The sequence below is a fragment of the Desulfonatronospira thiodismutans ASO3-1 genome, assembly GCF_000174435.1.
In the GTDB taxonomy this organism is placed as follows: domain Bacteria; phylum Desulfobacterota; class Desulfovibrionia; order Desulfovibrionales; family Desulfonatronovibrionaceae; genus Desulfonatronospira; species Desulfonatronospira thiodismutans.
Window position 1 is genome coordinate 1 of the sequence record NZ_ACJN02000001.1, and the last position, 56240, is coordinate 56240.

At 49.8% G+C, this 56240-nt stretch carries 54 protein-coding genes, 3 tRNA genes, 2 rRNA genes and 3 pseudogenes; 41 read left to right on the plus strand and 21 right to left on the minus strand.

Features of this window, described 5'->3' with window-relative positions; translation table 11 throughout:
- From DTHIO_RS00005 to DTHIO_RS00015, 4 genes and pseudogenes are all read left to right on the plus strand, one after another.
- Positions 1-215, plus strand: a pseudogene (locus DTHIO_RS00005) (Rpn family recombination-promoting nuclease/putative transposase); the annotation flags it as partial.
- Between the two features lie 731 nt (positions 216-946).
- A complete protein-coding gene (locus tag DTHIO_RS00010) occupies positions 947-1963 on the plus strand; it encodes an Rpn family recombination-promoting nuclease/putative transposase (RefSeq protein WP_008868324.1) in 1017 nt (338 codons plus the stop codon).
- A 117-nt stretch (positions 1964-2080) separates the two neighbouring features.
- The gene (locus DTHIO_RS21270) at positions 2081-2248 is read left to right on the plus strand and encodes a hypothetical protein (protein WP_153305050.1); all 168 of its coding nucleotides are present in this window, start codon (positions 2081-2083) and stop codon (positions 2246-2248) included.
- Between the two features lie 575 nt (positions 2249-2823).
- The gene (locus DTHIO_RS00015; protein ID WP_040417261.1) at positions 2824-3213 is read left to right on the plus strand and encodes a tyrosine-type recombinase/integrase; all 390 of its coding nucleotides are present in this window, start codon (positions 2824-2826) and stop codon (positions 3211-3213) included.
- Here the strand turns inward: DTHIO_RS00015 and DTHIO_RS00020 are convergent.
- Positions 3132-3719, minus strand: a complete 588-nt coding sequence (locus DTHIO_RS00020) for a site-specific integrase (RefSeq protein WP_008868325.1) — start codon at positions 3717-3719, stop codon at positions 3132-3134. The two genes, DTHIO_RS00015 and DTHIO_RS00020, sit on opposite strands and share 82 nt — an antisense overlap.
- A gap of 230 nt (positions 3720-3949) precedes the next feature.
- On the opposite strand from DTHIO_RS00020, the gene DTHIO_RS00025 reads away from it, so the two are divergent.
- The 5 genes from DTHIO_RS00025 (at position 3950) to DTHIO_RS00040 (ending at position 7329) form a co-directional block, all read left to right on the plus strand.
- Positions 3950-4948: an Rpn family recombination-promoting nuclease/putative transposase gene (locus tag DTHIO_RS00025; protein ID WP_008868326.1), complete on the plus strand. Its 999-nt coding sequence runs from the start codon at positions 3950-3952 to the stop codon at positions 4946-4948.
- Positions 4949-5246: 298 nt separating this feature from the next.
- Positions 5247-5402, plus strand: a complete 156-nt coding sequence (locus DTHIO_RS21900) for a hypothetical protein (RefSeq protein ID WP_208596381.1) — start codon at positions 5247-5249, stop codon at positions 5400-5402.
- Entirely contained in the window at positions 5362-5607 is a 246-nt protein-coding gene (locus DTHIO_RS22820) for a type II toxin-antitoxin system RelE/ParE family toxin (protein WP_353740049.1), read from the plus strand. Before DTHIO_RS21900 ends, DTHIO_RS22820 begins: the two co-directional genes overlap by 41 nt.
- Complete coding sequence (locus DTHIO_RS00035; protein ID WP_008868327.1) at positions 5600-5968, plus strand: XRE family transcriptional regulator; 369 nt, start codon at positions 5600-5602, stop codon at positions 5966-5968. The genes DTHIO_RS22820 and DTHIO_RS00035 overlap by 8 nt, the downstream gene beginning before the upstream one ends.
- A gap of 971 nt (positions 5969-6939) precedes the next feature.
- Positions 6940-7329: a tyrosine-type recombinase/integrase gene (locus DTHIO_RS00040; protein WP_040417270.1), complete on the plus strand. Its 390-nt coding sequence runs from the start codon at positions 6940-6942 to the stop codon at positions 7327-7329.
- Here DTHIO_RS00040 and DTHIO_RS00045 read toward each other — a convergent pair.
- A complete protein-coding gene (locus DTHIO_RS00045) occupies positions 7248-7835 on the minus strand; it encodes a site-specific integrase (protein WP_008868328.1) in 588 nt (195 codons plus the stop codon). The two genes, DTHIO_RS00040 and DTHIO_RS00045, sit on opposite strands and share 82 nt — an antisense overlap.
- Positions 7836-8081: 246 nt before the next feature.
- Here DTHIO_RS00045 and DTHIO_RS00050 point away from each other — a divergent pair, with 246 nt between their 5' ends.
- From DTHIO_RS00050 to DTHIO_RS00110, 14 genes and pseudogenes are all read left to right on the plus strand, one after another.
- On the plus strand, positions 8082-8525 hold the full coding sequence (locus DTHIO_RS00050) for a hypothetical protein (protein WP_008868329.1): 444 nt from the start codon (positions 8082-8084) through the stop codon (positions 8523-8525).
- Entirely contained in the window at positions 8522-8734 is a 213-nt protein-coding gene (locus DTHIO_RS00055) for a hypothetical protein (RefSeq protein WP_008868330.1), read from the plus strand. Before DTHIO_RS00050 ends, DTHIO_RS00055 begins: the two co-directional genes overlap by 4 nt.
- 31 nt (positions 8735-8765) lie before the next feature.
- Positions 8766-9105: pseudogene (locus DTHIO_RS00060) on the plus strand (Rpn family recombination-promoting nuclease/putative transposase); the annotation flags it as partial.
- A 209-nt stretch (positions 9106-9314) separates the two neighbouring features.
- Positions 9315-10655 carry an ISNCY-like element ISDth2 family transposase gene (locus DTHIO_RS00065; RefSeq protein ID WP_008868331.1) on the plus strand — a complete coding sequence of 447 codons (1341 nt, stop codon included), beginning with the start codon at positions 9315-9317 and terminating at the stop codon, positions 10653-10655.
- A gap of 352 nt (positions 10656-11007) precedes the next feature.
- Positions 11008-11229 carry a hypothetical protein gene (locus tag DTHIO_RS00070; protein WP_008868332.1) on the plus strand — a complete coding sequence of 74 codons (222 nt, stop codon included), beginning with the start codon at positions 11008-11010 and terminating at the stop codon, positions 11227-11229.
- Between the two features lie 48 nt (positions 11230-11277).
- Complete coding sequence (locus tag DTHIO_RS00075; RefSeq protein ID WP_040417632.1) at positions 11278-11490, plus strand: hypothetical protein; 213 nt, start codon at positions 11278-11280, stop codon at positions 11488-11490.
- Between the two features lie 1015 nt (positions 11491-12505).
- Positions 12506-12754, plus strand: coding sequence for a DUF2283 domain-containing protein (locus DTHIO_RS00080; RefSeq protein ID WP_008868335.1), 249 nt, complete (start codon positions 12506-12508; stop codon positions 12752-12754).
- Between the two features lie 21 nt (positions 12755-12775).
- Complete coding sequence (locus DTHIO_RS00085; protein WP_208596351.1) at positions 12776-13099, plus strand: DUF6883 domain-containing protein; 324 nt, start codon at positions 12776-12778, stop codon at positions 13097-13099.
- Complete coding sequence (locus DTHIO_RS23065) at positions 13096-13326, plus strand: DUF4926 domain-containing protein (protein ID WP_008868337.1); 231 nt, start codon at positions 13096-13098, stop codon at positions 13324-13326. Before DTHIO_RS00085 ends, DTHIO_RS23065 begins: the two co-directional genes overlap by 4 nt.
- Before the next feature lie 21 nt (positions 13327-13347).
- Positions 13348-13473 (plus strand): annotated as a pseudogene (locus DTHIO_RS23070) (Rpn family recombination-promoting nuclease/putative transposase); the annotation flags it as partial.
- A gap of 16 nt (positions 13474-13489) precedes the next feature.
- A complete protein-coding gene (locus DTHIO_RS00095; protein WP_008868338.1) occupies positions 13490-13729 on the plus strand; it encodes a hypothetical protein in 240 nt (79 codons plus the stop codon).
- Positions 13730-13881: 152 nt separating this feature from the next.
- Positions 13882-14256 (plus strand): DUF4258 domain-containing protein, encoded by a 375-nt coding sequence (locus DTHIO_RS00100; protein WP_161598599.1) that lies wholly within the window; start codon positions 13882-13884, stop codon positions 14254-14256.
- On the plus strand, positions 14253-14492 hold the full coding sequence (locus tag DTHIO_RS00105) for a YgiT-type zinc finger protein (RefSeq protein ID WP_008868340.1): 240 nt from the start codon (positions 14253-14255) through the stop codon (positions 14490-14492). The genes DTHIO_RS00100 and DTHIO_RS00105 overlap by 4 nt, the downstream gene beginning before the upstream one ends.
- A 763-nt stretch (positions 14493-15255) precedes the next feature.
- Positions 15256-15927 (plus strand): hypothetical protein, encoded by a 672-nt coding sequence (locus tag DTHIO_RS00110; protein ID WP_008868341.1) that lies wholly within the window; start codon positions 15256-15258, stop codon positions 15925-15927.
- 470 nt (positions 15928-16397) lie between these two features.
- On the opposite strand, the gene DTHIO_RS00115 is transcribed toward DTHIO_RS00110, so the two are convergent.
- The 4 genes from DTHIO_RS00115 to DTHIO_RS00130 form a co-directional block, all read right to left on the minus strand.
- Complete coding sequence (locus DTHIO_RS00115; RefSeq protein ID WP_008868342.1) at positions 16398-17072, minus strand: SOS response-associated peptidase; 675 nt, start codon at positions 17070-17072, stop codon at positions 16398-16400.
- Positions 17073-17244: 172 nt separating this feature from the next.
- A complete protein-coding gene (locus DTHIO_RS00120; protein WP_008868343.1) occupies positions 17245-17781 on the minus strand; it encodes a hypothetical protein in 537 nt (178 codons plus the stop codon).
- 171 nt (positions 17782-17952) lie between these two features.
- Positions 17953-18363: a type II toxin-antitoxin system VapC family toxin gene (locus DTHIO_RS00125; RefSeq protein WP_008868344.1), complete on the minus strand. Its 411-nt coding sequence runs from the start codon at positions 18361-18363 to the stop codon at positions 17953-17955.
- Complete coding sequence (locus tag DTHIO_RS00130; RefSeq protein WP_008868345.1) at positions 18360-18617, minus strand: ribbon-helix-helix domain-containing protein; 258 nt, start codon at positions 18615-18617, stop codon at positions 18360-18362. Before DTHIO_RS00130 ends, DTHIO_RS00125 begins: the two co-directional genes overlap by 4 nt.
- A 275-nt stretch (positions 18618-18892) precedes the next feature.
- Between DTHIO_RS00130 and DTHIO_RS00135 the strand changes: the two genes are divergently transcribed.
- Entirely contained in the window at positions 18893-19795 is a 903-nt protein-coding gene (locus DTHIO_RS00135) for a DMT family transporter (protein ID WP_008868346.1), read from the plus strand.
- 894 nt (positions 19796-20689) lie between these two features.
- On the opposite strand, the gene DTHIO_RS00140 is transcribed toward DTHIO_RS00135, so the two are convergent.
- From DTHIO_RS00140 to murA, 3 genes are read right to left on the minus strand one after another with little or no spacing between them, the layout of a single operon-like run.
- Positions 20690-22087 (minus strand): cobyrinic acid a,c-diamide synthase CobB, encoded by a 1398-nt coding sequence (locus DTHIO_RS00140; protein WP_008868347.1) that lies wholly within the window; start codon positions 22085-22087, stop codon positions 20690-20692.
- 46 nt (positions 22088-22133) lie between these two features.
- Positions 22134-22898: a sulfite exporter TauE/SafE family protein gene (locus tag DTHIO_RS00145; RefSeq protein ID WP_008868348.1), complete on the minus strand. Its 765-nt coding sequence runs from the start codon at positions 22896-22898 to the stop codon at positions 22134-22136.
- Between the two features lie 6 nt (positions 22899-22904).
- Positions 22905-24158: a UDP-N-acetylglucosamine 1-carboxyvinyltransferase gene (gene murA, locus DTHIO_RS00150; RefSeq protein WP_008868349.1), complete on the minus strand. Its 1254-nt coding sequence runs from the start codon at positions 24156-24158 to the stop codon at positions 22905-22907.
- 476 nt (positions 24159-24634) lie between these two features.
- Between murA and DTHIO_RS00155 the strand changes: the two genes are divergently transcribed.
- The 5 genes from DTHIO_RS00155 to DTHIO_RS00175 all read left to right on the plus strand — a co-directional run bounded on the left by DTHIO_RS00155 (position 24635) and on the right by DTHIO_RS00175 (position 28056).
- Positions 24635-25936: a phenylacetate--CoA ligase family protein gene (locus DTHIO_RS00155; RefSeq protein WP_008868350.1), complete on the plus strand. Its 1302-nt coding sequence runs from the start codon at positions 24635-24637 to the stop codon at positions 25934-25936.
- A 30-nt stretch (positions 25937-25966) separates the two neighbouring features.
- Positions 25967-26398: an ACT domain-containing protein gene (locus DTHIO_RS00160; protein WP_008868351.1), complete on the plus strand. Its 432-nt coding sequence runs from the start codon at positions 25967-25969 to the stop codon at positions 26396-26398.
- Positions 26399-27115: 717 nt separating this feature from the next.
- Positions 27116-27191, plus strand: a tRNA-His gene (locus DTHIO_RS00165).
- Between the two features lie 215 nt (positions 27192-27406).
- Positions 27407-27652 carry a FitA-like ribbon-helix-helix domain-containing protein gene (locus tag DTHIO_RS00170; RefSeq protein WP_008868352.1) on the plus strand — a complete coding sequence of 82 codons (246 nt, stop codon included), beginning with the start codon at positions 27407-27409 and terminating at the stop codon, positions 27650-27652.
- Positions 27649-28056, plus strand: coding sequence for a type II toxin-antitoxin system VapC family toxin (locus DTHIO_RS00175; protein ID WP_008868353.1), 408 nt, complete (start codon positions 27649-27651; stop codon positions 28054-28056). Before DTHIO_RS00170 ends, DTHIO_RS00175 begins: the two co-directional genes overlap by 4 nt.
- Positions 28057-28255: 199 nt before the next feature.
- Here the strand turns inward: DTHIO_RS00175 and DTHIO_RS00180 are convergent, their stop codons facing one another.
- Together DTHIO_RS00180 and DTHIO_RS19330 are read right to left on the minus strand one after the other, a co-directional pair.
- Positions 28256-29668 carry a sigma-54-dependent transcriptional regulator gene (locus DTHIO_RS00180; protein ID WP_008868354.1) on the minus strand — a complete coding sequence of 471 codons (1413 nt, stop codon included), beginning with the start codon at positions 29666-29668 and terminating at the stop codon, positions 28256-28258.
- A 277-nt stretch (positions 29669-29945) separates the two neighbouring features.
- Complete coding sequence (locus tag DTHIO_RS19330) at positions 29946-32507, minus strand: c-type heme family protein (RefSeq protein ID WP_008868355.1); 2562 nt, start codon at positions 32505-32507, stop codon at positions 29946-29948.
- A 941-nt stretch (positions 32508-33448) separates the two neighbouring features.
- Between DTHIO_RS19330 and DTHIO_RS00195 the strand changes: the two genes are divergently transcribed.
- The 6 genes from DTHIO_RS00195 (at position 33449) to DTHIO_RS00220 (ending at position 39402) form a co-directional block, all read left to right on the plus strand.
- Positions 33449-33874 (plus strand): universal stress protein, encoded by a 426-nt coding sequence (locus DTHIO_RS00195; protein WP_008868356.1) that lies wholly within the window; start codon positions 33449-33451, stop codon positions 33872-33874.
- 31 nt (positions 33875-33905) lie between these two features.
- Positions 33906-35708: a YeiH family protein gene (locus DTHIO_RS00200; protein ID WP_008868357.1), complete on the plus strand. Its 1803-nt coding sequence runs from the start codon at positions 33906-33908 to the stop codon at positions 35706-35708.
- A 12-nt stretch (positions 35709-35720) separates the two neighbouring features.
- Complete coding sequence (locus tag DTHIO_RS00205; protein ID WP_008868358.1) at positions 35721-35984, plus strand: hypothetical protein; 264 nt, start codon at positions 35721-35723, stop codon at positions 35982-35984.
- Between the two features lie 818 nt (positions 35985-36802).
- Positions 36803-37225, plus strand: coding sequence for a universal stress protein (locus DTHIO_RS00210; RefSeq protein WP_008868359.1), 423 nt, complete (start codon positions 36803-36805; stop codon positions 37223-37225).
- Positions 37226-37323: 98 nt separating this feature from the next.
- Positions 37324-39126: a YeiH family protein gene (locus tag DTHIO_RS00215; protein WP_008868360.1), complete on the plus strand. Its 1803-nt coding sequence runs from the start codon at positions 37324-37326 to the stop codon at positions 39124-39126.
- 12 nt (positions 39127-39138) lie between these two features.
- Positions 39139-39402, plus strand: coding sequence for a hypothetical protein (locus DTHIO_RS00220; RefSeq protein WP_008868361.1), 264 nt, complete (start codon positions 39139-39141; stop codon positions 39400-39402).
- 94 nt (positions 39403-39496) lie between these two features.
- Here DTHIO_RS00220 and DTHIO_RS21540 read toward each other — a convergent pair whose 3' ends face one another.
- From DTHIO_RS21540 to DTHIO_RS00240, 4 genes are all read right to left on the minus strand, one after another.
- Positions 39497-39754, minus strand: a complete 258-nt coding sequence (locus tag DTHIO_RS21540; RefSeq protein ID WP_008868362.1) for a hypothetical protein — start codon at positions 39752-39754, stop codon at positions 39497-39499.
- A gap of 60 nt (positions 39755-39814) precedes the next feature.
- Positions 39815-40417, minus strand: a complete 603-nt coding sequence (locus DTHIO_RS00230) for an NF038143 family protein (protein ID WP_008868363.1) — start codon at positions 40415-40417, stop codon at positions 39815-39817.
- Between the two features lie 324 nt (positions 40418-40741).
- On the minus strand, positions 40742-41764 hold the full coding sequence (gap, locus tag DTHIO_RS00235) for a type I glyceraldehyde-3-phosphate dehydrogenase (protein WP_008868364.1): 1023 nt from the start codon (positions 41762-41764) through the stop codon (positions 40742-40744).
- Between the two features lie 317 nt (positions 41765-42081).
- Positions 42082-42642, minus strand: a complete 561-nt coding sequence (locus tag DTHIO_RS00240; RefSeq protein ID WP_008868365.1) for a GAF domain-containing protein — start codon at positions 42640-42642, stop codon at positions 42082-42084.
- A gap of 2307 nt (positions 42643-44949) precedes the next feature.
- Between DTHIO_RS00240 and DTHIO_RS21905 the strand changes: the two genes are divergently transcribed.
- From DTHIO_RS21905 to DTHIO_RS22185, 3 genes are all read left to right on the plus strand, one after another.
- Positions 44950-47262, plus strand: a complete 2313-nt coding sequence (locus DTHIO_RS21905) for a transposase (RefSeq protein ID WP_208596352.1) — start codon at positions 44950-44952, stop codon at positions 47260-47262.
- Between the two features lie 80 nt (positions 47263-47342).
- Positions 47343-48416 carry a Druantia anti-phage system protein DruA gene (locus tag DTHIO_RS19335; protein ID WP_083803937.1) on the plus strand — a complete coding sequence of 358 codons (1074 nt, stop codon included), beginning with the start codon at positions 47343-47345 and terminating at the stop codon, positions 48414-48416.
- Positions 48417-48472: 56 nt separating this feature from the next.
- Positions 48473-48832 carry a DDE transposase family protein gene (locus tag DTHIO_RS22185; protein ID WP_040417277.1) on the plus strand — a complete coding sequence of 120 codons (360 nt, stop codon included), beginning with the start codon at positions 48473-48475 and terminating at the stop codon, positions 48830-48832.
- Here the strand turns inward: DTHIO_RS22185 and tnpB (DTHIO_RS22825) are convergent.
- Both tnpB (DTHIO_RS22825) and DTHIO_RS00265 read right to left on the minus strand, forming a co-directional pair.
- On the minus strand, positions 48720-48992 hold the full coding sequence (tnpB, locus tag DTHIO_RS22825; protein WP_083803881.1) for an IS66 family insertion sequence element accessory protein TnpB: 273 nt from the start codon (positions 48990-48992) through the stop codon (positions 48720-48722). The genes DTHIO_RS22185 and tnpB (DTHIO_RS22825) overlap by 113 nt on opposite strands.
- Positions 48989-49390, minus strand: a complete 402-nt coding sequence (locus DTHIO_RS00265; RefSeq protein WP_008868367.1) for a hypothetical protein — start codon at positions 49388-49390, stop codon at positions 48989-48991. The genes tnpB (DTHIO_RS22825) and DTHIO_RS00265 overlap by 4 nt, the downstream gene beginning before the upstream one ends.
- 245 nt (positions 49391-49635) lie before the next feature.
- Here DTHIO_RS00265 and tnpA point away from each other — a divergent pair, with 245 nt between their 5' ends.
- From tnpA to tnpC, 3 genes are read left to right on the plus strand one after another with little or no spacing between them, the layout of a single operon-like run.
- Positions 49636-49977: an IS66 family insertion sequence element accessory protein TnpA gene (gene tnpA, locus DTHIO_RS00270; RefSeq protein WP_008868368.1), complete on the plus strand. Its 342-nt coding sequence runs from the start codon at positions 49636-49638 to the stop codon at positions 49975-49977.
- Positions 49974-50324, plus strand: a complete 351-nt coding sequence (gene tnpB / locus DTHIO_RS00275; protein ID WP_008868369.1) for an IS66 family insertion sequence element accessory protein TnpB — start codon at positions 49974-49976, stop codon at positions 50322-50324. Before tnpA ends, tnpB (DTHIO_RS00275) begins: the two co-directional genes overlap by 4 nt.
- A 59-nt stretch (positions 50325-50383) precedes the next feature.
- The gene (tnpC, locus tag DTHIO_RS00280; RefSeq protein WP_008868370.1) at positions 50384-51940 is read left to right on the plus strand and encodes an IS66 family transposase; all 1557 of its coding nucleotides are present in this window, start codon (positions 50384-50386) and stop codon (positions 51938-51940) included.
- Between the two features lie 464 nt (positions 51941-52404).
- Here tnpC and rrf read toward each other — a convergent pair.
- The 4 genes from rrf to DTHIO_RS00305 all read right to left on the minus strand — a co-directional run bounded on the left by rrf (position 52405) and on the right by DTHIO_RS00305 (position 56233).
- Positions 52405-52519: ribosomal RNA gene (rrf, locus tag DTHIO_RS00290) — 5S ribosomal RNA — on the minus strand.
- 39 nt (positions 52520-52558) lie between these two features.
- A 23S ribosomal RNA gene (locus tag DTHIO_RS00295) occupies positions 52559-55624 on the minus strand.
- A 313-nt stretch (positions 55625-55937) separates the two neighbouring features.
- A tRNA-Ala gene (locus DTHIO_RS00300) sits at positions 55938-56013 on the minus strand.
- Between the two features lie 141 nt (positions 56014-56154).
- Positions 56155-56233: transfer RNA gene (locus DTHIO_RS00305), tRNA-Ile, on the minus strand.
- Positions 56234-56240 lie beyond the last annotated feature (7 nt).

A 56240-nucleotide genomic window follows, 5' to 3' on the forward strand; every position in this document is an offset into this window, starting at 1 on the left:
AACAACCTCTGTGGGAGAAGCAAGTCAAAGTGGAGAACTCCCAGGAAACCCTCATAGATATCGCAACAGAGCAATACGGCCCATTACCTGACATGCTTTATGAAAAAATTAAATCCATTCAATCTCTGGAGAACTTAAGAGCTCTGAACAGAAAGGTGATCAGGACTCAGTCCCTTGAAGAATTTACCGAGCTCGTAAATCAGGCAGCACAGTAATAACATGTGCCCAGGGCGTAACCGCCATGCTGGCTCAGGCCAACACCCTGCCGCAGATGGCTATGCAGCTCATGGGTTAGACCTGAACCAGATAAACCTTTATCCCAAAAGGGCCGGGCCTCCCCGGCCCTTTTTTTGTGCTTTCAAAACCGGGCTGCAATAGGCTTCGACCTCGCGGCTGAATATGAAAAAAGCGCGCTGTGCCGACTTTCAAGGAATGCGTCTACCAGCAGTACCTGCCCTACGCCAAGACATATAAACGCAGCTGGGACCAGGACCAGAACATGATCGAGCTACGGTAACCATTCAAGGGGTGCAAGCAATAGCCACCGGGAATAGGCCTGAGGCGTACTCCCCAGCCGTGAGCGGCAAAGCCGCCCGCTCGCCCCGTGAAACACCCAGCACTCACTTTAATAATTTCGGTTTCATCACAAACAATCAAATGAAAAAGTGAGTGCTGGGTCAGCGCAGCGGGTTTCACCGGGGTGTGCAACGAAGTTGCCCGTGCCAAAAAACAATCTTCTCTGGCACGGGAAGCCTTAAGGCGTACACCCGACTAAAATACGCTTTGCTGTCCTGCGGAATTTTAGGGGCGTGACTGGGGACAGTCCCCTTGCCTGTTTTTATAGTAGATTTTAGGAAGGTTTTGTCTAATATCAACTTTAACACAAAAGTAGGCATTTCCAGATTGTTCTTGCCAGGCATCTTGAGCTGTATTATCTAACGAAATCATGTCTAAAATTAAGCAAGCTCACGACAAGATATTCAAGAATGTTTTTTCAGACAGAAAAAACGCCCTGAATCTTCTGGGGAATTTTCTGCCTGCAAATATTCTGAACCGCCTGGACCTTGAGCAAATGGTCTATGAAAAGGACACCTTTGTTCAAAAACACCTGAAAGGCTACTACTCAGACCTCCTGGTCACCATCCCCCTGATAGATTCAGACGAGTCAGTGAAGGTGTATTTCCTTTTCGAGCATAAGAGTTTTTCTGATCCTGACTTGCCTTTGCAGCTGCTACGCTATATTGTGGAGATATGGACCCATTACCGTAAACAGCACAAGCACGGTAAGCTGCCCTTAATAATTCCTCTGGTCGTCACCCATGCCGAGGGCAGCTGGAAGAAAGCCAAGCTGAGTGACGTAGTGGATATTCCTGGCGAGCCTTTCAAAGCTTACCTGCCTGACTTTGAGTACCTGCTCTTTGATTGTATCCAGGAAGATCTAAATGTTTACGACCTGGAGGTTGAGCTTAAGTCCCTGTTCATGTTATGGAAATTTGCACACAGGCCAAATTTCTTTGAAATAGTCAGGGAAGTTTATAGAATGCTCCGTCAAGCCTACCCGGAGATGGAGCCCAGGGATTTTCTCATAGCACTGGCCCAATACCTATACTTCACGAGGGGTAGTGAAGAATATGAGGTCATCAACGAGATAATCCAGCAAGAATCAAGCGGAGGTATAAACATGGAAACCATAGCAGATATGTTGGAAAAGAAAGGGTATGAGAGAGGATATGATACTGCTTATCAAGAAAAACCGAAATGGGAAAAGCAAGCCGAACTGAAAAACGCCCAAGAAACCCTTATAGATGTAGCCACAGAAGCTTACGGTCCTTTACCTGACATGCTCCACGAGAAAATCAAATCCATCAAATCTCTGGAGAACTTAAGGGCTCTGAACAGAAAGGTGATCAGGACCCAGTCCCTGGAAGAATTCACCGAGCTCGTAAACCGGGCAGCGCAGTAAAAACCTGTGCCCAGGACGCAATCGTCACCCTGCCCCGGATGGCTATGCAGCTCATGGGTTAGACCTAAACCAGATAAACCTCTACCCCAAAAGGGCCGGGCCTCCCCGGCCCTTTTTTTGTGCTTTCAAAACCGGGCTGCAATAGGCTTCTACCCTGCGGCTGAATATGAAAAACAGCGTGTTGTTCCGACTTTCAAGGAATTCGTCTACCAGCAGTACCTGCCCTACGCCAAGACATACAAACGTAGCTGGGACCAGGACCAGAACATGATCGAGCTGCGGTAACCATTCAAGGGGTGCAAGCAATAACCACCGGGAATAGGCCCGAGGCGTACTCCTCAGCCGTTAGCGGCAAAGCCGCCCGCTCGCCCCGTGAAACACCCAGCACTCACTTTAATAATTTCGGTTTCATCACAAACAATCAAATGAAAAAGTGAGTGCTGGGTCAGCGCAGCGGGTTTCACCGGGGTGTGCAACGAAGTTGCCCGTGCCAAAAAACAATCTTCTCCGGCACGGGAAGCCTGCAGGCTTCACACAGGTGCTCCGCACACACGGTTTTGAAGAGACCAAACAGCCTGCCAGGCAAGACGCCCTGCAAGACAGGCATCACTCTTCAACCGTGAGCGGCAGAGCCGCCTGTGTGCAACGAAGTTGCCCGTGCCAAAAAATCTTCTCCGGCACGGGAAGCCTACAGGCTTCACACCCGACTATAATGCGCTTTGCTGTCCTGCGGAATTCTATCGGGCAGGCGGGTGCTTTGCACACACGGTTTTGAAGAATAAAGAGACCAAGCAAGGCATTACCCGCCTGGCAGACAGGCAAATTGACATATCTCCCCCCTGAAGAGTTACGAGCTGCGCATGATGCGCCTTTTCAACCTGGCCGAACGCTGGCAGGTGATTGACAAGGCCCCTACCCGCAACGCCAGAGAGCTAAGCGACCCCGACAGACGCGAGAGATACCTGACAGACGAGGAACTCTACCGGGTGCTCGATGCCCTGTATAACTGCCGCAGTACAATAGTGGCGGATATTATCCGCATGCTTCTTCTGACTGGTGCAAGAAAATCCGAGGTTGTGAGAATGCGCTGGCAGGAGCTGGATATGGAAAAGGGATTCTGGAGAATCCCAGCCGCAAGGAACAAGGGCAATAAGTATTTCTCTGTCAATCAGATTTCATTCATCAAGATATCATTAACCTCGCTCTCTTCTATCCCCAGATACCGCATTGTAACCGAGGGACTGCTGTGATTGAACCTCTTGCACAGCAGCTCGTAGCCGACACCATAATGCACCCTCTGGATATACCCGAATGTCTTACGCAGCGTATGGGTCCCGTAGTTCCCTCTAAGGTTAATCTGCCTGCACCAGTTTTTCACCATGCGATTGGCATGTTCAACCGAGATGGCCTTTCCGCTTTTTCTGCTCTTGAACAGGTAATCCTCCGGGTCCGGGCAGAGCTTCTCCGTGTAATTCGCCAGGGCTTTGTGTACAGTCTTGTTTATCAGTAATACATTGTGCTTGCCTGTCTTCTGCTCTTTAATCCGGAAATGCTCGTTGGGCCTTAAGTGCTGTACGTCTTCCACTTTCAGACGCAGCAGATCCCCGATACGCAGTCCGTTGTTTATGCCCATGGTAAACAGAAGTAAATCCCTGGGGCTATCACGGAGAAGCTTCTTTATGGCCTTGATGTCCTCAAGCCTTCTTATGGGCTCGACCCTGATCGAACTGCCTTTGGTGGGATGGTTTGTTTTCATTTCTTGGGTTATACAAACTGTGCTTAGTTATTGTCAACAAACTTGACGTAATTTTTTGATTGTGAAGGTGGGTGTGAGAGCGCTTTCAAATAAGTACTTGATATTATTGTAGATTTGAGGAAGGTTTTGCCGAATATCAATTTTTAATCAAAAGTTGGCATTCAGTCCTGTTCCCCTGCCACCTAAAAATTCTCCTTGCCTACCTGGAGACCATGCCTTATTCTTCTTTTATGAGTGATACAAGCAAATACCATGATCACACTTTCAGGGCGATACTGGGTCGAGAGCCCGTGGCAAGGGATTTCGTAAGGTATCATCTGCCGGAAGAGATAACCAGGGACATGAACCTGGATACTGTCAAGGTTTCCTCCAGGTCATATGTCAGCGACAATCTCAAGGAGAGCATGACCGATATCGTGATCACCCTGCAGCTCAATACTGGAGAGCCGGCGGAGATATATATCCTGGTGGAGCACAAGAGTGATCTGGATGCCTGGACCAAGATCCAGCTATTCAAATACATGAATGAAGTCTGGCAGAGCTTTATCCAGAAGCAAACCGGAACCCTGCCGATCATAGTTCCCCTGGTCTTTTACCACGGAACAGGCAGGTGGAATTATAGCCTGGAATTTTCTGATCTCTTTAATCTGCCGTCTGAGCATTACAGGAAGTATATCCCGAAGTTTGAACATATCCTGCACGAAGTTCCGGAGATCAACAAGAAGAAGGTCAAATCCTCCATTACCCTTGAGGTTTTCCACCTGGTCCTTGAATACATATTTTATCCGGATAAAAGAGGTAAGATATATGAAGCTTTAGAGCTGTTGTTTAAAGGTTTGGATGCCAAAGAAGCTCATGAAATATTTGCAATCCTGATCAAGTATTTGCTTATAGCCACAGACGAAACGCCCGAAGAGGCAGAAGAGAAGGTCAAACATCTTCCCAAAGGAGGAGAAACCGTGAAGACCACAGCAGAAGTATTAAGACAGGAAGGTTACCACGAGGCAATAAAGGAAAAGCCTATGTGGAAGAAGGAAGGAGAACTTAAAAACGCCCAAGAAACCCTCATAGATATCTCAACAGAGCAATACGGCCCATTACCTGACATGCTTTATGAGAAAATTAAATCCATTCAATCTCTGGAGAACTTAAGGGCTCTGAACAGAAAGGTAATAAGAACCCAGTCCCTCGAAGAATTTACCGAACTCGTGAACCGGGCAGCGCAGTAAGAACCTGTGCCCAGGACGCAATCGTCACCCTGCCGCAGATGGATATGCAGCTCATGGGCTAAACCTGAACCAGATAAACCTCTACCCCAAAAGGGCCGGGCCTCCCCGGCCCTTTTTTTGTGCTTTCAAAACCGGGCTGACATGGGCTTCGACCCGGCGGCTGAGCATGAAAAAAGCGCTCTGTGCCTACCTTCAAGGAATTCGTCTACCAGCAGTACCTGCCCTACGCCAAGACATACAAGTGAGGCTTGTTCAATAGATAGATATTCCCTTGACGGAATATATGATAATCCTTAACATGCATAATATGCAGTGGGAGGTGGAATATACGGATGAATTTGGTGAATGGTGGGATTCACTTTCTGAAGAGGAGCAGATTTCTATAGATGCTTCTGGTTCGGCTTTTGGAGCAAATGGGGCCGACATTGGGGTACCCTCACAGCAGCAAGATTAACTGCTCCAGGCACTCTCACATGCGCGAACTCCGGACTCAGCATGACGGAAGGCCGCTGCGAACTTTAAATGCTTTTGACCCCAGACGTACGGCCATTTTGCTGATAGGGGGAGACAAGACCGGAGACGATCGGTGGTATGAAATTTATGTTCCTGTTGCTGACCGGCTCTATGATGAACACTTGGAGGAAATAGGGTATGGTTAAGAAGTTTTCCAGATTGCGGGAGCAAATGTCATCCGAGGCCAGGGAAAAGTCACAGGCCAAAGCACAAGAAATGCTGGCTGAGCTGCCATTGCACGAAGTTAGGCAAGCACGGGGAATGACTCAAAAAGTGCTGGCTGATGTATTACAAGTAAAGCAGCCAGCCGTTGCCAAGCTGGAAAAACGAACCGATATGTACATTTCCACCTTGCGAAGCCACATTCAGGCCATGGGTGGTGAGCTGGACATCATTGCCCGCTTTCCGGATGGTTCAAATGTTAAAATCGACAACTTTTCGGAACTTGAGAAGGATGTCCAATATAACGACAAATCGAGACGGGCAAAGACGTCAACTGCGTCATGAATTATTTTTTTGAGGCAATCAGCCTGTCAAAAAAATGCCCTGCCAAAGCAGGGAAACGGGGAACGGGACATTATGTCCCCTGTCTCTTATCCTTGCCTGCCCTGTGACCATGCCTTGTTCTTAGCATATAAGTGTTAATGTTTAAAGGATTGGATGCTTTAGGTCAAAATTAAAGCTCAAAACCATTCGTTTAGGGAGGATATATGGAATATACAATTCCTATACCTGATCCGGGCTGCAATAGGCTTCGACCCTGCGGCTGAATATGAAAAACAGCGTGTTGTTCCGACTTTCAAGGAATTCGTCTACCAGCAGTACCTGCCCTACGCCAAGACATACAAACGTAGCTGGGACCAGGACCAGAACATGATCGAGCTGCGGTAACCATTCAAGGGGTGCAAGCAATAACCACCGGGAATAGGCCCGAGGCGTACTCCTCAGCCGTTAGCGGCAAAGCCGCCCGCTCGCCCCGTGAAACACCCAGCACTCACTTTAATAATTTCGGTTTCATCACAAACAATCAAATGAAAAAGTGAGTGCTGGGTCAGCGCAGCGGGTTTCACCGGGGTGTGCAACGAAGTTGCCCGTGCCAAAAAAAAATCTTCTCCGGCACGGGAAGCCTGCAGGCTTCACACAGGTGCTCCGCACACACGGCTTAAGAACAAAGAACCCAGGCACCCTGTCAGGCAAAAACCGCCTTCAGGACAGGCACCCCTCTTCAACCGTGAGCGGCAGAGCCGCCCGTGTGCAACGAAGTTGCCAGCCTGCCCCGTTGAATAGCTCAATGAGCTAGCCCGCAGGGCATTCAACTGGGGTGCCAAAAAAATCTTCTCTGGCACGGGAAGCCTTCAGGCTTCACACAGGTGCTCCGCACACACGGTTTTGAAGAATAAAGAGACCAAGCAAGGCATTACCCGCCTGGCAGACAGGCAAATTGACATATCTCCCCCCTGAAGAGTTACGAGCTGCGCATGATGCGCCTTTTCAACCTGGCCGAACGCTGGCAGGTGATTGACAAGGCCCCTACCCGCAACGCCAGAGAGCTAAGCGACCCCGACAGACGCGAGAGATACCTGACAGACGAAGAACTCTACCGGGTGCTCGATGCCCTGTATAACTGCCGCAGTACAATAGTGGCGGATATTATCCGCATGCTTCTTCTGACTGGTGCAAGAAAATCCGAGGTTGTGAGAATGCGCTTGGAGGAGCTGGATATGGAAAAGGGATTCTGGAGAATCCCAGCCGCAAGGAACAAGGGCAATAAGTATTTCTCTGTCAATCAGATTTCATTCATCAAGATATCATTAACCTCGCTCTCTTCTATCCCCAGATACCGCATTGTAACCGAGGAACTGCTGTGATTGAACCTCTTGCACAGCAGCTCGTAGCCGACACCATAATGCACCCTCTGGATATACCCGAATGTCTTACGCAGCGTATGGGTCCCGTAGTTACCTCTCAGGTTAATCTGCCTGCACCAGTTTTTCACCATGCGATTAGCGTGTTCAACCGAGATGGCCCTGCCACTCTTTCTACTTTTGAACAGGTAATCCGCTGAGTCCGGGCAGAGTTTCTCCATGTAATTCGCCATAGCTTTGTGTACAGTCTTGTTTATCAGCAATACATTGTGCTTGCCGGTCTTTTGCTCTTTTATCCGGAGATACTCGTTGGGCCTTAGATGTTGTACGTCTTCCACTTTCAGGCGCAGCAGGTCCCCGATGCGCAGTCCGTTGTTTATGCCCATGGTGAACAGGAGCAAATCCCTGGGACTGTCACGGAGAAGCTTCTTTATTGCCTTGATGTCCTCAAGCCTTCTTATGGGCTCGACCCTGATCGAACTGCCTTTGATGGGATGGTTTGTTTTCATGTCTTGGGCTATACAAACTGTGCTTAGTTATTGTCAATAAACTTGACGTAATTTTTTGATTGTGAAGGTGGGCGTGAGAGCGTCTTCCAATAAATGCTTGTTATCATTGCAGATTTGAAGAAAATTTTGCCTAATGTCAATTTTAATAAGTTTGTTGATATTAGAGGAATCAATGCTTGTCAATAGACCTGATTTGCCTTAAGTTCATTTATAGCTTGGTATTACCTATGTTAAGGAGCTTTGTAGTTGAAAACAGTTTATTTGGACGTGTGTGCCCTGTGTAGGCCTTATGATGACCAGGCGTATGCCAGAATTCATTTAGAGACTACAGCAGTAAGGTTGATACTCAGGGCAGTTGAAAAAGGTGTGTATAAGATGGTCTACTCCCCTATACACGAGATGGAAATTTCGGCGATAGCTGACAATGTTGAGCGAGAAGACCTGTTGTTTTTAATAGATAAAATTGCTACTCGAATGGAAAAAGCCATAACACATACTAGAAAACGAGCAGAATATCTTGTGAGCTCTGGCTTTGGAGTTGCCGATGCAGCCCATCTTGCTTATGCAGAAAGGGCTCAGGCTTTTTTTATATCATGCGATGATAAATTGGTAAAAAAGTGTACTAAGTCTGATATAAAGATTTGGGCAGGAAGCCCAATAATGTTTTGTGAAAAGGAGGATATAAAATGACTCTCACAAAAGAAATTCCTGACAGGGAGCTTATTATAAAAGGTACAGAAGTTTTGTACAAGGAACTAGGGTACGTAGACACAATCCGGTTCCTATCCATGCCTAGGGGCCAGCGTGTGGAGAGTGTAGAACGTCATAGAAAGTGGCAAGAATCTTTAGATATGAAAATTTTTTATGATGAAGCATTTAAGAGTGATGACGGCGAGTGACTTTATTTATTGAGAGCAACCGTGGTATCTGACCCAGGAAGACTATAAAAAGGCTCTGGAACTACTTCCAAAAGGAGGTGAGACTATAATGGAAACTTTAGCTGATCAGTGGAAACAGCAGGGCAGGGAAGAGGCAAGGGAAGCAATATTGCTTGAGAAACCTACTATGGGAAAGACAGGCAGAGCTTAAAAACGCTAAAGAAACCCTTATAGATGTCGCCACAGAAGCGTACGGCCCTCTACCCGGTATGTTCCACGAGAAAATCAAATCCATTCAATCTCTGGAGAACTTAAGAGCGCTTAACAGAAAGGTTATCAGAAACCAGTCCCTGGAAGAATTTACTGAGCTCGTAAACCGGGCAGCGCAGTAAGAACCTGTGCCCAGGACGCAACTACCATGCTGGCTCAGGCCAACACCCTGCCCCAGATGGCTATGCAGTTTCCATCCGGAAATATTTAACTACTTGAAATTTTACTTTATTTCGCGATAAATTAATTGACTTTTAATGCACTTTTTGGCATGCTTCCCTTTGTAAGCAGGCGATTATACTGTAAAAGCCAGAAAGGAGGCATGCAAAAAGTGCGAAAAGTATTTGAAACTCAGCCACAGTTTTTTCACCTGATGCCGAGCAATAAGCTTGGTAAAATGCTTGAAAAAATATCTGACATATTATTCGAGAATAAACAGGTGCTTAAAAGTATATTCAACGACATAGCTGCGGATAAAAATTATACGGTTGGCCGCAATGGTCTAAATGCTGACCAGGTACTCAGATGCGCTGTCCTCAAAATGCTTATGAACTTCACCTATGAACGCCTGGAATTCCACCTGTCAGATTCTCAGGCAATGAGAGCATTTGCCAAACTGGACTACAATCAAAAACCGGGCAAGTCGTCTTTACAGGCAAACATAAAGTCCATATCTGAAGACACATGGGAAAAGATCAATAAAGCTCTGGTCAAGTACAGCCTTGATACGAAGATTGAGACAGGAAATATGACCAGAACTGACGCCACTGCTGTGGATACCAATATTCATAAGCCTTGCGACTCAACCCTTTTGCAGGATGGCATCAGAGTCATTACCAGAATCCTTCAAAAAACAAAAGAGCTGTGTCCGGGGGTTAAGTTTTCAGACCATAATCGAGCTGCCAAAAAGAGAGTCCTGAACATTATGCATGCAAAGGACAAAAAAAGGGAAAAAGCCTACAAGAAACTACTGGGGCTGGCCCGCAATGTAGTGCAGTACGCTGATCAGGCTCATGCCGAGCTTAAAGCATACAATGACCCGGACTTCGAAAAAAAGCTTCTGGCTGAAAATCTCAAAGAGCAGCTTGAATACAACCTGGACATGCTGCACCAGGTCATGGATCAAACCGTACGTCGGGTAATCAATAAGGAAAAGGTTCCTTCTGAAGAAAAGCTGATCTCTTTCTTTGAGCCCCATAGCGATATCATCAAAAAAGCCAGAAGAGAGACCCAGTTCGGTCACAAGGTATACCTGACAACCGGGAAAAGCGGCCTTATCCTGGATTGTATGATGCCCAGAGGCAATCCCAATGACTCCTCCCTTGTGGAGGAGATCGTAGAACGCCAAAAAAAGACCCTTGATAAGACCCCCAGGAAAATAGCCATGGACGGGGGCTTTGCCTCCCAAAACAGCTTAGACAAAGCCAAAGAAGCAGGGGTCAAGGATGTCTGCTTTGCCAAAAAACGCAACCTGAACATCCTGGATATGGTCAAGAGCTCTTATGTATACAAGAAGCTGCGCAACTTCAGGGCCGGCATAGAAGCCATCATCTCCACCATGAAGCGAGCCTTTGGTCTGGACCGCTGCACCTGGCAAGGCTGGGAGGGCTTCAAGCAATACGTCTGGTCCAGCGTGGTTGCCTTCAATCTTCAGATAATGGCCACAGCTTAGTGAGGCCTGAGACGGCAAAGCTAACTCCCAGGGGGTAGTACGTCCAAAAACCAGTTTTTCGACATACTTTTTGAAAAAACGTGCTATCAAGCCCGGACCAAGGGGGTAATCACCCCCAGCATAAAACTTTTAGCAGATCACAGCTGTTGCGCAACCGGGGTTTCCGGATGGAAACTATGCAGCTCATGGTTTGTAACCCTTCAGGGGGGAGATATGCCAATTCACCTGTCTGCCAGGCGTTTAATGCCTTGAGGATGAGATAACTTTATCTGACACCCTGCCCCCGCTGGATAGGATTACGTGCACAGAGCGAACTCCCCTCCTTAGCCAAGGAGGGGCCGGGGGTGGTTGTATGAGCTCCCTTCATTATCCGGAAAAAAGAGATAAGATACATGAAGCTTTAGAGCTGTTGTTTAAAGGTTTGGGTGCCAAAGAAGCTCATGAAATCTTTGCAATCCTGATCAAGTATTTGCTTATAGCCACGGACGAAACGCCCGAAGAGGCAGAAGAGAAGGTCAAACATCTTCCCAGAGGAGGAGAAACAGTGAGAACCACAGCAGAAGTATTAAGATAGGAAGGATACTACGAGGCAATAAAGGAAAAGCCTATGTGGAGTTATCAGATGAAAAATGATTCTATTATATTAAAAGAGGCTTTAGATTTGCTCAATGAAAAAATGAATCCTGCAGAGGTTGAGCGCTTTATAATGTTAGTAAATAATCAAGGATTTGATTATACAAAATGGCGAGAAAATCTTTGGGAAGACGTTGATAGCTTGGAGACATTATCCAGTAAAGCTCAGAAGTTTTACGAACGTAATGAAAAAGCTGGTTAACGTCAGGTTAAATCTACCATAACCCTGGAAGTGTTCCATCTGGTCCTGGAGTAATTTCTCCAAAAAATTTGACTGTGCACCCAAACACATCGATATCCCATTGCAGCTTTCAGCCTGATTTATCTGGGATGCAGGTTTTGTGCAGGCGCATCATTCAGGACAGACAAGCTTCAGATACAGATGCCGGTATTTCACCCGGTTAAACAGACCGAAGGTCTACGGCTCTGCCGTCCAGTTAAATGGAAGAAGATTTAACCGGATAAATGTTTAACCGGGTGAACAGATTCCGGGGTTATCGGCGGGAAGGACTTTGTGCAGGAAGTCTTTGACCAGATTAAGCATTTGCTCGGCTCCAAAGATGAGCGTAAATTTACGTTCGTTGGTGGGGTGGCGGGGGTTTATTCTATGAAAAGGCTGGGAGCAGGCTGAATTCAAGGCTTTGCCTAGAATTTTATTTGCCTTTATCTTATCAAATGGATAAAATCTTATAAATTTTAGAACGAGCATAAGTGGGTAAAGATAGAGGAAAGATCAGGTGAGTATTGCGGTGGTTGACAGTCTTCCCCATGACAAAGGGACTTTATTTACCTTTAAAAAAACGATGCTCAGTATAAAATAATTTTTACCACCCATGCTCTAACAAGAATGGAGAAATGGCAACTCACCCTTGATGCGGTATCTAAAACGTTACTAGACCCTGAAGAAGTCCTGGTGGGGCACAATAATAGATTCGTCTCTGTTTAGCGCTTTTAAGGAAAGCAGGGGACAGGCACTCCGGGACCCACTTGAGCATCGTTTTGTGCTTAAAATATCTCATTTTTTGGGACAAGTGGGTCCCGGAAGAGCCAGTCCCCATGCCACATGCAAAGCGCTAAACAGATACATAGATTCATAGCCCACAGATATTTTGGTCATCATATATTAAGAGCAGTATATGAATATGATGATTCGGTTTCAGTGTTGATCACTGTATATTGTCCTTATAAGGATATATATTTTCAGGAAGGTGTAAACTTTGAAGATCAAATACTCCCAAGAGACTGATATACTCGTAGTTGAATTTAAGGAAGGAGTTCCTGTAGATTCAATAGATATGAAGGAGGTAGTCATTCTTCATCTTGATAGTGAAGGTGTTCCTGTTGAGATGGAAATTCTGGATGCTTCGAAATTTGTAGCTATGGACGAGTTTAATATTCTTGTTCCTATGATAAAGGACAAAAATGAGCAAAGAGACAGGTTGATTCTTGACATTTTTCGATCTTGATATGAGAAAAAAATGCACGTAATGCATGTCGATGAGCGAAAAATACTTGATTACCTGCTCAATAAGGAAAGGAGCCGAGGGAAAGCTGCATTCTTTATGGCCATGGGATTTGAAGCTTCGCAGTGGGAGGTATTTGCCCGAGCCTTAAAACAACAAGCGTTTTCAGGGACTTTATCCAGCACTGTTGAGTCACCTTACGGAACCCGCTACACTGTTGATGGCCCCATCGAGACTCCCAATAAGCGCACCCAAATGCCCAATATAAGAACCGTGTGGATCAAAGAATCTGCTATTGCTGAATGGAGGCTTGTTACAGCTTATCCTCTCAAAGGAGATATACCATGATCAAAGAACATGAAAATGCAGTCTTGACTGTCGACTTGCCCTCTACTGGCCTTATGGCTGGAGATGTTGGTGTCGTGGTGCATGTATACGAGCTTGGAAAGGCTTATGAAGTCGAGTTTATTGCTCTTGACGGGAATACAGTAGCGGTTGAGACTCTAGATGCTGGCAAAATCCGGCCTGTCCAGGAGCGCGAGATGCTGCATGTCCGAGACATGGCTGCTGCCTGATATGCTTTTTCTCAAGACTCAGGTAAGCTTTACGAGAAAATCAAATCTATTCAATCTCTGGAAAACTTAAGAGTTCTGAACAGAAAGGTAATCAGAACCCAGTCCTTTGACGAATTCATTGAACTCGTAAACAGGGCAGCACAGTAATAAAAAGAGTAGCGATATGATCAGAGAAGTAATCAGACCAAAGACTCAGTCATATACTATTGAAATCCCATCAGAGTATCTGGATAGAGAGATTGAGATAATTGTTTTCCCTGTTGAACCGGAAAAACAGTATGAGGCCAGAACCTCAGGAATAGTCAGGAAGACATCTGGAATTTTAGCTGGCAAAGCAATTGATCCAGTTAGCTGGCAAAAGAGAATTTGCGGTGAATGGGACAGTAGGCGGTTAAATATCTGATTGGTTTCAACACTATAATTTATAAGCTTAGAACAACAGCACGGTAAATGGAACTGCAACAAAATTTGACTGGAATTAAGCAGATAGTATCTGTTTAGCGCTTTGCATGTGGCATGGGGACTGGCTCTTCCGGGACCCACTTGTCCCAAAAAATGAGATATTTTAAGCACAAAATGATGCTCAAGTGGGTCCCGGAGTGCCTGTCCCCTGCTTTCCTTAAAAGCGCTAAACAGATACAGCAGATAGTTGAGAAGGATCAGCACCGATTTACTCTGCATGCATTGGAAAGAATGATTGAAAGAAAGATTCAACCTGCTGCTATTAAAGAGACTATATTGAATGGAGAAATTATAGAGTTTTATCCGGAAGATAAATACGGACCTTCATGCCTGATCATGGGGAGTTCAGGGCTTGATACTTTTCATGTCCTCTGTTCTTTAAATCCTGTTTGGATAATAACCGCGTATAACCCTGCTTTTTATTCAGAAAAGTGTGATAAAAGCTTCAAAAAGAGGGTATCTTTATGAACTGCGCAGCATGTAATAGTCACATGGTACATAAGCAGGGAGAGATTGAGCTTCGAATTGGGGGAAAGTTGTTTCTTGAAAAAAATGTATCCTACCAACAATGCGAAGAGTGCGGGGAAAGAGTTCTGACCCCGGATGTCAGCCAGGAAATCTTCAACAAAATTACAAAAAAAGATTATAAGGAAAAGCAAATCATCGTACCTGTAATCGAGAGCAATACTGCTTCAGCTGTTTGATCTTTATACACTGCTTTAATTATTTTTGTTGGGGAATCAGCACCCAGTCCCTCGAAAAATTCACTGAGCTCGTAAAAAGAGCAGCACAGTAAAAACCTGTGCCCAGGGCGCAAACGCCTTGCTGGCCCAGGCCAACACCTTGCCTCAGATGGCCATGCAGCTCATGGGTTAGACCTGAACCAGATAAACCTTTATCCCAAAAGGGCCGGGCCTCCCCGGCCTTTTTTTGTGCATTCAAAACCGGGCTGCAATAGCCTTCGACCCGGCGGCTGAGCATGAAAAAAGCGCTCTGTGCCTACCTTCAAGGAATTCGTCTACCAGCAGTACCTGCCCTACGCCAAGACATACAAACGCAGCTGGGACCAGGACCAGAACATGATCGAGTTGCGCATGATGCGCCTTTGGGGTAGAAAAAGGCTAAGCGAGATCACTACAGCAGACTTAGTTAATTTCCAGAGCGAGCTGGTAAAGGCAGGCCTTAAACCCGGAACCGCCAACAGGTACATGGCCCTGGCAAAGTACATCTTCAACCTGGCCGAACGCTGGCAGGTGATTGACAAGGCCCCTACCCGAAACGCCAGGGAACTAAGCGACCCAGACAGACGCGAGAGATACCTGGCAGACGAGGAAACTTACCGCTTTATCAAGTTGGGGCAATCCATGGCCTTGCCTGCTGCTTGCCCGGATGCGTTGAAGCATGTTTTTCTTTCCACCCCGTACCGGGTCCGGTATGCCCGGCAAAGCATAACCTCTGGAGGCTGTGATGTGGATTGCTGTACCTGTTGTTGCGGCGGCTCTGGCCGGCCTGCTGGTGTTTGCAGCTGTGCACAGCAACCGCAGGCTGTACGAAACAACCTCGCACATTTACCAGCAGCTTGCCGGCCCTGCAAACGGCAGGGTGACTCAAATGCCGCGCGTACTGGGCAAAATGACCGCCCTGGAGCTTCCTGTCCACGACGGGCAGGCCTTTTTGCACATCCTGGACAAGGAAGTCAGCTTTTATGTGCACTCCCCGGAGCTGAAAAACTGCATGCCCTTGTGGATCAACGACAACATGCGCAAAACCCTGGGAAGCTGCAAGTCCGGGGACCCGGATTTTGACAGGGTGTTCAGCGTCTACAAGGGGCCTGATGACAGGGAAAAGCTCCTGGAAAAGTTTGACCGGGACTGCCGCCTGGCCATGCTCCAGCTCAAGGAGCAGGCCTTAAAGCATGCCCGGAACATCTGGGTGGAACTCATCCATGTCCGGCCCAGGGATGATATCTTCATCATAAGAATCAACAACTTCCTGCTGACCAGAAGGGGCATGACCCGGTACCCTGAGGATATTTCAGTCTACCGGGACCTCCTGGACAGATCCATGCAGGTCTACCTGGCCTTCAGACGATCAGCCTGCACCTCTGGGGACTCTCAGGGACAGCAAGGAGGGCTCTGAACGCAGCCGGCCTTTACGGACCTGGATACTCATATTCTGTTGTGTGGACATGACTCACCTCGAAAACGGTTGCAGGTTTTATGAAAAGCAGTATCAGGGACGGCTTGGCAGTCAGGGAAGCAAGCCTTTGGGCGGGCATGAGAAGATAATCCGGAATCAGGCGCCCGGAACAAGCATCTTGTGCCGGAGTTAAGAGTTTATTAAGTTTCGCTGCTAGTTTCAAGTGCAATCAGAGCTGGATAATTTCCAGACCGGAATGCAGCTGTTCACCATAGTTATGTTACGCGAACCACGCGAAGCGCGTGGCAGGACGCGTGGCAGGACGCGTGATTGATTTATCGACTTTTTGCAGATGCATCTTAAGATTTTTTTTACCGTCAAACAGATCCAGGAAAATATGCCGCAGCCCTGGAAGACAGGATTCTGCAGCTGAGGCGGCGCGCATTAAACGCCATAATGGTAAAAACCGGCTAACTCACCGGCACTACAAGGCCCTGGTCATCATTGGCCGGATTGTTCAACCTGAGGCCTACCTTGTGAATCTTCAGGGACCTGCCGGGCACAGGTTCGAATATAGCTTTCAAAAACCTGGGCTCCTGCACGGACTTGTCCAGCCAGAGGTTGTAACTGTCCCTGTGCACTATCACCGGCATCCGGTTGTGCAGGGGCTGGACGGCCTCGTTGGCCCGGGTGGTGACAATGGCGCAGGTATAGATCGTTTCCTGAGAATCCGGATCTTCCAGGTACTCCCATATGCCGGCAAAGGCAAACAGGTCGCCCTTTGCCGGCCGGATACAATAGGGCTGTTTTGCCCCCTGTTCCTGCTTTTGCCACTCAAAGAAGCAGCTGGCCGGAATCAGACAGCGGCGCTTCCTGGCCGCCGCTTTGAACGCGGGCTTGTCAAACATGGACTCGGCCCGGGCGTTGATCATTTTGTAATCCCCACCTCCCTGCTTGAACCAATGGGGTTTAAGCCCCCACACAAGCCGGGCGAAACTGCGCTCCCCTTCCCTGCCCTGGCCCACAGCCGGGATGTTTTGGGAAGGAGCGATATTGTAAGCAGGCCTGAAATCAGGTATTTCACCAAGCCTGAATTCTTCTGCAATCTGCCGGGAATCAGCCCACAACCCGAATCTTCCACACATAACCAGTATCTATCCTTTTTATTACTACAGCGAAACTTATAAAACTTTTCAACCTGTCTAAATTGGGGACAGGCACCCCGCACTTATTTTTATTAAATGCTCTTGGTTTTATAGGAAAAAATAAGTGCGGGGAGCCAGTCCCCGGAGGTCAATCATAAGTTTCGCTGTAGTGTTATTTTGTTGAAAACAATTCCTTTAAAGCGTCCTCGGCAACTGAGATGTCAACAGCCAGCCAGACCAGCTCCATGTCCTGAGCAAAAAAATAATGCGCCTGATCATGAGCCAGGGCCATGTATACGGTGTGCTCGTTGACGGTTCTCTGCATGAAATGCGAAAATTCGTGTGAAGTCTCTTCCATCTTTCTGGCCATTTCCTGCCTGGCCTTTACTGCCTCTTCAGGCTCATCATAAAGCGAGACATAATAAGTAGCAGAGTGATCACCGTCAGTGTATTCCGCTATATAATCCATTCCTGTTGCCACATCACCCCGGTGCATCCTGTCTACTTTTTTTGATGCCTCTTTACCCTTCATGACTTCTGTTTTTTCCATCCCCAGGATGGACTCCGGCAGCCTGGGCTCATCCGCCAGGGCGGACCAGGGAAAACCACAGATAATGAGCGCCAGCAGAATCACGGCTGCGCCCCGGACTTTGCCCGCCCCCCTGGAAAAAAACGGTCTTGACTTACAATTGCAGACTGTCCTGCTCATATTCTTTCCTCCATTTGATGGTTCCTCGATGTTGTTGCCTTATTGTTTTAAACTCCACTCTATGCCATCGGCGTCTGCACAAATCGAGAAATCAATACTTTTATGAAGATTATTTCTACTTACTGCCTAATCTTTTCTTCCCTCTGTTCTTTAACCTCTGACTCCACCGTCTCACTGCGTCAAAATCCTGAAAACTTGATTGCCTGTGGTTCTGTAGATGGAAAAGTCTTTATGATCCAGTGATGCAATGTTCAAAATTCCGGACTCTTCTGCCAGGCAAACCAGGGTGGCGTCGGCAAAATCCATAGGCAAGTCTGCATATTTTTCCATCTGGGTTCTGGCAAAATGCAGTGAATAAAGATCTGAAGGAACCAGGGTCACAATTCCTCGGATTACAAAGTCCAGCGCTGCCTGCTGAGCCTTGAGAGAAAAATTAAGGAGATAAAGAACCTCGGTAAGGACGGCCTCGGTTGAAAAAAGCTCCCCTGAAAAAGAAGCAAACCACTGTACACAAGCTTCGTGGGCAACTTCACTTCTGTCTATCAGTGCGACCCATGGACCGGTATCCAGCAGGGCCTTCATTGCTTCTGATCCCGCATGAGGTTTAGCAGGTGCCGGCGATGATTAGTGCCAAGGTCAGGAATCCCGCTGTTTACAACACCTATCAGGTCCTGGGCTTTAGCTGAAGTTCTGTCTCCTCGGGCCTGGACATCAAAGTCCTCCAGGAATTTTTTGATGGCCATCCGGGCAATATCTGATTTTTTAAGGCCGGTCTTTTCTGAAACTTCCTCAATCCTGGACCTGTACTCGTCGGGCATGCGGATTGTCATTTGCATGTCAAACTCCCTTTGCAGTCATTTTGATTGCAATGTAGTCTTTGTCTAAGCTCAAGTCAATTCACCCCCAGCAAAACCAGCCCACGAATCACGCAAATCCCCCGCCCCAGGCTGTGAAAAACATTCATTCTTTTCGAGGAAGTACGCTTAAACCGGGCGAACCAAAATATACCTCTGGACTTTAGTGCTGTCTCCGGGCTACATTTCTTTGATGCCAAGCCACCAGAAAAACTCCAATCAGAAACAATACTTGCAGAGAGGAATAATCCCTGGCCATGAACAAGCATAAATCCCTGCTCAAGACCGGGTACAGCCGGGGAATAATTCTGGCTTTCACCGGGGCATTTGTCCTCAGCTTCGACTCCCTGCTCATCAGGCTGGCCATGGCCGATCCCTGGACGGTCCTGTTCTGGAGGGGTCTGCTCATGGGGCTGACCTTAAGCCTTGTTTTTTACTGCGACTGCAGAAAACTGCCCTTCTGGGAAATAAAGACCCAGGGCAGTGCAGCCCTGGCCTCGGGTATACTTTTCGGAGTGACCAGCACCGGGTTTGTCATCTCCATTCTGAACACCCACGTTGCCAACTCGGTTCTTATTTTCAGCACCGCACCCATGTTTGCGGCCATATTCACCAGGTTCATCCTCAAGGAAGACATCCAGGCCAGAACCTGGCTGGCCATCCTGGCTGTGATGGCAGGAGTGGCCATTGTCTTCAAGGGATCTCTGGGCACAGGCAATCTCATGGGAGATCTTTCTGCCCTTGTAGCTGCAGTGGCTGTAGGGGGCAACTACACCATTCTGCGCCGGCGACCCAAAATCAAAAGGACTGCCGTGGTCTCCCTGGGGGGATTCGCAACAGCTGCCCTGGCCTTTTTCTGGGCCTCCCCCTTGAGCCTCGAACTTTCGAGCTTCATGGTCCTGGCCCTGATGGGCATAGTCCAGATGCCCCTGGCCTCGGTGCTCCTGGCGGTTTCCACAAGAAACCTGCCCTCCCCGGAAGTAAGCCTCTTTCTTCTGCTGGAAGCCGTCCTGGGACCTTTCTGGGTCTGGCTGGTAATAAGGGAATCCCCGCCGGGCTTGACCTGGCTGGGAGGCCTGATCATCCTGGGCACCCTCACCCTGTACTTTGCCCCCGCCCTGCGCCGGGACCCGGAAGTAAAACCTGCCCATAGAGTATAAAGCTTAAATGTTAAAAGTTAGCACTACAGCGAAACTTATAAAACTTTTCAACCTGTCTAAATTGGGGACAGGCACCCCGCACTTATTTTTATTAAATGCTCTTGGTTTTATAGGAAAAAATAAGTGCGGGGAGCCAGTCCCCGGAGATAAATCATAAGTTTCGCTGTAGTGTTAGACTTACTCCTGAAACCCTGTCATAAAAAACAAGAAACTTAGACAGGATTAACAGGATTGACAGGATAAGCAATCAGCGGCCCCGGTGAAATCAGCTGCGCTGTCCTTCGGAATTTCACAGGGCAAGCCGGAAGCCGCAGATTGCATTAATCATCCAGCACTCACTTTCTTTTTCATGAGTGCCGGAAAAAAGTGAGTGCTGGAGTGATTACCTTTTGGCCTGGCTTCCGGCCAGGACAAAAATGTTTTTCTCTTAATCAATCTCTTAATCCTGTTAATCCTGTCAAAAAACTCTTTTATTTATTGGGTTGCGGGCAAAGCCCGCCTTAGTGTTAATAGGTTATAAAAAAGACTCGTAAGGATTCACCACCTGAAAAAGCTGGTCAAATTAAGCGCACGGCTGATATCAAAGGTCCGGGGGCTTTGCAAACTGGGCGTAAACTGTTTGAACGACGTAGGAAGCGTTAATCAAAACCGTAAAACACCTAAATTGATTCAAAGCATGTTACAAAAAATATTCTGGCTATCAAATCTGTGTGTAGGTTTTGATTTACGCTTCCTTGGAGCTCGCCCTGTTAAACACCGCATAGCGGTCCTGCTTCGCAGGGTTTAACAGGGTGAAGTTTTTACGTCCTGTTTGCAAAGTCCCCGGACCCTGATGAATAGTTTCAAAACAAATTGAATAAAATACCGAAAAAATAAGCTCTTGCACTCCCTGTATCACAACTTGAGATGCAGGCCGCTGTCCCTGAAACTCAGACATGCCCGGGCCAATGCCCGGCCTGCTTCAGGGCTGCTTAAAAAATGCAGGTGCACGTAGCTGCCCAGGGTATTGTTTCTAAGCCAGCCGGGGCAGGATCGCTGCTCCCCGCTTTTGTCCGTGGCCCCGTAAACCTGCTGCACGGAAACTGCCTGACCCTGTTCATCAATCCGGGAATAATGAAATTCGTGTCCTCTAAGCACGCTTCCCCGGCAACCAAGGGGAGTATCGCCCAACAGCCTTATGTCCCTGTACCCAAGGCCGGCCCGCCTGGCCTGCATCCTGGAGGTAAAGGGAAATATACCGGCCATGCCGTGCACGTTGTCCTCAATATCCACCAGGCTTTTACACAGGTACATAAATCCACCGCACTCCGCGTATATGGGCATTCCCAGGCTGCCCGCCCTGTGGATGCTCTCCAGCAGAAAGCGGTTTCCGGCCAGTTCCGCCGCATGCAGCTCCGGATACCCCCCGCCCAGGTACAGGCCGTGTATGTCCCGGGGCAAAGCCTCATCCTGCAGAGGCGAAAAAAACACCGGCTCCAGGCCGTTTTGTTCAAGCAGGTCCAGGTTGTCCTGGTAATAAAAACAAAAGGCCCTGTCCCTGGCCACACCGATGCGCACACGGGCATCAGGCCGGCTCCTCTCCCTGACAGGTTCAGGCTGTACAAAGGTAAGCTCATGCAGCAAAGAGTCCAGGTCCAGGTGCTTATCCGCCAGATCCGCCAGATCAGAGATCATCTCCCGGGTCAATACATGGTCTTCTGCAGTATAAAGGCCCAGGTGCCTGGATGGAATCTGCACCCCGGCATTGCGGGGTATGCCCCCCAGAAGCCTGCATCCGGGCAGATCCCTGACTGCCTGTTGCAGGTATTCCAGGTGCCTCCGACTGCCCACATTGTTGGCCACCACTCCGCAAAAAGAACATTCCGGGTCAAACTCCAGAAATCCCTTGACTAAGGCTGCAAAACTTCTGGCCATACTCCGGGCGTCCACCACCAGAAGAACCGGCAGACCCAGCCACCTGGCAATCTGTGCCGTGGAGCCGGCCTCTGAGGCCCCGTCGTACCCGTCATAAAGCCCCATGACCCCTTCCACCACGCACACGTCAGCTCCATCTGCTCCCCGGGCAAAAATCTCCCTGTTGCATTTTTCATGCAGCATCCACCCGTCCAGGTTGCGGCTGACGCGCCCGGTGATCCTTACATGATATCCCGGATCTATGAAATCAGGCCCCACCTTGAACGGGGCGGTAATCAGGCCTTTCCTGGCAAAGGCGGCCATAAGGGCCAGGGCCACGGTGGTCTTGCCGCTGCCGCTGGACGGAGCCGCCACTACCAGGCCTTTTGTATGTTTCAACTAAACCACCTTGTTTGAAGAATCCCGTTGCCTGTTTTTCGCGGGCTCAAGTAAAAACTCCCTGATACATAAGATGCAGGCTTAGAAAAAACAGGACCAGGGCAAAAAGTTTTCTGACAAATGCACCGCTGAGCCTTGAACTCATGAGCCTGGACCCGGCCAGCCCCCCGGCTGAGGAGAAAATCCCGGCCAGGACCAGAAACTTCCAGTCCAGAGGAGTCACTGCCACATGGGTTGCAAAACCGGCATAAGATGAAAAGCAGACTATAAAGGCCGTGGTGGCCGCAGCTGTCCTGGGATTTACCTGCAGCATATAAATAAGCAGAGGCACCACGAATACACCCCCTCCAATGCCAAGCATCCCGGCCATGAACCCGATGACCAGCCCCAGAAAAGAAGCCTGCAGGACCCTGGCCAGGGACCAGACATGGGCGCGTGTGCCCTGCCCGGCCACGCCGCCTACAAACATCATGCGCACTGCGGCCAGAAACAGCACCACCGACATGACGCAAAGAAAAACACCCTCATCAACCCACCTGGTACACATGGCCCCTATGGGAGCAGCCAGTCCGGAACTGATTACCAGCGGTATGGACAGGGAGAAATCCACCATCCTCTTGCGGATATACACGTAAGAGGCCGTGGTGGCGGCCAGGGCGTTTAAGAGAAGCGAGGAGGCCACGGCCGATGACTGGGCAAAGCCCACAAGCAGGAAAAGCGGAGCGAAAATGAGCCCCCCGCCCAGGCCGGCCATGGACAGGACAAAGGAGGATACAAAGATCAGGGGATAAAGCCAGAGGGCATATTCCATAAGCAGCTAATTCTCTTTTTGCCTGCTGATTTTTGCACCCACTGCTTCCAGCTTCTTTTCCATGACTTCGTAGCCCCGGTCCAGGTGATAGATCCTTTGCACCTCTGTTTTGCCCCTGGCTCTAAGCCCCGCCAGGACCAGGCTGGCGCTGGCCCGCAGGTCCGAGGCCATGACCGGGGCCCCCACCAGGTCCGCCCCGCCCCTGACCACAGCGCTCTGGCCGGAAAGCTTGATCCTGGCTCCCATGCGGTTGAGCTCCAGGGCATGCAGAAAGCGGTTTTCAAAAATGGTCTCCTTGATGGTCCCGGTGCCTGCGGCGACACACATAAGGGCCATGATCTGAGCCTGCATATCCGTGGGGAACCCGGGGTACGGCAGAGTAACCACATCCACCCCCTGCAGATCTCCATTGGAAGATACCCGGAAGCCTTCAGGTTCAGGCGAGATGACCACTCCCATCTCCTGCAGCTTGGCCACCACCGCATCCAGTTCCTTGTCCGGGCAGTTTGTAAGCAGGACCTCTCCATGGGTTATGGCCGCAGCCACCATGTAGGTCCCGGCCTCGATGCGATCGGACATGACCCTGTATGTGCAGCCCTCTAGGGAATCCACACCCTGAACACGGATAACACTGGTGCCGTGACCGCTGATCCTGGCCCCGCAGGCATTTAAAAATTCGGCCAGATCCGTTATTTCCGGCTCCCTGGCAGCGTTTTCCAGGACAGTTTCCCCCTTGGCCAGGGCAGCTGCCATGAGCAGGTTTTCCGTGCCCCCAACTGTTGGCAGGTCGAATATGATATGCGCACCGCTTAACCTTTTGCATTTGCCCACGATATATCCGGAGTCCAGTTCAAATCCGGCCCCCATCTGTTCCAGCCCCCGCAGATGCTGATCCACCGGCCGCGATCCTATGGCGCACCCCCCGGGCAGGGCCACTTTGGCCCGGCCCAGCCTGGCCAGCAGGGGGCCCAGGCACAGAACCGACGCCCGCATGGTCCTGACAAGGTCATACGGGGCCTCTGGAACCAGTTCCCCGGCCTGGATCCTGGCGCTGCCTTCACTGTATCCGGATTTGCAGCCAAGAAGCGTCAACAGCTTCAAGGAGGTATGAATATCCTTTAAACCGGGCACGTTTTCCAGAATCACGTCACTGTCGGCCATAATGGAGGCCATGAGAATGGGCAGCGAGGCGTTCTTGGAGCCGCTTATGCGTATTTCCCCCTCCAGCCTGCTGCCGCCTTCAATTACAAGCTTGTACATATTTTTCCTTTATTCCTGGTCTGAATTTAACCGTTTGAGATAAGCAGGTATAGTTTCAGGTGGCGGACAAGTAAAGCCTGAACCGGAACCGATTTTTTCTTGACTGATAAGACTTGATTAGGGCAAGTATCTATGGGTGGTTAGGGTCTGTTGCAAAACAACTGTGTTAAATCTGCAATTATTTGGGAAGGCGTTTTTCCACGAATCCACACGAATCTTCCCCAATCATTTCCCGGCTGCTTATCGCAGCCTTGGAAAGGTGATCCTGCTATCGCGAGAAGTAAAACATCCACCGGTCCAGTAAGGATAAACTTCCTGGCCTGCCGATTAGGCAGGTCAGGTTGATTTGTGTAGATTCGTGTAGATTCGTGGATAAAGTTCTTTGTCTTTGGTCATAATTTGGCTTTCTCTAAATAAAACAGTTAGTTTGTAACAACCCCTTAAAGGTAGTATTGCCCATAAAAAGGAGAAAAGAGATGGTGTTTGATGTCCAAAAAGAGACTCTGCCCAGGGATGAACTGGAAACCCTGCAGCTGAAAAGGTTGAAATACCTGGTTCAAAAAATATATCATAATGTACCCTTCTACAAACAGAAGTTCAAAGAACTGGGGCTAAAGCCGGAAAATCTCAAGTCTCTTTTTGACCTGCGCCAGATGCCCTTTACCGAAAAGCAGGACCTGCGCAACAACTACCCCTTCGGCATGTTTGCCGTGCCCCGGGAAAGCGTGGTCCGGGTGCACGCCTCTTCCGGCACCACCGGCAAGGCCACTGTAGTCGGATATACTCAGCGCGACGTGGAGACCTGGGCCGGGCTCATGGCCAGATCCTTCGAGGCTGCCGGGGCCACCAGGACGGATATCATTCACAACTCCTACGGATACGGCCTGTTTACCGGAGGCCTGGGAGCCCATTACGGTGCGGAAGCCCTGGGGGCTACAATCCTGCCTGTTTCCGGAGGAGCAACCAAGCGCCAGGTCATGCTCATGCGCGACTTCGGATCCACTGTGCTTTGCTGTACTCCTTCCTACAGCCTGCACCTGTATGAAACCGCACTGGCTTCCGGCATAAGCATAAGCGACCTCAAGCTGAGGGTGGGCATATTCGGAGCTGAACCCTGGACCGAGGAAATGCGCCAGGATATTCAGAACAAGCTGGAGATCAAGGCCCTGGATATCTACGGTCTCTCGGAAATCATGGGTCCGGGCGTGGGCATGGAATGCATCGCCGCCCAGGACGGCCTGCATCTCTGGGAGGACCATTTCCTGCCGGAAATTATCGACCCTGACAGCGGCGAACCTCTGCCTGTGGGAGAAAAAGGCGAACTGGTCATCACCACCCTGACCAAGGAGGCCCAGCCCCTTCTACGCTACCGCACCCGGGACATCACCAGGTTAAACCCTGTCCCCTGCCGCTGCGGACGTACCCATTACCGCATAGAGCGCATAACCGGCCGCAGTGACGACATGCTCATTATCCGGGGAGTAAATGTCTTTCCCTCCCAGATCGAGAGCATCCTCCTGGAAACCGAGGGACTGTCCCCGCACTACCAGCTCATCATCGACCGCGAGGGCGGCATGGACACCCTGGAAGTCCGGGTGGAAGTGCACGAAAGCATGTTTTCCGATGAAATCAGGCACCTGCAGCGCCTGGAAAAGAAAATATCCGGGCATATCAAGGAATTTCTGGGAGTAACAGCCAAGACGACCATGGTTGAACCCCAGGGCATAGCCCGTTCCGAGGGCAAGGCCCAGAGAATCATAGACCGCCGCAAAAAATAAGCATAACAGGTAACACCCGGGGAGGAAAAAATGATAGTTGAACAGATTTCCATATTTCTGGAAAACAGGGCCGGCAGGCTGGCTGATGTCACCAGGACCCTGGCCGAGGCCGGGATAAATATCCGGGCCCTGTCCCTGGCCGACACTACGGACTTCGGCATCCTGCGCCTCATTGTCACCGACCACGAGAAAGCCAAGCAGGCCCTCAAGGAAAACGGCTTCACCGTGGGCCGCACCAACGTAGTGGCAGCCGAGGTGGAAGACCGACCCGGCGGGCTGCACGCCATCCTGACCATGCTCAGCGAAAACGGCATTAACGTGGAATACATGTACGCCTTTGTGCAGCAAAGCGGCCAGAATGCCGTTTTGATCTTCCGCTTCGACAGAACGGAGGAGGCTGTAGAGACCCTGCAGAAAAACGGGGTACGCATCATCCCCGGGGATGAGCTGTATAATATTTAAACTTTAGGGAGTTAGGGATTGGGGGATTGAGGGATTGAGGGATTCAGGGATTCAGGGATTTAGGAATTCAAAGGAAGGGAGTTCATACAACCACCCCCGGCCCCTCCTTGGCTAAGGAGGGGAGCTACACCGAGTCCGTAATCCTGTACTGAGGAGCAGGCCCGGTGGAACGTAACTCTTCAGGGGGGGATATGCAATTTGCCTGTCTGCCACAGGCGGGTAATGTCTTGCTGGGGATTTTTTATTCTTCAAAACCGTGTGTGCGGAGCACCTGCCTGCCCGGTATAATTCCGAAGGACAGCGAAAGCGTATTATACCCGGGTGTGAAGCCTGAAGGCTTCCCGTGCCAGAGAAGATTTTTTTGGCACGGGCAACTTCGTTGCACACGGGCGGCTCTGCCGCTCACGGCTGGGGAGTACGCCTCAGGCCTATTCCCGGTGGCGATTGCTGGCACCCCTTGAATGGTTACGGTTGAACGTTGCCATGCTCAGTGCAAAGATAAATCTCTTCCTTTGCGATCTTCGCTTGCCCGGTTAAATGCGTAAGCACCTCGAAGAGGATTTAACTGGGCGCCTTTGCGTGAGAAAAAATGGGTTGTGGGCATAGCCCGCTTTAGTACTTACACTTTCTGGCCTGCTGTTAACACAGGCAACCGGAATTTTTCCCTTGACCAAACCCGCTTGTGGGGTTATATATTAAAACTTACGCATGATTGTGGTGAGTGTAGCTCAGTCGGCAGAGCACCAGGTTGTGGCCCTGGGGGTCGTGGGTTCAAGTCCCATCACTCACCCCAATACTCCCCAAATTTTCTTTTTCCCACCTCCATCCGTTTCCATAACTCAAGCAATACCAAAGAAATACAGACCTTTTTTAATAACAGGGTGCGGCTCAATCTTTTGCTGAACGCGCCTCAACCTGCAGCACCTTGCCTCCTAAAAACCGAGGATCTCCTTGACAAACAACACACTGAGTCATATTTATGAGTCATAAAACATCAGGAGATGAGTCATGCAGCAAATCACCATCCGGGGCATCGACCCTGAAGTTGAACAGGAAATACGGCGAAGGGCAGATCAAAACCAGAAATCCATCAATCAAACTATCAAAGAAATCATTTATGAACAAATCAGACCAGTGAAACCTCCCACATCCTCCCTTAAACAGCTCTCTGGCAGATGGACCCAGGAAGATGCCGCTGAATTCGAATCAGCCGTAAAATTTTGTGAACAGATAGATGAAGAAATGTGGAAATGAAGCTAATTCTGGACACCAATGCCTATGCAGGCTTTAAACTGGGTTATTCCGAACTGGTTGAATATATTGTCCGGGCTGATGTTATATTTATATCTCCCATCGTACTAGGCGAACTCATATTCGGATTCAGGAATGGCTCAAGATTTTCTGATAACATGAAAGACCTGAATCTGTTTTTATCACATCCGGCAGTTGAAACCACTACAATTACCGATATTACCTCTGATAGATATTCAAGAATCGCCTTGCAACTAAAAAATCAGGGAACTCCCATTCCCTCAAACGACATATGGATTGCCGCACAGACAATGGAAACAGGGGCGGAGCTTGTAACCATGGATAATCATTTTGATAAAGTCAGCGGCCTTGTTTATCGCCTTTTTGTCCGTCCCCCACCTCCCTAATCTCCAATGCTCTCACTACAACGACACCTTTCAAAGCTTTCAATTCCGGCCAAGGAAACAGGCATAACCCGCACTGACTTTTAGTAAATAGATTCTGGTCTTACAGAAAAAAAAGCCGGAGACTGAACACTGCGAGCAAGACCAAAGTTTAGCTGGAATAAAGGGCGGTATGCGTAAATAAAGCATTTCCGCATAATGACTACCTGTAATCCTCGGAGCGGATTTCGTATCTGCGCATAATTTTCTGCAGGGCTGTACGGCTTATGCCGGCTATATCAGAGGCCCGGGTCACGTTGCCCTCGGTCTGACCCAGCAGCCTGGTTATATATTCCCTGGTAAAATTCTCCAGGAGCTCCTCCTTGGCCTGCTGGTAAGGCTTGACCGCCTTGCCGTTGCTGTCTTGGTCCTGCCGGCTCTCGGCCGAGCCATACAGACTGTCCTGGGCAACGCGGATATCCGCGGCTCCTATTTCTTCCTCAGGCGAAAAAAGGGCCACCCTGCGGACAAAATTCTGCAGCTCGCGCACATTGCCCGGCCAGGATTTGTGCATCATGGACTGGATCGCGGCCACGCTGAAACGTTTCAGGGGCAGGCCCAGCTCATTGCAGACACTGCGCAGGAAATGATCCGCCAGGAGGGGAATGTCCTCTGTGATCTCGGAAAGGGAGGGAGTGCGCAGGGTGACGACATTCAGGCGGTAATACAGGTCTTCACGAAAGCTGCGGTCCTGAATCCTGGCTTCCAGATCCTGGTTGGTGCAGGACAGAATGCGCACATCAACCTTGCGGGATTTATCCGAACCCAGGGGCCGGACTTCTCTTTCCTGCAATACCCGCAAAAGCTTGGTCTGTATGGATACCGGCAGATCCCCTATTTCGTCCAGCAGCAGCGTGGACTTGTCCGCCTCCAGGAACATGCCGGTGTGGTTCTGCTCCGCCCCGGTAAACGCCCCCTTTTTATGCCCGAAAAGCTCGCTTTCCAGCAGGTGCTCCGGGATGGCCGGACAGTTGACAGTGACCATCCTGCGGCTGCTGCGGGGACTTAATTCATGCAGGGCCCTGGCCACCAGTTCCTTGCCGGTTCCCGATTCGCCTCTGATCAATACTGTATAATCAGTACCGGCCAGGGCCTGTATTCCGTCGTAAAGCCGGCGCATAGGCGGTGACTGGCCCACAAAGTCTGCAAAAGGTTCTTTTTCAGAGACCTTTTTGCGCAGGTTCATGTTTTCCCGGATGAGCAGGCTCCTCTCCAGGGCCTTGTTCAGGACCCGAACCAGATCCGGAATCTCAAAGGGTTTGGTGATGAAGTCATAGGCTCCCTTTTTAATGGCCTCCACTGCAGTTTCTATACTTCCATAAGCTGTTATCATCACCACGGTGATCCAGGGATCAATCTCCTTGACCGCTGTCAAAACTTCCATGCCGTCCATTTCCGGCATGCGGATATCCAGCAGCAGCACGTCCACAGGCTGCCTCTTGATGGATTCCAGCCCGCTCAAGGCACTGGAAAAAGTCTCCACCTGGATATTTTCAAGCTCCTGGGGCAGAATCCGTGACAACCCCTGCAGCATATCCTTTTCATCATCTATTATCATCAAGCGCTGCTTGCTCATATTTTCCCCGCCTTATACATTCCCCGACTCTTCAAAACTACCTCCCCCTCTTCTTCCCCATACCCAACTCCCATACGCCCATACTCACATACTTACATACTTCTTCCCCATGCCTGCCCCGTGAAACAGCCCAAAAAGCTCCCTGTCGTAGACAGGGGTTTCACTGGGACCCTATGCCCCACACTTCCCCCAATCCCCCAATTCTTCAATTCCGAATTCCTCAATGCCTGAATCCCCCAATCCCTAAATTCTTAAATCCATGCCCCATGCCCCATGCTCAAACAGGCAATTCAATAACAAACCTGGTCCACTCACCAGGCCTGCTCTCGACAATGATTTCACCTCCATGCTCCCGGATAATTCCATAGCTCACGGAAAGTCCCAGACCTGTCCCCTCGCCTGTGCGTTTGGTACTGAAAAATGGATCGAATATCTTGTCCTGCATGTATTCCGGAATTCCTTCACCATTGTCCCAGAATATCACCCTGGCCAGACTGTCCTGGGCCATGTATCTGGTGCTTATGTGCATTTTGCCATCCCGGCCATCCATGGCCTGGCGGGCGTTCATCAGCAGGTTCATGAATACCTGCTTGATTTTGTTGGTGTCCATTTCCATTTGGGGCAGATCAGGATCCAGGTCTGTCTCTATCTGTACCCCCTGTTTTTTGAACTGCTCACCCACCATACCCAGGACTTCTTCCAGGGTCTGGTTCAACGAGGCAGTATGCTTACTGGTTTCTCCGCTGCGGGCGAATTCCAGAAGGTCGCTTACGATGCGCTTGCAGTTGCGGGCCTGTTTTTCAATGGTGACCAGATCCTCCTGTCCCTGAGGCACTTCGGAAAACTGCCGCTTTAATAGCTCTACGTAACAAAGAATCACTCCAAGGGGGTTATTGATCTCATGGGCCACACCGGCTGCCAGTTGTCCCATGGCCACCAGCTTTTCAGTCTGCTGGATCTTCTGCTCCATCTGTTTTTGATCTGTTATTTCCTTGACATAGCGGATCACCCTTTCCACATCTCCTGATTCATCCAGTACAGGATAGCAATGCACCTGAAAAATACCTTCAGGGGCGGGACAGCGGGTCTCAAGAACCACGGGTGTTCTGGTCTTCAGCACCTCGTTCAGGCCGCAATCATGGCACGGCCTTTCACCGCTGCCGTGGATTTCATAGCACCGCCTGCCGATGACTTCATCCATATCCACATTATACATCCTGGCATAGGCCCTGTTGACCATCTTGATTCGAAAATCCCTGTCCATAAGAATCACCTGGTCGGTAATGCCGTCAAAAACCGATTGCAGAAGCTCCTTGCTCTGCAGGAGTTTCTCCATGTTCTGCAGGCTTTCCACGGCGATACCTATCTGCCGTCCTATGGAAGCCAGAAGGCTGTGCATCTCGCTGGTGAGTTCATTTTCATTAACCCCGGAAAATGTCATGACCCCGAGCACCCGCCCCCGGCAGCAAAGTGGAATGTTCAGACAACCGGAGTTCTGTCTGCAGTCGAAATAGCTGGCTTGCCCGCAGGCGGCCTGGACAATGGATTCTTCCAGATTCCGGGGCTGATACATGCTTGCAGGAAGATCTTGGCCCTGAAGAGGGACCTTTGTACTGAGACCGGGAGAGTTTTCATGGTACTGCAGAACCAGCATGCGCTGGTTTTCATCATAAAGATAAATTCCCGCTCCCCGGGCCGGAAAGGTCTTCAGGGTCCAGTGCAGAACCTGGGGCAGTATTTCTGAAAGACCGACTGCCTGTGTTGTAAGCTCAGCCAGGACATTGAGAGTCTGAAGCTCCTGGTTCCTGGCCCTGACCTGAACCTGCAGACGTTCTTCAGAGTCCCTGAGGGCCCTGGTTCTCTCCTGAACCTTGACCTCCAGATTCTGGGCGTACTGTCTCAGCTGCTCCCGGGTCCTGCGCAGGTGTTCCGCCATGCTGGAGGCGGCATCGGTCAGCTCGTTGAGCTCGTCACCGGCATCCATCCCCCGGCTGGGTATATGCACCAGGTTCGCAGGATGACTGTCTGCTTCATCCCTGAATATCTCCAGAAGACCGCGAAGGTTGGTCACCACCATGCGGTTGAAAAAGAAGCTCAGGGCAATAAATACGATGGAGACTCCAAGAAAAACCACCAGAAAAACGGAAAAGGCCTTTTCTCTGACCTGGGCCATGGCCGCCTCCACGGGAATACTCACCACGCTCAACCCGGCAAGCTCACCCTCGCTGCGCCCGAATCCCCTTTCACTGCCATACATCTCCACCAGTACCTCCGGAGCATCATCAGGCGACCCATGACAGCGCATACACTCGCTTTCAAAGACCACAGGCCGGTATCTCTTGAACTGATCCTTACCGTTGACGCTCACTACCCCCTGCCATTCACCTGTTTTCCCCTGCTCAGCAAAATGCTCGATCTTCTCCCTTTCCAGCTCGCTGGCTTCATAATCGGTATTTCTGGCATTGATGGACACACGCCTGTAATCGAATTCTTCCAGGGTAGGGGTAAATCTATCCATAACCGATCTGCCTACATAGGAAGTTGACATGGCTTCGAGCATAAAGTGATCCTGACCGTACTTCTCGTACATGGCAGGCCTTAACACTTCCCGGACGTAATCCCTGCTGGCATCCACAGCACCCATGACCAGCTCTGACTTGGCCAAAGCGTCCTGCTCCATCTGGCGCTTTTCGTAAAAATAAATGACAAAAGCACTCACCAGGCACACAGCCAGCAGAATCAAGCCGGTACCCAGCAAAAATTTGGACTGGACCCCCATGGAACTTTTAAACCATGAGCTTTTCCTGCGTAAATCGTCTTTGTTGCCGTTTTTCTGCATTCTGATTCTTCATCATAAACGTTTTAGACTTACTCCTGAAACCCTGTCATAAAAAACAAGAAACTTAGACAGGATTAACAGGATTGTCAGGATAAGCAATCAGCGGCCCCGGTGAAATCAGCTGCGCTGTCCTTCGGAATTTCACAGGGCAAGCCGGAAGCCGCAGATTGCATTAGCCATCCAGCACTCACTTTCTTCCGGCACTCATGAATGCAGGAAAAAAGTGAGTGCTGGAGTGATAACCTTTTGGCCTGGCTTCCGGCCAGGACAAAAATGTTTTTCTCTTAATCAATCTCTTAATCCTGTTAATCCTGTCAAAAAAGCTCTTTTCTTTAATGGGTTTAGGGTAAAGTCCGCGTTAGATATTCAAAAATTTCAGTTGCCACTACATCTCATCGTTTCAGCATCAAGAATGGCTGACAAGCTTTCCAGGCCAATGTGCACCTGAGCTGAAACAAACATTTTTAAGCTATACAAAAACTTTTTCTCTACTTCTGAAAGTTACGTAATTTTTATCGTCCATGTCAAGCTGTCTCGGGCCTGAGCCATGCTTGAAAACAGAAGCGACATCTTTGCTGCTGACAAAAGTTTGCACCCGCCTCGTATATATTGCATCCCAAACCTGCCCTGCGCAGTTCAGAAGCCCGGCCCCAAGCTTTTCTTACCAGCCCAAACCATTGAGACAAGGCTTTTTTTCGTAAAAACAAATCATTTCCCAAAAAATGGCCTGCATATTGCTATCGCCAAACCCAAAAAAACTTTGTGCTCCTTTGACATAATCTACAAATCTATTTTTTAAGCTCAAACTAAATCACAGGCTGACCCTTTCAGGCACCTGGAAAGGATTTTTACTTCAAGAGGCAAATAAAGGCAGATCAAGGCGCACTCATTTGCGCCAGAATATTTATAAACCAACAAAACAGCTTAGGAGGAACTTTGTTATGAAACTACTGGTACCCCATGACGGATCGGAATTCGCAAACAAGACCCTGGACAAGGCCATTGAGATGGCCAAAAAACACGGTGAGGCCACCATTTCATCGGTTGTGGTCGTCCCTGACCTGTGCATGTCCTTTGTGGGCATGGATGAATGCAATCTCCTGGAAAACACCCTGCAAAAAGAGGGTGAAAGTATCAAGAAAGCAGTCGAGGCCATGCTGTCTGAAAAAGGGCTCAAGGGTGAAGTGGTGATTAAGGCGGGTGCTCCTGAACACGTAATTCTGGAGACTGCTGATCAGCAGAATGTGGACTACATTGTTATGGGCGCGTCCGGTAAACATGGCGCTGCATCCCGGGGAGCACTGGGCGGAGTTACCTGCAAGGTCATCAATCTTGGCAAGCACAACGTGATCGTCATTAAAAAATAAACCTCTGAATAAAATAAAGGAGTTATGAATTATGGCTGACAACGAAAAAAAAGAAGCTCAAGAAGCTATTCAGGAAGAAATGGCTGCCACTTCTTCCTCCGGCAAGGGCAGGGACTGGGCGCAACTCTACAAAAAAGAAGACTGGTGGGCCAACTGGCTTGGTCTGGCCCTGCTTCTGTTTGCTCTCGTGGTCTTCTGGGGAGCCACTCCCGCAGACGCTCCTGAGAAGCTGGAAGAGTTCGAGGCAAAGGTCGAGTACGAAGAAGAAAGGGCTCCCTTTGCCACTATAGAGCAGATCGAGGCCCAGGACGAACTGGACGATATCCGGGCCCAGGACTACGGGCTGGGACCGGCCCTGGCCAGCCTTATTCAGCGCCCCCAGGGCTGGGATGACAATCCCATTGAAGCATTTTACATGAGCGAGTCCAGGGCTGCTGAAATGCGTGAAGAGGCAAAGCCAGCATATGAAGAAGCCCAGCAGAAGACAGAAGAAGCTTATGATGAAGCCAGGGAAGCCCAGGAAGCTGCTGCAGAAGCCGATTTCGAGGATGAGGCCTTAAATGAAGAGGCGGTAAACGCCATTGATGCCTGGCTGGATGCCCGGGACGCCGAATCCAGTGCCAGAAGCGATGCCAACGTTGAAGGGTACAACATTATACCCTCCATGATCCTGCTTATGATCCTGACAGGGCTCATGTTTTCCATAGGTATCAGCTTCATGGGTGGAAATGTCGGCTCATTTCTGATGGGTTACCCCATTGTATTCATCATTTCCATAATCGGATTCTTCATCGGCAACCACGCCATAGCCAGTGAATATGGCTTAAGTTACGTACTGTGGTGTATTATTATAGGCCTTCTCATCAGTAATACCATGAGTACACCTGGCTGGGTCAAACCAGCGGTTCAGACCGAGTACTATATCAAGACCGGACTGGTCCTTCTTGGCGGCAGTATCCTCTTCGGCCTGATCCTCATGATCGGCGCTCCCGGCATCGTAGTGGCCTGGGGTGTTACGCCCACAGTTCTTATCATCGGTTACTGGGTTGGAAACAGGGTCATCAAGCTGCCTTCCAAGCCGCTCAACGTCTGCGTGGCCGCAGCAGCCAGTGTGTGCGGTGTGTCCGCAGCCATCGCCGCGGCGGCAGCCTCCAAGGCCAAGGGTGAGGAACTGACCATCGCTGTCGGGCTGTCCTTAGTTTTCACCGCCCTGGGCATGTTCCTCATGCCGGCCCTGGTGGTAGCCGTAGGCATGAACCCCATTCTGGGTGGTGCCTGGGTCGGCGGTACTGTCGACTCCACCGGTGCAGTTGTGGCCGCGGGCGAGCTTCTTGGCCCCGGAGCCATGTACACTGCAGCCACACTGAAGATGATCCAGAACGTAATGATCGGTATCCTGGCTTTCGGTATCGCTGCCTACTGGGCCACCAAGGTGGAGCGTGAAGGAAGCGATGTTGAGTTGACCCTGGGCGGAGCTCTGCGCGAAATATGGACCCGCTTTCCCAAGTTCGTCATCGGATTTGTTGCGGCCTCCATATTCTTCACCATCGTCTACGAATCCATGGGACACCAGATGGGTGAAACCGTTGTTCAGGACGGCGTCCTGGGCGGATGGGCCAACCCGCTGCGGGCCTGGTTCTTTGCCATGGCCTTTACCAGCATCGGCCTGGCCACCAACTTCCGCGAACTGGCCAAGTACTTTGCCGGCGGAAAGATCCTGTACCACTACATCTTCACCCAGGGATTCAACGTCATCCTGACTCTGTTCCTGGCCTGGCTGATGTTCATGGTCTTCTTCCCCGGCGTAACTGAACATCTGATGGAAATCAGATAAACAGGGCAATAAATGAACAATAAAGAAACCATTAAAGCCCCGGCCGATGCGAATGCCCCGGCCGGGGCAAAAAGAAGATGGGCAAGGATCCTGGTGACATCCTCCCTGCTCCTGATACTGGGGATAGGCGTTGCCTACCTGCACAGCCTGCCCGTAGTCCAGGAGGTCAAACAGGCCTTCCGGGAAAGCGGCATAGATGTCAGTGCTTTTACCTACAGCGACGTGGAAGAGTACAGGGATGTCAAATCAGGTCTTCGAGCCGACCCCGTAAGATAACACAACCACTTCCCACTACACACCATGTACATGGTGCAGGGTCAATCCAAACTCTGCACCATGTACATACATCCAGACCGCAACTGCCTGAACCCGTATAGAGCCTTCTCCGCACGATGCCTTTCTTTATTCAGATGCACTGCAAAAAATCGAGAAATCAACAACCAACATAGCTTTTTGTTTTTACTGACCTCTGACGTCTAATCTCTGATTCCAATTTGCAATCAAGACAATCTTAATGTTTATCACTACAAACCCTTAGGCAATGCTTTTCTTATCTGCGGAGATCTGCGCAATCAGCGGCCAAGATTCTTTGCCTTTGATATTATCAGTTGCATGAAGAAGAAAGATGTTAGCCGCTGATCTCGCCCCAGTGAAATAATAAGAGATTTCACGGGGTAAACTGATCTACGCTGATTAAAATCATTTTGATAACAATATAGAATGACTTTTGTCACTCGTCTTCGCCTGACAAAAAAGACTGTTTGCAGTCACATCTTCTTCAGAGACAATCCCATTTTGATCAGGCCTCGTTTGTCCCACCAGCCACCCCCGATATCCGCAAGCATTGTCCGCTAACTTATGCCCCAGTGCCAACCTTAGTTGGCACCAGCACCCTCAACACAGCACTAAACATCATTTTTTTACCATGAAAACAAGGCTCCCTTTGTTTGTGCAATACCCTAACCTGTTATAATAGCATTATTTTTTTGTATAGTGACACGAAACACAAACTATGGCCCATATTTTGCTATAAAGATGCAAGTGGACCTGAGCAACTTACTATAAACCCTATACTATTTTTAAGGAGTAGACTTATGAACCTGTTAGTTCCGCATGATGGATCCGAGTTTGCAAACAAGACTATGGACAAGGCAATAGATTTTTGCCGAAAATTGGGTGGAGGCAAAGTTTATTCTGTTGTAGTTGTACCTGACCTTTGTATTTCATTCGTAGGAAGAGATGAATGCAATCTACTGGAAAGCACTCTGCAAAAAGAAGGCAACGAAATCAAAAATAATGTGCAAGGCAGGCTAACTGAAAAGGGTGTTGATGGGCAGGTAATGATCAAGTCAGGCGCTCCAGAAAAGGTAATTCTCGAGACTGCAGATGAAGTGGATGCTGATTATATAGTTATGGGCGCATCCGGGTCACATGGAGCAGATGCAAGAGGAGTGCTTGGAGGGGTAACCTGCAAAGTCATAAACACTGGAAAAAGAAGTGTCATAGTTATCAAATAATTTTCAGTAAAGATACCTTTTAGAAGACGCGACGGTATTTTTTTGCAGTCACATATTTTATACCATAACTATTTTAAATGAACAAGGAGATCTAAATCATGGCAGAACATGACAAGAAAGAAGCCCAGGAAGCCATCAAGGAAGAAATGGCTGCAGCATCTTCCACCGGCAAGGGCAGAGACTGGTCGCAACTGTGGAAGAAGGAAGACTGGTGGGCCAACTGGCTTGGTCTGGCCCTTCTATTATTCGCCCTTGTGGTCTTCTGGGGAGCAACTCCCTCGGACGCCCCAGAACAGCTGGCAGAACACGAGGCAGTGGTTGAGTACGAGGAAGAAAGAGCCCCCTTTGCCACTATAGAACAGATCAAGGCCCAGGATGAACTGGACAGCATCCGGGCCAGGGACCATGGGCTGGGACCTGCAATGGGCTGGCTTATCCAGCGTCCCAGGGGCTGGGATGACAACCCTGTGGAAGCCTTCTACATGAGCGAGTCCAGGGCTGCTGAAATGCGGGAGGAGGCAAAGCCGGCATATGAAGAAGCCCAGCAGGCAACTGAAGAGGCCTTAGCTGAGGCTGAAGAGGCCCAGGCCGCAGCTGCAGAAGCCGATTTCGAGGATGAAGCCTTAAACGAAGAGGCCGTCAACGCCATCGATGCCTGGCTGGATGCCCGGGACGCAGAGTCCAGCGCCAGAAGCGATGCCAATGTTTCCGGCTACAATCTTATCCCCTCCATGATTCTGCTCATGATCTTTACCGGTCTCATGTTCGCCATAGGCATCAGCTTCATGGGCGGCAATGTGGGCACATTTCTGGTGGGATATCCCATAGTGTTCATTATATCCATAATCGGGTTCTTCATCGGCAACCACGCCATAGCCAGTGAATACGGCTTGAGCTATGTGCTGTGGTGTATTATAATTGGTCTACTCATCAGTAATACCATGAGTACACCTGGCTGGGTCAAACCAGCGGTTCAGACCGAGTACTACATCAAGACCGGACTGGTGCTTCTCGGGGGCAGCATTCTTTTCGGCCTGATCCTCATGATCGGCGCTCCCGGCATCGTGGTGGCCTGGGGTGTTACGCCAACAGTTCTCATCATCGGCTACTGGGTGGGTAACAAGTACATCAAGCTGCCCTCCAAGCCTCTGAATATATGCGTGGCCGCAGCAGCAAGTGTTTGCGGTGTGTCCGCAGCCATCGCCGCGGCGGCAGCCTCCAAGGCCAAGGGTGAGGAGCTGACCATCGCTGTCGGTCTGTCCTTAGTTTTCACCGCCCTGGGCATGTTCCTCATGCCGGCACTGGTCATGGCCGTGGGAATGAACCCTATTCTGGGCGGTGCATGGGTCGGCGGTACTGTCGACTCCACCGGTGCAGTTGTGGCCGCGGGCGAGCTTCTTGGCCCCGGAGCCATGTACACCGCAGCCACCCTGAAGATGATCCAGAACGTCATGATCGGTATCCTGGCTTTCGGTATCGCTGCCTACTGGGCCACCAAGGTGGAACGTGAGGGAAGCAATGTAGAGTTGACCGTGGGCGCAGCTCTGCGCGAAATCTGGGTCCGCTTTCCCAAGTTCGTTATCGGCTTTGTGGCGGCTTCAATCTTCTTTACCATCGTGTACGAAGCCATGGGTCACCAGATGGGCGAGACCATTGTCAGCGACGGCGTCCTGGGCGGATGGGCCAACCCGCTGCGGGCCTGGTTCTTTGCCATGGCCTTTACCAGCATCGGTCTGGCCACCAACTTCCGCGAGCTGGCCAAGTACTTTGCCGGCGGAAAGATCCTGTACCACTATGTCTTCACCCAGGGATTCAACGTCATCCTGACTCTGTTCCTGGCCTGGCTGATGTTCATGGTCTTCTTCCCCGGCGTAACTGAACATCTGATGGAAATCAGATAAACAGGGCAAGAAATGAACAATAAAGAAACCATTAAAGCCCCGGCCAATGCGAATGCCCCGGCCGGGGCAAAAAGAAAATGGGCAAGGATCCTGGTGACATCCTCCCTGCTCCTGATACTGGGGATAGGCGTTGCCTACCTGCACAGCCTGCCTGTAGTCCAGGAGGTCAAACAGGCCTTCCGGGAAAGCGGCATAGATGTCAGTGCCTTTACCTACAGCGACGTGGAAGAGTACAGGGATGTCAAGTCCGGACTTCGGGCCGACCCGGTGAGATAAACCCCTCCATACTACACCAGTGTACGGGAGCACGGTCAAACAAGACCCTGCTTCCGTACACACAAAAAATCCTCCCGGCTGTCATGCAGCGCTTTCAAGTCATCCTGTCAAGGACAAACATGAAGCACACCACAAGTATAAAGCAGAGTAGAGAAAGAAGCACTCCCAGGGTCATGATCTTCAGGTCGGAAACTTTTTTGGGGCAATAAAGGCGAGCTTTGCAGGAAGTGCAGACGGTGTGATGGCTTTGCGCCAGGACCCCGCAACTCGGACATCTGCGGGGAGCAAAAATCCTGCGCTTACTTCTCCCGCTGTCGGGAGTTATGCCGGAAGGCTGATGCAACAAACCCATGGCAAACCTCCTGGAAACCCGGACGGGCTTCAGGGCAGCAGGAGCTGACAGCTTTATACGTCAGGAACTGAAAATGCTGCCGGCTTCCTGGTTGCGCAGTATGGAAGCTTGTTTTTCCATCTCCGAAACCACCTTGCGGCTGTCGTCACTGTCGTGAAAAGCATGCAGGGCGGCCTTGTTTACTTCTTTCTCAGCCTGGTTCAGCTTGTTCAAAAACTTCTTGTATTCATTTTTGGTCTTGTAGGCAGATCTGACCAGTTCGGGGTAATCCCTGCCGGAGCTTCGAAGAAGACTGCGGTAATGTTTTATGAGCAGGCGGATTTCCTCCATCTGCCTGTTGCGGACCTCCTGAACGTTGGGGCCGTCAACATCGTAGTCCGCAAAAAGATCCATCTCCCGTTCCTCTTTTTTTTCTCCGCGAACCAGTTCCTCCCTGGCCAGGTTGAGGGCATGCAGCTTGGTGCGTGTAAACCCTTGCTGAAAATTGGCCAGATTGTTCTTATAGCGTTTTATATGGTTGGCATGGTAAATAAAAAGAATAGGCACCAAAAACATCCATACGCTCAACTTGGGCTTCTGGATAACAGAAGTCGCCAGGGTATGAGCAAACTGCTCCTCCCTTTGAAAAATTGCGGTAAACCTCTGCTCAAAATCCTGATCCATATCAGCCCCCTTAAAGACAACTACAATTTCAGCTCGGTCATTTCAATGTGTTTTTTTGCTGCACAGGTTTCTCATTTTAATAAAACTACAAAGAAACTTTGCGTGCAGCCCAGGTGATCTTTTTTGCGGCAAGGGCATTTCATGAAAGGCCCTTGCCGCCGGAAAACAGGAAAAACCCCGGGCATGTTTTTAATTTCAGACCGCCGGGGACTGGTTTAGTGTTTCTGATAGACAGCTGTTATGCTAAAGTCAAGCCAAAAGGGCAATAACCTGGCATATTCATTATCGCGTTTAGAATGATTCCCGGCCAACCAGCTGAAAATATCACAGCCCCTTATCAGCCATGTAGGCCACCAGGTCGCCGATACGGCAGGAATAGCCCCATTCGTTGTCGTACCATGCATATATCTTGGCTATGTTCCCGGACTGAACCATGGTGAAGTCGGCTTCTACAATCGATGAACGGGGATCACCGATAAAATCTGATGAGACCAGCGGGTCTTCTGAATAGCCCAGGATGCCCTGCAGCGGGCCTTGGGCTGCACTCTTGAGTACTGAGCGCAAATCCTCGGTGCTTGCGTCGCGTTCCAGCTCGCAGACGAAGTCCACCAGGGAAACAGTAGGTACAGGCACACGCACGGAGAACCCGGAAAACTTGCCCTCCATCTCAGGCATAACCAGAGCCACGGCCTTGGCCGCCCCGGTGGAAGTGGGTATCATGTTGCAGGCCGCTGCCCGGGCACGTCGCAAATCGGAATGGGGCAAATCAAGTATGCGCTGGTCATTGGTATAAGCGTGGACTGTGGTCATAACCCCCTTGCTAATGCCGAAATGCTCGTGAACTACCTTGACCACCGGAGCAAGGCAGTTGGTGGTGCAGGAGGCGTTGGAGATGATGTGGTGTCTGTCCGGGTCGTAATCGGACTCGTTCACGCCCAGGACGATGGTTATATCCTCTTCCTTGGCAGGGGCGGATATAATGACCTTTTTGGCGCCGGCCTCTAAGTGCATGGAAGCCTTTTCTTTGGTGCGGAAAATTCCGGTGCATTCCAGTACCACGTCCACGCCGAGAGAACCCCAGGGAATAAGCCTCGGATCGCGTTCAGCGCTGTTGTGCACAACAAAGTCATCGCCTACGTGGATGGCGTCACCCTGGACGCTGATACTGGGCTCAAAAGGACCATAGCTGGTATCCCGGGACAAAAGATGGGCATTGGTGTTGATGTCGAAAAGGTCGTTCACCGCCACGACTTCAATGGTATCCCGGTGATATTTCCATATGGCTTTTAGTACCTGCCGCCCGATGCGGCCAAAGCCGTTTATTCCTACTCTTACCTTTTTGCTCATGTCTTCCTCCAGACGCACCTTTAGTGCGATATTTTAAATTGGCATGTATACCCGGCGCGTCCTCTGGTCTTCACGCCCGCGGGATCACTCATTTCTATAAAACGTAATGTATGCTAATTAGTTTCCATCCGGAAAGTCTTTCTTTCCGGATGTTGAAGCTGTTGGTTTTCTTTACGGAAACGAGGAGTTTTTTCTTTTGGCAAGGAAATCAAGCAATTATGAGGAGGCGTATCTTAATACGTTGACGAATAATTGTGCAGATTGACGCCGCCAAAAGGAAAAAGAACCGTTTCCGGATGAAAACTAATTAAAACCAGTTAGTCCTCAAAGACCTGGTATACATATTCGTTGGCCAGTTCGCTGGTCCGCTTCAGTGCGTGGTACATGCGGGCGTTTTCCAGGGCTATGCCGCACAGGTTGGCGGTGCAGCTCAGAAAATCCATTTCTTCATCGGTAAAACTGCGGGCCTGCCCTGAATATACCCGCAGAACACCGATTATCTTGTCCCCCTGGGCTGTGAGCGGAACCACCAGCAGCGAGACTATGCCCTCTTCCGATGCCTGCTGCGGATATTGAAACCGGTGATCGGTCCGCACGTCTTCGATATAGACCGGCCTGCCTTCAAGGGCTTCCTGGTCCAGCTTGCTCTTGGCCACTTCCACAGTCCCTTTATGGGCGTAACGTTCACTCAGGCCGTAGTAGGCATCTGGCTTGAGAACAGTGCCACTCCTGTCCAGCAGCCGGATAAAGCAGCCCTTAGCGTTCATGGCCTTGGTGACCTGTTCCACAATCTGCCCCAGGACCTCTCTTGGTTCCAGTGAAGAATTGACTACCCTGGCGATCTTGTAAATGGTTTTATAGAGTTCTTTGGATTCCATGTTGTAACCTGCCTTTGTTTAAAATTTTGCGAAGTTTAGGCTCAGTTCATTCGAACATGGTAACTCTTAAATTCATAAAGGCCGCTGGTCAACCTTAACCATTCAGGGGATCCACAGCGGTGACTTATGGTACTCACGCCTCAGGCGTGACTAAGGACTGTCCCCCGCTAAGTACTCCCAGCAGGCAAAACAGGATTACCTTGACGCCCATTTAAACATAGTCTTTAAAAATGATGGATAAAAAAAGATACCTTGCATCCAAGGTGAATTCACTGCTGACCATGTTCCCGGCTGTGGCAATAATCGGTCCCAGGCAGTGTCTAAATTGGGGACAGGCACCCCGCACTTATTTTTATTAAATGCTCTTGGTTTTATTGGAAAAAATAAGTGCGGGGAGCCAGCCCCCGGAGATAAATCATAAGTTTCGCTGTAGTGTTAATCAAGCTCCAGTAGAAGTATTTATACAGATGCATGCGACAGAGTGTTGCCACGCCTCGATCTGCTCCCCTCCTTGGCTAAGTAAATTGGGGACAGGCACCCCGCACTTATTTTTATTAAATGCTCTTGGTTTTATTGGAAAAAATAAGTGCGGGGAGCCAGCCCCCGGAGATAAATCATAAGTTTCGCTGTAGTGTTAATCAAGCTCCAGTAGGAGTATTTATTCAGATGCATGCGACAGAGTGTTGCCACGCCTCGATCTGCTCCCCTCCTTGGCTAAGGAGGGGTTGGGGGTGGTTCGATATTTAGCTCCCTTCCTTAACCGGCTTCTTCCCAGGCCAAGCAGGGGAGCTGGACCGTGGCCTGGATTTACTTGGGTGGTGAAAACTTAGGCAACTCCCGGAAAATAGAATTATAAACTTGGGTAGGCGGCGACCTTTTAATTTTCCGCATGTTGCCCAGAACTCCCCACCCTGAAACTGTTACGTTATTTTAAGGTAGTTGCTTTAATCAAGCTCCAGTAGGAGTATTTATTCAGATGCATGCGACAGAGTCTTGCCACGCCTCGATCTGCTCCCCTCCTTGGCTAAGGAGGGGTTGGGGGTGGTTCGATATTTAGCTCCCTTCCTTACCCAACTTCTTCCCAGGCCAAGCAGGGGAGCTGTACCGTGGCCTGGAATTACTTATGTGGTGGACTTCTGGAATGTTTATAAGGAAGGGATTTCATACAACCACCCCCGGCCCCTCCTTGGCTAAGGAGGGGAGCTACACCGTGCCCTGGATTTACCTGGGTGGTGAAAGCTTAAGCAACTCCCGGAAAATAGAATTATAAACCTGGGTGGGCGGCGACCTTTTAATTTTCCGCATGTTGCCCAGAACTCCCCACCCTGAAACTGTTACGTTATTTTTAGGTAGTTGCCTTAATCAAGCTCCAGACGGAGTATTTATACAGATGCCTGCGTCAGAGTGTTGCCACGCCTCGATCTGCTCCCCTCCTTGGCTAAGGAGGGGTTGGGGGTGGTTCGATATTTAGCTCCCTTCCTTTTCCGCGCAGGGTCACGGAAAAAGCCTAAGTGCTTAGCTTAGCACAAATTTCAAACAAACATGTTTCTAACTGATTTCTCACACCCCGCCCCTCTGGACCTGACCCCCAGCCTCTGCAAAAAAATTTTTGAAGGCGTATCTCTGACAGGGCCAATTTATGCTCACAAAAAAATTCAAAAAATTTATAGAATTAACCCCAAATCCTGGACAAGTGCTCGAAAGTTCAGACATTTCCAGGCAGTTTTCAGAGCCATTTTCTAAGTCAAAAACAAGGGCAAAATGATTCTCTCCGCCAAGTTGAATGCGCAATGTATGCCTTTTTATCTATAAATGTCAGCATGTTATCTGTTAGCCGACATTTTCAAACGTAATCCTCATGAGTACCTCAAAGCTGTAGCAAGTCTTGGTTATCCGTCCCCATGAAGTAGTACGCAATTTTTTTCAGTAATGATAATCTTTGTTACAGTATTTCTTAACTCTCACTCAAGCTCGGATAGCGATGATGCTATTGCTTTCTTTTATGCTTAACTACTTGTAATAGAACGATAATTTCATAATTTAGCCGAGATAAAAACCGATTACATGAGCAGGCCTGTAGAAAGTTTTACCTGTTACCCCCTGGGAAATCGCATAATTCCATCCAAAAAATGCTTGCATTGCGGGGAATTTTTGCGTACTATATCTTATATACTGTCAAGGCGATTTTGGACCACAATTGCGTACTACTTTGGGTATATAGATATGGTACTCACAGACACTGCTCGCCAATACTTTTTGTCCATTCAGTTCAGGATACGACAGGCTGCTGTCAGGTCACCTGCATCAGTGCCTTTTACTTATGAAGACGAACCATTCTTCTCTGCCTATCAGGCCATCACCGATGTATGGAAAAATCGAAAACCACAAAGGGTTGTGGCTGAATCTTTCAACATCAGTCGAAACACCTTGAAAGACTGGGATCACTCATTTGCTCTTTATGGGACCGTGGCTCTTTTACCGGAGATATCTCATGAGCAGGTTGACCCGGCTCTGGAGCGACTGGTTATCCTGGTCAAACTTTCAAGACCACATGAACGTGCCAACCATGCCTTACGACTCGCCAAGGCCCTGGGGATTGAAGACGCCTCCTTGGAACATATCCGCCAGATTCAGCGTTCTTATGGCTATGGCCAGCGAATGGATGAAGCAGACATTTGTTTTTGGTCCGGCCTGCAACATATCCTGGAATCCGTAATCAAGCAAAAAGAAAAACCGCCTGCCAGGCCAGTTCATAACCTGCACGACCGGCCTGGTACTTTTTTCAATTATCAGCGCGACCACCTTCAACATCGAGTTGAGCTATTCAAGGCCTTATCCAAGCTTGAAAAAAAACGCCAGATTCGCCCAGTGCTTCAAGAATTCGGCATGGCCCCCAATCGGTTCTATGTGTTGAAAAACCGGTATATGCTCTATGGGGTCTGGGGCCTGGCTGATCTTGTCCAAAAGGGGCAAACCGGTGAGAAGATTTCCCCCCAGCTGGAGCTTCAAATCATAGAAGAAAGACTGATGGATCCGTCCCTGTCCACAGCCAAGATGATAAAAAAGCTCAATTTGAAATGTTCCCGGGCCAATGTCCAAAAGATCTATGCTCGATGGAAACTCTCACGATTCAAAAAACCCGTTGCCATCCGAGGTGTTATCTCCAGCCCGGTTCCGGCTCAGGTGACTGAGAAACAGTCACCGGTAGAAGCCTCGGCCAAATCCCGATTTCCTGATCTCGTTGATACCTCCGGGCTCAAAGTGAACCGTTCTTTCCTTCAATTCATCAAGCACCTGGCCTACCGCAAGGTGGTCATCAGCAACCCAGGAACTTTGATCGTGGCTCCTTTCCTGGATCAATTAGGGGTCATTGAAGCATGGCACACCTACGGCCCAAACAGCCTGCGCACTTCTGAGATCACCAACAATATTATCGTGAATGTCATGCGCATTATCGCTGGTTTTCCCAGCATCCATGACTTTACACTCAATGCTGACCGCTCTGTAGCCGTGGCTTCAGGACTGGTTCTCAACCCAGGAAAAACCAGATTCTACGATGCATTCGATGAGATTCGCTTCAGCCATTTGCAGTTCCTGCGAAACGATGCCTCTTGCCGGGCCAGGGAACTGGGGATCATTGAGGGCAAAGAGATTGCCATAGATTATCACTGTGATCCCTCGGATAGCCGGTTTCCTGAAGACAAAGCATTGAGCAAGGCTCCTGATAAAAACGGTGATATGACGTACGCTCACAGGCCGCAGATCCTCTGGGACAGCATGACCAACACCATCATTAATATCGCCTACTGTGAAGGCAAGTCCAGGGCTCCGTCAGCCCTGTACCGCTTCTGTGAACGAAACCTGTTTATGATCATTGACCCTGACGTTATCAAGGAAATTTATGCAGATTCCGAGTATACCGGAGAAAAACAGCTGATATATTTGACTGTTCGTTCGGAATCGGACATTACCATGTGCCTCAAACAAAACCCCAAGATCAAGCGTTGGAAAGAGGCAACCATCCAGCAAGGGGTCTGGCAGGATTACCGGGAGCAATATCGCATTGCCAGTAAGGACTTCATTCTCCCAGAAACAAAAAAGCCCTTTCGTTTTGTGGTCAAGCAAAACAAAGAAACCAGTGAGATCCGCTGCTTTGGAAGTACACATACAGACTACAGCCCGACCAAGATCCTGGATGCCTACCACATCCGCTGGCCGGTGGAAACTGGCATCAAAGATCTTATCGAGAACTACTTCCTGAACAAACCCACAGGCACGTCTCCAGAAAAAGTGGAGGCTCATTACTATTGCATCATGCTTGCTCGGCTCGCTGTTGATTATTTTCGGTCCCAGCTATGTATACCTCAGTGGCAAAGCCCTGAAGACTGGAAATGTGTCTTGTCCACCATCCGAACCAGCATATTCAGCAATCAAAACTGCGAACTGAGCCTTGATGACTCCGGCGACCTCCTCATTACATATCTGGACGGAGATCGTCAGGGGATTAAAAAGAGACTTGCCGAACTTCTTACCAGCAGAAAAGAAACAGGCCTCAACCGCGTTTCCTGGTGGGGAAATCGAGGCGTTCAGATTCAGGTCAAAGATCAGTATGCCATATGATTTTGGCTCTCAAATTGGCCTATCTTTATGGCTCTCAAAAACGGGTGGAAAAGTCTGAAGTTTGTTACAAGGGGCTCGCCATGCACACAAAGCCCCATCCTTCATATTTGCTCAGCGTAAGGCTGCAACCAATCAAAAGGGAGCAGGAAAGCCTGTTCAAGTCTTTGATGGCCAAGTATCACTATCTTGGAGCCTCGCCTAAAATCAGCGAAACGCTCTGGTATGTCGCCACCTACTCTGATCAGTGGGTTGCCCTGCTTACATTCTCGGCTGCAGCCTTGAAATGCGCGGCCAGGGACCGTTGGATTGGATGGGAATATCGGCATCGGTTTGACCGCTTGAAGCTTCTGGCCAACAACACTCGTTTTCTTATTCTGCCGGGCTGGAATCTGCCAAACCTGGGATCTCGCATCCTATCGCTTTGTGCAAAGCGCATCTCTTTTGATTGGCAACAACATTTTGGCCACCCACTGCTGCTCCTGGAAACCTTTGTAGATCCCAGACGTTACACAGGCACTGTATACCGCGCCTCAAACTGGACAGAGCTTGGACTGACCAAAGGCTTTAAAAGAGTCGGCCAAGGATACAGTGCCAAACCTTCATCCCCCAAACTCATCTTTGTCTTGCCGCTTCAAGCCAACGCCAGAAAACTGTTGTCTTGTGCCATTCTTAACGCAGCATATCAAAAAGGAGAACCCAAAATGACCATGAATGCTAAACAGATGGAATCACTCCCGGATTACTTCAAAACTGTCACCGACCCTCGAAGAACACATGGACGCCGTCATCGAATCTCTACAGTTCTGTCCATTGCAGCAGCAGCCACCCTGTGCGGAATGAAAGGCTACAAGGCCATTTATGGCTGGGCCAACAAACTGGGACAAAAGGCCCGGCAACGGTTTCGGTGCCGCAAGGAAAATGGAAAATATGTTATCCCCAGTCAGTTCGTCATACGTGATGTTCTAGTCCGTGCGGACCCAGTTGAATTAGATCTGGCTATGCAACGCTTTAACGAAGATCAAGGCCTCGAAGACACTTGTCTGGCTTTTGATGGCAAAACCATGAAAAACGCCATTGATGAAAATGCCCGGCAAACCCATATTGCCAGTGTTGTTGGCCATGAATCCAAGACCACCCACACCCAAAAAAAGTAGGTGCTCTGCCTGCAGAGGATGATGACCAAGAAACGAAGCAGACAAACGAAATCGGGATGTTTATCCCCATCCTGGAACAAATAGAAATCTCCGGGAAAACTATCACCGCCGACGCGCTTCTTACTCAGAAAAAACTGGCCGAATACATCGTTGGGCGCAACGCAGCCTACCTTTTTACCGTCAAAAAAAACCAGCCCACTCTCTACTTCGACATCAAGAAATACTTTGAACACCGCAAAGAACCTGACTATTGCCTCCAAGATCCACCAGGTCATGGCCGAATAGATACCCGCTCCATATGGACTACCACCGAGCTAAATGAATACCTTGAATTTCCCCATGTTGGCCAGGCGTTTTGCATTCATAAAAAAAGCTATGACCCAAAAACCAATAAAGTCTGTGAAAACACTTTTTGATGGCTGTTTTCTTTTTGTTGCAAAAGACAAAGACACAGCCTGAAAAGGGATCTGATTTGATCCTCTGCCGGCAGATTTTTGTCAGCCCGTCGATCCCTTTTCTGAAATCAACAGGCTCCACAGCTACAAGGATGCGCATCTGGGGAGTGAGCTGAATCATGCCCCTTTGCTCCAGAAAGCCGAGAGGATCTCAAGGGGATTAGGCAGGTCTGGACCTTTAAGCTGCATTTTGAGCTTTGATCCATCTCGAGCTTCGGTCTCCAGGTGATATTCGGTGCAAGGCAAAGATGACGTGAGTTCAAATTCAACAAAGGAAGGACCTGGCTGTAGGGACTCTTGAGCCTGCTCGGCCAGGACCCGCTTTTTGAGGTGGCTGTGATTGAGGTGCAAGACCTTTGCTATTTTGCAGATGGAATAATCCTGAGCAAGGCTGACTGCACTGGCCCATAGGTGGTTGGGAATCGGAGATCGTGTGTGTCTGGTTTCCCGCCAGTGCTCGAACTGTCTCTTGACTTCTTCAAGGCCTGGCCGGGTGGATGGGGCTGATTGCTGGTGCATCGGTTGTCCTCCTTATGGTTTGGTAACCGATAGTACCCCAGGCCCTCAAATTTTTCACGCAGGCTTGCCGGAAAGACACTATCGAGAAAACCTCCCCAACGAATAATCTCCTCCACGCCAAGCCAGCGCAATATCAGCAGACCCTCCTCCTGGACCTTGAGTCATGGGTAAGCGTCCATTTAACCCCATCTTTTTTTCTCCGCCTGATGTGCTAATGGTCTCCCAAATACCAAGGAGGGGCCGTTATGCAAACCAAGTCACAGAAGTACACGCCTGAGGAGCGGGCCGGATTCTGGTCCGCGCATATCAACAAGTGGAGGCAGGGCAGCCTGACCAAAGCCGAATACTGCCGCAGGGCAGAACTGTCCAAGCATGCCTTCTATTACTGGTGCAAAAAGCTTGGGCACACCTATTCCAGGAAAACCCAGGAGGAAAATGCCATCGTGCCGGTGCCCCTGAAGGTTGTCCAGGAGAAAACCCATACGCCTCTGCGTCTGATGGTCAACAATTACCGGGTGGATATCCCGGGTGATTTCCAGCAGGAAGTACTGGCCAAGCTTGTCCGTACTCTGGAGGAGATCACGTGATCGCGGTAAGTCAGGCCAAGGTGTATCTGGTCACCGGACATACCGACATGCGCAAGGCCATAGACGGGTTGTCCATCATGGTCCAGGCTCAGCTGGAGCATGACCCCTTTTCCGGTCATCTGTTTGTCTTCTGCAACAGGCAGCGAACCATCATCAAGATCCTGTACTGGGACACAAACGGTTTTTGCCTGTGGCAAAAGCGCCTGGAGAAGCAAAGCTTCAAGTGGCCTGCATCAAAGCAGGAAGTTATGGAGCTTGATGCGAGGCAGCTTGTTTGGCTTTTAGACGGTCTGGACCCTGTGCAGGTCAGGGGGCACAAAGAGTTAAAATTTTCCACATTATTTTAGATTTTTTTGCAAAAAAAGCTTGCAATTCCAAATGTTTGTGTGTATATGAATACTCAGTTATGGACATCAACAACTTGCCAGATGATAAGGATGCGCTCAAAGATATCGTTGCTGACTACCACCAGCAACTTATCTACCTGCAGGAGAAACTGAACTTCCTGCAAAAAGCCATCTATGGGTCCAAATCCGATAAAAAACCCAAATGCGGCTCCAAAGAGACCTGGCCCATGATGCCTGGCCTTGTTGAGATGGAAACCGAGGTGGAAACGCCCCAGGAAAAAACCATCACCATACCTGAACATTCCCGTAAGAAACGTGGCCGCAAGCCCATCCCCAAGGATCTTCCCAGAAAGGATATAATCCATGACCTCTCTGGGGAGGAAAAGATATGCCCCTGCGGAGTCGAGCTAAGCCCGATAGGTCAGGAAGTAAGCGAAAAACTGGATTATATCCCTGCCAGGCTGATTGTTAATCGCTACATCCGTCTCAAATACGCCTGCAAAAACTGCGAGGGAGCCGAAGATGATCAGGGTGCAGTCAAAATAGCTCCCATGCCGGAACAGCTGATCCCCCAGGGCATAGTGACTCCAGGTCTTATGGCTCATATCATCACAGCCAAGTTTGTGGACGGCCTACCCTTTTATCGCCAGTGCAAGCAGCTTTTAAGGCTGGGCATTGATATCTCCCGTTCCACCATGGTCTCCTGGGCCATGCATGCGGCCAGGGTCTGCGAGCCTTTCCTGGATCTGTTCAAAAAGGAGATCATGCTCGGATTCCAGGTGGGCATAGACGAGACCCCGGTACAGGTACTTGATGAACCGGGCCGGTCCAACACTTCCAAGTCATATATGTGGGTTTTCCTTGGCGGCCATCCTGAAAATCCCACTGTCCTTTATGATTATCATCCCACGCGAAGCGGTCTGGCCCTGGATTTCCTCCAGGACTATCAAGGTTATATTCAAAGTGACGGCTATGCAGTCTACAACGACCTGGGCGACAAGCCGGGCATATTCCATGTAGGATGCCTGGCCCATGTCCGGCGCAAGTTTATGGATGTGGTCAAACTCTCCAAGAAACAAAAGCACAAGGGCGGAACCGCCCAGGAAATCCTGAACCTTATCGCCAAGCTATATATCCTGGAACAGTCCTTTGAAACCAGAAAGCTAAAGCCCGACCGGATACAGGAAGAACGTCAGGAAAAAAGTATACCCATACTAAACCAGATAAAAACTCTGCTGGACGAAAGAAGTAAAACCACCCCGGACAAAAGCAAACTGGGCACGGCCATAAATTATGCCCTGAACCAGTGGGACAGAGTGGTGCGCTATACACTGGATGGCCGGCTGCGGCCTGACAATAATCTGGTGGAAAACGCCATCAGACCCTTCGCCCTGGGACGCAAGAACTGGCTTTTTGCCGGACATCCCAATGGAGCCAAGGCAGGCGCTATGTACTTCTCCCTGGTGGAGACAGCCAAAAAGAACGGCCTGGAGCCTTACGCATACTTACGCCACCTGTTTGAAAACTTGCCCCTGGCCAAGACCGAGCAGGATCTGAAGGCCCTTATGCCTCAGTACATAGATCCGGAAGTCCTGCCTTCCCCCACTGCCTGCTGATCCCAACCATCATACCCCTGGCCTGCTGCATATCCAGTGGGCCAGGGAATACTACCAACGATACCCGCCCATGGATAGGTGTACCCGTTTGGACGCTTACGGACCTTGAGTCATGGAGGAGGTGTCTCAACTTGTGCTGTGATAACCGAAAATTGACCAGCCCCTGAACTGGCCCTCCAAGCAAAGCCTACGCCAGCTGCCGTGAAATTTATCTGCTTACGCACGTCTGCCGAAAGCACACCATCTGTCAAACACTCCATCTGAATCGTGATTAAACTTCCACCACCCAAGTAAATCCAGGCCACGGTGTAGCTCCCCTCCTTAGCCAAGGAGGGGGCGGGGGTGGTTGTATGAGATCCCTTCCTTATTTCCGAAGTTACCCCAAAGGGACCTCAATCAAGATTTTTTCAGACACAAAAAAAGGGATTCCAGTGATTGGAATCCCTTTTTTTGTGGAAAAAATGTTCCGGCAGCGTCCTACTTTCCCAGGGGTGTGCCCCAAGTATCATCGGCGCTGGAGGGCTTAACTTCCGAGTTCGGAATGGGGTCGGGTGTGGCCCCTCCGCCTTGGCCGCCGGAACAAAATTTATAAGTTAATAGGAGTAAGTTTTTTGTAGTCAGGTTAAGACTCACGGACTATTAGTACCGGTCAGCTCAACATGTTGCCATGCTTACACTTCCGGCCTATCTACCTGGTGGTCTTCCAGGGTCCTTTAGTCCAACACGTACTTGCATACATGTCAGAGGGGAGACCTTATCTTGAGGAAGGCTTCCCGCTTAGATGCTTTCAGCGGTTATCCCTGCCGATCATAGCTACCCTGCTGTGCCGCTGGCGCGACAACAGGTCCACTAGAGGATCGTCCATTCCGGTCCTCTCGTACTAGGAACAGAGCCTCGCAAGTCTCCTGCGCCCACAGCAGATAGGGACCAAACTGTCTCACGACGTTTTAAACCCAGCTCGCGTACCACTTTAAATGGCGAACAGCCATACCCTTGGGACCTGCTCCAGCCCCAGGATGTGATGAGCCGACATCGAGGTGCCAAACCGCGTCGTCGATGTGAACTCTTGGACGCGATCAGCCTGTTATCCCCGGCGTACCTTTTATCCGATGAGCGATGGCCCTTCCATTCAGAACCACCGGATCACTAAGGCCTACTTTCGTACCTGCTCGAGATGTCTCTCTCACAGTCAAGCTCCCTTATGCCTTTGCACTCAACGGCTGGTTTCCAATCAGCCTGAGGGAACCTTTGCACGCCTCCGTTACTATTTGGGAGGCGACCGCCCCAGTCAAACTACCCGCCAGACAATGTCTCCCGCCTGGCTTCACAGGTCGGGATTAGAACCCTAGACTACCAAGGGTGGTATTTCAAGGGCGGCTCCACGATCACTGGCGTGACCGCTTCAAAGCCTCCCACCTATCCTACACATGATAGCCCAAAGTCCAATGTCAAGCTGTAGTAAAGGTGCACAGGGTCTTTCCGTCTTGCTGCGGGTACTCGGCATCTTCACCGAGAATTCAATTTCACTGAGCCTCTGGCCGAGACAGTGCGGCGATCGTTACGCCATTCGTGCAGGTCGGAACTTACCCGACAAGGAATTTCGCTACCTTAGGACCGTTATAGTTACGGCCGCCGTTTACCGGGGCTTCGGTTCAATGCTTCCCCCGCACTTACTTTACTACTGATCCTGCTACTAAACTAAGCGTATTTTTGCTTCAATGCTCACGCTCAATCTGCATTAAATCAATCGTAAAGTAAGTGCGGGGTAACATCTCCCCTTAACCTTCCGGCACCGGGCAGGCGTCAGTCCCTATACGTCGTCTTACGACTTCGCAGAGACCTGTGTTTTTAGTAAACAGTCGCCACCGCCATTTCGCTGCGACTCCCCCAGGCTCATAAAGTAAATTTAATCACCCGAAGGAGCACCCCTTCTCCCGAAGTTACGGGGTCATTTTGCCGAGTTCCTTAGCCAGAGTTATCTCAAGCGCCTTGGGATACTCTCCCCGCCTACCTGTGTTGGTTTACGGTACGGTCCGCCAGTTGATCTCGCTTAGAGGTTTTTCTAGGCAGCATGGGATCAGTCACTTCCGTCTATTAAGACTCGTCATCACCTCTCGGCCTTATGAAGATCCGGATTTGCCTGGATCTTCAGCCTACAGGCTTGAACCGGGACGTCCAACACCCGGATGACCTACCCTTCTGCGTCACCCCATCACTCAAACGATCAACAAGCAGGTACAGGAATATTAACCTGTTTCCCATCGACTACGCTCTTCAGCCTCGTCTTAGGGGCCGACTAACCCTGGGCAGATTAACTTTACCCAGGAAACCTTAGGCTTACGGCGAACGGGTTTCTCACCCGTTTTATCGTTACTCATGCCAGCATACTCACTTCTCTACAGTCCACCCAACCTCCCGGTTGACCTTCGTCCCGTAGAGAACGCTCCCCTACCAGGCCAGTGGACAATGTCCTCTGACCTCCGTGGCTTCGGTAATGTGCTTTAGCCCCGGTACATTTTCGGCGCAGAACCACTAGACCAGTGAGCTATTACGCTTTCTTTAAAGGATGGCTGCTTCTAAGCCAACCTCCTGGCTGTCAAAGTAGTTCCACTTCCTTTCCCACTTAGCACATATTTAGGGACCTTAGCCGACGGTCTGGGCTGTTTCCCTTTCGACCACGGACCTTCTCACCCGTAGTCTGACTCCCGGGCTTCAACTTACGGCATTCGGAGTTTGATAGGGTTTGGTAACCTGGTGGGGCCCCTAGCCCTTTCAGTGCTCTACCTCCGCAAGTAAACACCCGAGGCTATACCTCAATATATTTCGGGGAGAACCAGCTATCACCGGGTTTGATTGGCCTTTCACCCCTATTCACAGGTCATCCAAAGAGTTTTCAACCTCTACTGGTTCGGGCCTCCACTTGGTTTTACCCAAGCTTCACCCTGCCCATGAATAGCTCACCCGGCTTCGGGTCTAATCCACAGTACTAATAGCCCTGTTCAGACTCGCTTTCGCTGCGGCTACACCTCTTCGGCTTAACCTCGCACTGTAGATTAACTCGCTGGCCCATTATGCAAAAGGCACGCTCTCACCCAACTAAAAGTCAGGCTCGAACTGCTTGTAGGCAATTGGTTTCAGGTTCTCGTTTCACTCCCCTAACAGGGGTTCTTTTCACCTTTCCCTCACGGTACTGGTTCACTATCGGTCGCCAAGTAGTATTTAGCCTTGGAAGATGGTCCTCCCGGATTCCCACAGGGTTCCACGTGCCCCGTGGTACTCAGGTACCTTCTGGCGTCGCTTTCGATTTCGCATACAGGGCTTTCACCTTCTATGGCCTACCTATCCCAGATAGTTCTGCTATCTACTGGCAAATCACCGTATTGAAGGCCCTACAACCCCCCGTGCCCGAAGACACGAGGTTTGGGCTAATCCCCGTTCGCTCGCCGCTACTTGGGGAATCTCTCTTGATTTCTTTTCCTCCGGGTACTGAGATGTTTCACTTCCCCGGGTTCGCTCCCCTGAATTAACAGAGGTACCTGAACATTACTTCAGGTGGGTTGCCCCATTCGGAAATCCCCGGATCAAAGCCTGTTTGACGGCTCCCCGAGGCTTATCGCAGCCTCCCACGTCCTTCTTCGCCTCTTGGCGCCAAGGCATCCACCAATTGCCCTTAATATCTTAACCTAAACTACAAAAAAACTTACCCCTATTTAACTGTCAATGAACATACAGCCATAAATGAACCAACCAGAATCTTCTCCTGGTCAATGCCCTCAATGGCTGTGTCAAGGAACCCGCTTAGAGCTCCAGGTGCTTGAATCAATTCTTATTGATTCAACACCTGAAACTGTAAGCTTATCTCATATCTACAAAAAGAACTATTACGGTTATCTGTTATCTGTTATCTGTTAATTGTTAATTGTTAATTGGGTGAAGCTGTGAATTATGGCTTTTTTCTTCCACTATTAACTAATAACTGATAACTAATAACTGATACTGGTGGAGGTGAACGGGATCGAACCGATGACCTCCTGCGTGCAAGGCAGGCGCTCTCCCAGCTGAGCTACACCCCCATGGTGTAAATTACAAATCTCAAATTACAAATCTCAAACTGATTTCATCAAGTTACAAGATCTCTTACATTTCAAGACCACAAAACTTAAAGATTTTGTCTTTGTTTGTATTTTGTGATTTGTAATTTGCTATTTCCACAATGGTGGGCCTAGATGGACTTGAACCATCGACCTCACGCTTATCAGGCGTGCGCTCTAACCAAAACTGAGCTATAGGCCCATCTGAC

What these genes read in the sequence shown, in the direction of transcription:
- DTHIO_RS00195 (WP_008868356.1), top strand. Translation starts at nt 33,449, where the DNA reads ATGAAACTACTGGTACCCCATGACGGATCGGAATTCGCAAACAAGACC.
- DTHIO_RS00015 (WP_040417261.1), top strand. Translation starts at nt 2,824, where the DNA reads ATGATGCGCCTTTTCAACCTGGCCGAACGCTGGCAGGTGATTGACAAG.
- DTHIO_RS00180 (WP_008868354.1), bottom strand. Translation starts at nt 29,668, where the DNA reads ATGAGCAAGCAGCGCTTGATGATAATAGATGATGAAAAGGATATGCTG.
- DTHIO_RS00100 (WP_161598599.1), top strand. Translation starts at nt 13,882, where the DNA reads ATGAGATATTTTAAGCACAAAATGATGCTCAAGTGGGTCCCGGAGTGC.
- DTHIO_RS00115 (WP_008868342.1), bottom strand. Translation starts at nt 17,072, where the DNA reads ATGTGTGGAAGATTCGGGTTGTGGGCTGATTCCCGGCAGATTGCAGAA.
- DTHIO_RS23065 (WP_008868337.1), top strand. Translation starts at nt 13,096, where the DNA reads ATGATCAAAGAACATGAAAATGCAGTCTTGACTGTCGACTTGCCCTCT.
- DTHIO_RS00205 (WP_008868358.1), top strand. Translation starts at nt 35,721, where the DNA reads ATGAACAATAAAGAAACCATTAAAGCCCCGGCCGATGCGAATGCCCCG.
- DTHIO_RS00025 (WP_008868326.1), top strand. Translation starts at nt 3,950, where the DNA reads ATGAGTGATACAAGCAAATACCATGATCACACTTTCAGGGCGATACTG.
- murA (WP_008868349.1), bottom strand. Translation starts at nt 24,158, where the DNA reads ATGTACAAGCTTGTAATTGAAGGCGGCAGCAGGCTGGAGGGGGAAATA.
- DTHIO_RS00145 (WP_008868348.1), bottom strand. Translation starts at nt 22,898, where the DNA reads ATGGAATATGCCCTCTGGCTTTATCCCCTGATCTTTGTATCCTCCTTT.
- DTHIO_RS00135 (WP_008868346.1), top strand. Translation starts at nt 18,893, where the DNA reads ATGAACAAGCATAAATCCCTGCTCAAGACCGGGTACAGCCGGGGAATA.
- DTHIO_RS00105 (WP_008868340.1), top strand. Translation starts at nt 14,253, where the DNA reads ATGAACTGCGCAGCATGTAATAGTCACATGGTACATAAGCAGGGAGAG.
- DTHIO_RS00125 (WP_008868344.1), bottom strand. Translation starts at nt 18,363, where the DNA reads ATGAAGGCCCTGCTGGATACCGGTCCATGGGTCGCACTGATAGACAGA.
- DTHIO_RS21540 (WP_008868362.1), bottom strand. Translation starts at nt 39,754, where the DNA reads ATGGGTTTGTTGCATCAGCCTTCCGGCATAACTCCCGACAGCGGGAGA.
- DTHIO_RS00055 (WP_008868330.1), top strand. Translation starts at nt 8,522, where the DNA reads ATGACTCTCACAAAAGAAATTCCTGACAGGGAGCTTATTATAAAAGGT.
- DTHIO_RS00200 (WP_008868357.1), top strand. Translation starts at nt 33,906, where the DNA reads ATGGCTGACAACGAAAAAAAAGAAGCTCAAGAAGCTATTCAGGAAGAA.
- gap (WP_008868364.1), bottom strand. Translation starts at nt 41,764, where the DNA reads ATGAGCAAAAAGGTAAGAGTAGGAATAAACGGCTTTGGCCGCATCGGG.
- DTHIO_RS22820 (WP_353740049.1), top strand. Translation starts at nt 5,362, where the DNA reads ATGGGGCCGACATTGGGGTACCCTCACAGCAGCAAGATTAACTGCTCC.
- DTHIO_RS00070 (WP_008868332.1), top strand. Translation starts at nt 11,008, where the DNA reads ATGAGCTCCCTTCATTATCCGGAAAAAAGAGATAAGATACATGAAGCT.
- DTHIO_RS00075 (WP_040417632.1), top strand. Translation starts at nt 11,278, where the DNA reads ATGAAAAATGATTCTATTATATTAAAAGAGGCTTTAGATTTGCTCAAT.
- DTHIO_RS00230 (WP_008868363.1), bottom strand. Translation starts at nt 40,417, where the DNA reads ATGGATCAGGATTTTGAGCAGAGGTTTACCGCAATTTTTCAAAGGGAG.
- tnpA (WP_008868368.1), top strand. Translation starts at nt 49,636, where the DNA reads ATGCAAACCAAGTCACAGAAGTACACGCCTGAGGAGCGGGCCGGATTC.
- DTHIO_RS00095 (WP_008868338.1), top strand. Translation starts at nt 13,490, where the DNA reads ATGATCAGAGAAGTAATCAGACCAAAGACTCAGTCATATACTATTGAA.
- DTHIO_RS19335 (WP_083803937.1), top strand. Translation starts at nt 47,343, where the DNA reads ATGCACACAAAGCCCCATCCTTCATATTTGCTCAGCGTAAGGCTGCAA.
- DTHIO_RS00085 (WP_208596351.1), top strand. Translation starts at nt 12,776, where the DNA reads ATGCATGTCGATGAGCGAAAAATACTTGATTACCTGCTCAATAAGGAA.
- DTHIO_RS00175 (WP_008868353.1), top strand. Translation starts at nt 27,649, where the DNA reads ATGAAGCTAATTCTGGACACCAATGCCTATGCAGGCTTTAAACTGGGT.
- DTHIO_RS00155 (WP_008868350.1), top strand. Translation starts at nt 24,635, where the DNA reads ATGGTGTTTGATGTCCAAAAAGAGACTCTGCCCAGGGATGAACTGGAA.
- tnpB (WP_083803881.1), bottom strand. Translation starts at nt 48,992, where the DNA reads ATGATTCAGCTCACTCCCCAGATGCGCATCCTTGTAGCTGTGGAGCCT.
- DTHIO_RS00240 (WP_008868365.1), bottom strand. Translation starts at nt 42,642, where the DNA reads ATGGAATCCAAAGAACTCTATAAAACCATTTACAAGATCGCCAGGGTA.
- DTHIO_RS00215 (WP_008868360.1), top strand. Translation starts at nt 37,324, where the DNA reads ATGGCAGAACATGACAAGAAAGAAGCCCAGGAAGCCATCAAGGAAGAA.
- DTHIO_RS22185 (WP_040417277.1), top strand. Translation starts at nt 48,473, where the DNA reads ATGTTTATCCCCATCCTGGAACAAATAGAAATCTCCGGGAAAACTATC.
- DTHIO_RS00110 (WP_008868341.1), top strand. Translation starts at nt 15,256, where the DNA reads ATGTGGATTGCTGTACCTGTTGTTGCGGCGGCTCTGGCCGGCCTGCTG.
- DTHIO_RS00160 (WP_008868351.1), top strand. Translation starts at nt 25,967, where the DNA reads ATGATAGTTGAACAGATTTCCATATTTCTGGAAAACAGGGCCGGCAGG.
- DTHIO_RS00210 (WP_008868359.1), top strand. Translation starts at nt 36,803, where the DNA reads ATGAACCTGTTAGTTCCGCATGATGGATCCGAGTTTGCAAACAAGACT.
- DTHIO_RS00220 (WP_008868361.1), top strand. Translation starts at nt 39,139, where the DNA reads ATGAACAATAAAGAAACCATTAAAGCCCCGGCCAATGCGAATGCCCCG.
- DTHIO_RS00120 (WP_008868343.1), bottom strand. Translation starts at nt 17,781, where the DNA reads ATGAGCAGGACAGTCTGCAATTGTAAGTCAAGACCGTTTTTTTCCAGG.
- DTHIO_RS00040 (WP_040417270.1), top strand. Translation starts at nt 6,940, where the DNA reads ATGATGCGCCTTTTCAACCTGGCCGAACGCTGGCAGGTGATTGACAAG.
- DTHIO_RS00045 (WP_008868328.1), bottom strand. Translation starts at nt 7,835, where the DNA reads ATGAAAACAAACCATCCCATCAAAGGCAGTTCGATCAGGGTCGAGCCC.
- DTHIO_RS00130 (WP_008868345.1), bottom strand. Translation starts at nt 18,617, where the DNA reads ATGCAAATGACAATCCGCATGCCCGACGAGTACAGGTCCAGGATTGAG.
- DTHIO_RS00035 (WP_008868327.1), top strand. Translation starts at nt 5,600, where the DNA reads ATGGTTAAGAAGTTTTCCAGATTGCGGGAGCAAATGTCATCCGAGGCC.
- DTHIO_RS19330 (WP_008868355.1), bottom strand. Translation starts at nt 32,507, where the DNA reads ATGCAGAAAAACGGCAACAAAGACGATTTACGCAGGAAAAGCTCATGG.
- DTHIO_RS00010 (WP_008868324.1), top strand. Translation starts at nt 947, where the DNA reads ATGTCTAAAATTAAGCAAGCTCACGACAAGATATTCAAGAATGTTTTT.
- tnpC (WP_008868370.1), top strand. Translation starts at nt 50,384, where the DNA reads ATGGACATCAACAACTTGCCAGATGATAAGGATGCGCTCAAAGATATC.
- DTHIO_RS00170 (WP_008868352.1), top strand. Translation starts at nt 27,407, where the DNA reads ATGCAGCAAATCACCATCCGGGGCATCGACCCTGAAGTTGAACAGGAA.
- DTHIO_RS00265 (WP_008868367.1), bottom strand. Translation starts at nt 49,390, where the DNA reads ATGCACCAGCAATCAGCCCCATCCACCCGGCCAGGCCTTGAAGAAGTC.
- DTHIO_RS21900 (WP_208596381.1), top strand. Translation starts at nt 5,247, where the DNA reads ATGCATAATATGCAGTGGGAGGTGGAATATACGGATGAATTTGGTGAA.
- DTHIO_RS00020 (WP_008868325.1), bottom strand. Translation starts at nt 3,719, where the DNA reads ATGAAAACAAACCATCCCACCAAAGGCAGTTCGATCAGGGTCGAGCCC.